This is a genomic window from Roseibium sp. TrichSKD4, assembly GCF_000148725.1.
GTDB lineage: Bacteria > Pseudomonadota > Alphaproteobacteria > Rhizobiales > Stappiaceae > Roseibium.
Window position 1 is genome coordinate 697,594 of sequence record NZ_GL476319.1, and the last position, 55,886, is coordinate 753,479.

Consider the following 55,886-nt stretch of genomic DNA (forward strand, 5'->3'; position numbering starts at 1 on the left):
TTTGGGCCGATCTGCGCTTTGTACTTGCGATAAGGCGTTAAAGGCACCGCGAAATTTGAACGAGCCCGTGCGTTGCAAATTTTCGGGCTTCACAAGTATTGTTCCGCCGGTGACCTCATCGAGAACCGGAAACCTGAGCAAAGGGGTTAAAACAGCCTTGCCCTTAATCCGCTCTCGCGCCGCTTTCAGATCATCCAGACAAGGAGCAGCAATCGGAGAGGACGAGGTGTCGGTCACAGTGAGATTTCCATAAACAAGAGCGAGCTGAGCAAAGGCAGCCGAAAGGAAGGGGCCTAAAGCTAGTTAATTATTTCAGCTATGAAAAGGACCGAAAACCGAAATTCCGGCTCAGGCTACCGATGCCTTACTTTCACTCAAAAAGAGTTCTTGCGCGCGAACCGCATTGTCAAGGAACTGCCGGGCACTTGCCTCCCACGTGTACCGAAGAGCGACTTTTCGGCAATGATCCCGAGGGATCTCAAGGGCTGCAATCGCAGCTTCCTGCAGATTGTCAGACAGAATCCCAGCTCCACTGTCCCCAATCACGTCAAGCGGCCCCATTACAGGAAAAGCAGCGACAGGAACGCCGCAAGCCATAGCTTCCAAAAGGACGTTGCCAAAGGTGTCGGTGAGAGATGGAAAGACAAAGACATCCGCCGATGCGTAATGACGCGCCAGATCATCTCCGACCTTCGGGCCAGTAAAATACACTTCCGGAAATTCGCGTTTTAAACTCTCCAATTGCGGCCCGTCACCAACCACCACCTTGGTGCCCGGAAGCTCCAATTCCAAAAACGCGCGAATGTTCTTCTCAACAGCAACGCGGCCCACATTCATAAAAATGGGACCTTCTAAGTTCGGATCCAGAACTGACCCTTCATAGGGATGAAACAAGTTTTCATCCACACCCCGCGACCAACGCATGAGGTTCTGGAACCCACGCGCTGTCAAATCATCTTCCAACGACTGGGTCGCAACCATGCAGCCATTGCCTGAATTATGAAACCGTCGCAGCCAGCTATAGGACCAGGAAAGCGGGACAGGCAGGCGCGCAGATAAATACTCGGGAAAGCGGGTGTGATAGCTGGTGGTAAAAGCTATCCCATCCTTTCGGGCAACTTTTGCGGCCAAAAGCCCCAAAGGTCCTTCCGTTGCTATGTGGAGATGGTCGCAATCATACTCGCGGATCAGCTTTCGAACTTTGCCAGTCGCGGCCAGAGACAGGCGAATTTCCGGGTAAGTGGGACACGGCAGCGTTTGAACAACTGCGGAGACAAAATCTCAACACGGACACCGAGGGCCTGCAACTCCTCTGCCATACGCTCCAGTGATCGCACAACACCGTTGATCTGTGGCCGCCATGCATCGGTCACAAGCAGGATGGATGTCATGCGGCGACCTGAGATTGATTGGCCGGAACCGGGTCCACTTGTTGTTCGGGGCGCACCCATCTGATCACCTCAAATGTGCCATCATGATGCTCTGCGACCGCAGTACAGCTTTCCACCCAGTCGCCAGTGTTGATGTAATGAACGCCGTCAATGTCGCGGTCCGCGGCGTGGTGAATATGCCCGCAAATAACACCATCAACACCACGTCTGCGAGCTTCATCTGAAAGGGCCTCTTCAAACCGGCCGATAAAACTGACCGCATTTTTGACCTTGAGCTTAGCCCAAGCCGACAAGGACCAGTAAGTCAGCCCCAGCTTCCGGCGAACCAGATTAAGAACAGTATTGACGTTAAGCGCCAATCCGTAGGCCTTGTCGCCAAAAAACGCCAACCACTTGGCGTGCCGGATGACAACATCAAACTGGTCGCCATGGATCACAAGGTAGCGCCGACCGTCAGCTGCCTCATGGACAATCGTATCAACAACCTCGATCCCGCCAAAGTGAGTTCCAAGAAAGTCCCGCAGGAACTCGTCATGATTGCCCGGCGCATAGACAATCCGACTGCCTTTTCGACCCTTGCGGAGAATTTTCTGGACCACATCATTGTGCTCTTGCGGCCAGTACCAGGAACGTTTCAAGCGCCACCCGTCAACAATGTCTCCCACCAGATAGACAGTTTCCGCATCATTCAACTTGAGAAAATCAAGCAAAAGATCAGCCTGACAGCCACGGGTTCCCAGATGGATATCGGAAAGAAACAGGGCCCTGTATCGTCTGTGTTGCGCGGAATCGGACATGTGCCTAGCTCCAGTCTTAGAATACCGCGCTATAGACCCGATTCAGATTGCACCAGTGTGACAGCCAGAGGATTTGGGCCCACCCATAAATAGTTTTGCAAAACTTGTTGGAGATGCCATGCACCGTCGTAATGTAAGAATTGACATAAACAAAAGAGAGTGTTCGCGCTATGGATTTGGGCTTGAAGGGGAAGAAGGCGCTCGTCTGCGCATCTAGTCGGGGGCTTGGCAAGGGGTGCGCAGACGCGCTGGCGGAAGCAGGATGCACAGTTACCTTGAACGGGCGAGACGCTGCGGTGCTGGCCGAACTTGCTGGCGCTCTTTCAGAAAAACACGGCGTAGACGTCAATTTCGTCGCGGCAGATGTCTCAAGCCCGGAAGGTCAGCAGGCCCTGCTCGATGCATGCCCATCACCGGATATCCTGGTCAACAACAATGGTGGACCGCCCCGCAGGGATTACTCGGAGTTGGACCGACCCGCCATTTTGGATGGCGTGGTGCAAAACATGGTCACCCCAATCGAATTGACCAAAGCTGTCTTGCCCGGAATGACAGAACGCGGGTTCGGCCGGATAGTGAACATCACATCCATGTCTGTTCGCATGCCAATCGAAGGGCTGGATCTTTCCAGCGGCGCTCGAGCCGGGCTCACAGCATTTATGGCTGGCGTCTGCCGTCAGGTGGCTCCTCACGGCGTGACCATAAATAACATTCTTCCCGGCAAGTTCGACACAGACCGTTTGAAAGCTGGATTTGAGCGCACAGCCTCCCTTTCCGGACAGAGCCTCGAAACCGTACGGACTGACGCCGCAAAGGAAATTCCGGCTGGCCGCTTCGGCACACCGGAAGAATTCGGCCAAACCTGCGCCTTCTTGTGTTCGGCCCACGCAGGCTACATCACTGGCCAGAACATTCTCCTCGACGGTGGCCTCTACCCGGCGGCATTTTAAGGCATTTCCGATCCCCAAAGAAAAACGGCCCGCAAAAGCGGGCCGTCCAATTCCAACTCTGAAAATCAGATCAGAATGTGTAGCGCATTGAGGCGGACAGGATGTTCACATTCGCATCCGCCTCGCCGACAAAGGTTCCGATTGCTGATCGGTAATCCTGATGGCCGTCCACAATCTTGATATCTGTATCCTGAATGAAAATATAGGAATACCCGAGATCCAGAGACAGGTTTTCCATAGGCTGATAGCTAAATCCAGCTGACAGCCAGATCCTGTCATTGTCCGGCAAACGGGTAGAGCGGATATCGGTGTCAATTGGAGACAGCTCATAAGCTGCACCCGCTCGCAAGGTCAGATGATCGCTCCAGTCATATTCCGCACCCAAGGCGAAAAACCAACCGTCCTCATAATTAAACTCGAGGTCCGGTACATCAGTTGGGTTAGTCGTCGTCTGATCTGAGGAGAGGTGGATCGTACCAATCCTGCTCCAATTTGCCCATTCAACCGTACCTAACACTCGAAGATCGTCAGTTATGTCTTGCTTAGCCGAGAGGGTTACGGTCTCAGGCATATTGACCGAGCCGGTTACATCAACCTTACTCGCCCCGAAGTTAACAAGGCCAGTTCCAGCTACAAAGACACGACCGCTTGGGTTAGCAAAACTACCTTCCAGATCGTGTGATACCGTTGAACGAAACCCAAGTCCTATTTCTGTCCCTTGGAACGGTTTAAAGGTTAGGCCTGCGGTTACACCAAACCCGATATCGTCGCCCTTGACCTCTGAAGATTGCCCCGTCGTCGAAAATACATATCCACCCTTAAGCCTGACATGGATATACTGGACTTGCAGCCCCAGACCGAAACTAATCATATCGTTTACTTGATACGCGATCGTAGGGTTTACGTTAACGGAGAACACCTCGGAAGACCTAGAGTACAACTGCCCCGCCCAATTGCTGGACTTCGGCTTGGTGCTCAAACCGTATGGAGCATTGATTCCAATACCGAAAACAAGCTGATCGTTCAGCCGGTAAGCCGCATAGCTCGCCGGTATCCAAGCATCGAGTCCTATGTCGCCGCCTGGTACCGTGCTTGAAGAGTAGCCATTAATCGTAGCCATCGTTCCTGGCGTGAAAGTACCAGAAACATCAGAATTTGGCACAATTAGCGAATTATGCGCTTCAACAGTCAAGCCATCTTTTGCACCGGTAATCGCGGCCGGATTCCAGAACATAGATGAGATCGACGGGCCGGAAGTCGCATTACCGGCGAATGACATTCCCTGATAGTAGGAACTTTGTTCGCGAAGCGCGAACCCACCTGCTGTTGCAGTTTCAGCAACCATGATTGCCGCAACGGCTGTGGATGCAAGTAAGATCGTGTTCTTGTTGAACCGAAGCATTTAGCCCTCCCAGACACCCGCCAATCCCCAAAGGCGAGTTTCACATTGATTTGCGTAATGATTTCGAAAGCGCTAACTCAAATCAACCGAAAACATCGACTTTCAACACCGTGGGTTTTCATGCCCGGAACGCGATTTTACGCAGTGAATGCGAGTTCCAGTAACTAGGGATTGGTGGATAGCCAGCAAAACGCTTGATTTCAGCAATTCAATTTGTGTCCGGTATCGCCCTTTGAAACATTGCCTATTTTTTGGGCAATCAATAACTTCAAGACGAAATGTTCATTTTCGACAAACTGTGCCCAAAATGTCACGCAGCTCCCTGACAAATTCCCCTGAAATTCAATAATTGATCCAAAAAAGGAAATTATCAGCCCCAAAACTCATGGAAATGATGCACCGGGCCATGCCCCTTGCCAATAGAAAGCTCGTCAGAGTAGATATCGCCTGGGTGATGTAGTCCTTGCCTGTACCGACGGCCTTTTGCAGGTCAGCTCCCTTGGCAAGCTCTGCGGCAATTGCTGAGGACAAGGTACAACCGGTTCCATGGGTGTTTTGGGTCTCGTGACGTGGTGCGCGCAGCCAGACACGATCCGCCCCACTCAACAAGAGATCTGCACTTTCATCGCTTTTGCCATGACCACCTTTCATCAAAACGGCCGAAGCGCCAAGCTCTGACAACTGTTCAGCTTGTGCAGTCATATCCTCTTCAGACTGGGCAACATCGCAACGAAGAATATGAGCGGCCTCATGCAAGTTCGGCGTAATGAGAGCGGCGAGTGGAAATAACTGCTCCACCAAAGTGGAAACGGCTTCTGAAACAAGCAACGGGTCGCCTGAGGCTGCGACCATAACCGGGTCAAGAACCACAGGTCCGGTGTGGAGTTCGCGCAAACCAGACGCCACAGCTTCAATGGTTTTTGGCACGGACAACATACCAATCTTCGTCGCACCAACGTCTAGATCTGAATAAACCGCATCCATCTGCGCCCGTACAAAGTCAGCCGGAACATCGTGAATACCGCTAACCCCTTGGGTGTTTTGCGCCGTCAACGCAGTCAAAACACTCGCGCCATAAACACCGCGAGCAGAAAACGTTTTCAAATCCGCCTGAATGCCAGCACCGCCACCTGAATCCGATCCGGCAATGGTTACAGCAATGGCGATCATGTCAGTCTCCATGGAGTGTTCGTTGCGGTGCGTACGCAACCGGGTGGCGAACGGCTACCAATCCGCAAGCGCCATTGCAAGATGGTCGAGTTGTTTTCAAAGCAGGAATTGACTGCCCGGCGCAGATGCGCGATGTCCTTGTGAGAAAGTCACCCCACACTCAGGACAGGCGCAATGGTTCCTTTTTTCGTCATGATCAAATGCCAGCTGGGCAAAACCTATCAAGTCGCCAACGCCATTGCTGATGCGGAAATCGCGTCGGAAATCTATTCCACCAGCGGTGACTATGATCTGCTTGTGAAGTTCTACGTCGAAAACGACGCCGATATTGGCCACTTCGTCAATGAAAAGGTCCACCCAGTCGACGGGATTCAGGACACAAAGACAGTCATCACCTTCAAGGCCTTCTAGGTTAAGGCCCCCGGTTTTGTCACGACTTGGAAGGTGTTGAGGCACGGCGGGTTTTGGTTCGATCCAGCCCAAGTCTGTGCTCACGGTAGATAACGAAAATCCCGGCTGCAATCACAATTGCCGACCCGACCAACACCGGGGCAGATGGCGTATCTGAAAAAAGCAGCCAACCAACCGCGATAGCCCAGAACATGTTGATGTAATCAAAAGGAGCGATCGTCGATGCATCCGCGAACCGATAGCTCTGGGTCAACAATATCTGCCCGACACCACCCGACAAACCTACGAGAACCAAAAGAAGAGCGGTAACCCCATCCGGCATAACCCAAGCCTGACTTGGGAACACAAACCCAAGCGGGATTGTCAGCAGCGAAAACACGGTCGCAAACCCTGCGAACCAGGTGACAATTGTTGCTGTCCGCTCAGTTTCGCAGAGCTTGCGGACAAAGATCATTGCCAGCGCCGCAAAGAGGGCCCCCAGCGCGGCACACACCGCTCCAACGGCTTGACCATCCTTGAAGTCCCCTTCCCCGAGATGCGGCGACAGGATGACTAAAATCCCGGTAAACCCGACCAAAACTGCGCTCCAGCGGAAAATCCGAACCTTTTCACCCAGAAGAAAGAAGGCAAGCACCACCACCATCAGCGGCGTTGCAAACCCGATGGCAGTGGCATCAGCCAATGGCAAAAGATGAAAAGCGGTGAAGGAACAAACCATCGCCGTCACGCCGACCATGGCCCGGCCTATATGGCCGCTAGCGCGCTTCGTCTTGAAAGCCAGCATCAACTCGCCGCGAAAGGCGACCATAATCAAAACCGGAAACATGCCGAAGAAATTCCGGGCAAACACAACCTGCCCAATGGGAACCGTTTCTGCCACCAGCTTCAGCAATGTCACCATGAAGAAAAAGGCGACCGTCGACAGCACCTTGAGCGCAATGCCCATCATCGGCGCATGCCGGGTCATCCCCGTTGATACAGGATTATTTTCGATCTTCGCACTTGAAGGCGGCGGCACGGAACGTGTCCTTGAATGTTGAGCAAAAAACAGCCGACAAACTGATCTGAGCGATAGGCCTTTTAAAGGCCCGGATCGAAAATATGCCGACCATCCATGAGGAATGAACTGAGAGATTGAACTATGCGCCTGTTCTAACTGGCAATCAATCGCTTAGACGCGCCTATCTTCTACCGATACCCAAGAACGCTGTTCACAAATCCTCACATTTATACAGGCTTTCCTGAATTCCGGAAAAGGACGACCTATAGTCAGCTTGAAGGATCGAATCGAAGGATCGAACGGATGTTCAAGTCGTTTTTCATGAATCAGCGCTGGGTCGCATGGGCGTGGGCGGGCTCGGTAATTATTCTCGCCGTGACTTGGTACAAGGTTCAGCTCGATGTAGATATCAACGAATGGTTTGGCTCGTTCTACGACACCATTCAGAAAGCTCTCGCCGAGCCGGGCAGCGTGTCAATGTCCGAGTATATGGCCGAACTGATGACGTTTTTTAAGATCGCCGCCATCTATGTGGCCATCGCTGTGGTTTTGGATTTCTATACCAAACACTTTATCTTCCGCTGGCGAACGGCAATGAACGACTATTACATGACCCATTGGCATGTGGTGCGGCATATCGAGGGCGCGGCCCAGCGCGTGCAGGAAGACACAATGCGCTTCGCCCGCATCATGGAAATGTTGATTTTCACTGAGAACTGACCCGGTATTTTCACCGAGAATTGACCCACCTTTAGTTATGCGTCGTGGTCTATGACGCGGTCAATGTTGGGGTCTCCTTTCTAGTTTTCTTTGTATCCTTGGAACTGGCTTTGAAGCGGTAGCTGTCGTTGCCTGTTTCCAAGATGTGGCAGCGGTGCGTGAGGCGGTCTAAGAGAGCGGTGGTCATCTTTGCATCTGTGAAGACCTGCGCCCATTCTGAGAAGCTACGGTTGGTTGTGATGATGACGCTTGTGCGCTCGTAGAGCTTGCTGAGCAGGTGAAAGAGCAGTGCCCCACCTGATGAACTGAACGGCAGGTAACCGAGCTCATCCAGGATGACCAAGTCGACTTTGGTCAGCATATCAGCGATTTTCCCAGCCTTGCCAATCGCTTTTTCTTGCTCCAGTGCATTGACCAGCTCCACTGTTGAGAAGAACCGAACCTTGCGCCTGTGGTGTTCGATCGCCTGAACGCCGATTGCTGTGGCGGTGTGGCTTTTGCCCGTGCCGGGCCCACCGATCAGAACGACATTCTCGGTGTTTTCGATGAACTCACACCGGTGTAACTGCCGGACTTTCGCTTCGTTAATTTCACTGGACGCAAAATCAAAGCCGGTGAGGTCTTTGTATGCAGGGAAGCGGGCGACCTTTGTGTGGTAAGCGATGGATCGAACCTCTCGTTCCGCCATTTCAGCCTTGAGCAGCTGTGATAACATCGGGGTCGCGGCTTCAAAGGCTGGGGCACCTTGGGCGACCAGGTCTTCGACGGCATTTGCCATGCCATAGAGCTTGAGGCTGCGCAGCATGATGACGATAGAGGCTCCGGCTGGGTCATGACGCATGGCGCTTCTCCCCAGCCTGTCTCAGGCCATCGTAACGATTTAGATTTGCCTCGGGCGTGGTTTGCAATGCCAAGGCGTCCGGTGGGTCGACTTCTGGATGTTCCGTCGGCTTACGGTCGATCAACCGGTGTAGAAGGTTCAGGATATGCGTCTTGGTTGGCACACCCGCTTCCAGCGCCTTGTCCACGGCGCGTAACACGTCCTCTTCGTTATGCTGCAGAACCAATGAGAGGATGTCGACCATTTCCCTGTCACCCCCCTCCTTGCGTAACATGCGTTCCTGCAGCCGTTGGAAGGCTTCCGGCATCTCGGTGAAGGGCGCGCCATTGCGAAGGGCGCCAGGTTTGCGCTGAATGACAGCAAGATAGTGCCGCCAGTCATAAACAACCTTGCCTGATTTGCGGCAGGACCGATCAATGAGCCGTGCATGTTCACAAACTGTTTGCCCTTCGGCCACAACGACCAGTCGGTCAGGGTAGACATGCAGGCTGACACGGCGGTTCGCAAAGCTGGCGGGCACGCTATACCTGTTGCGTTCGAATGTGATCAGGCATGTGGGAGACACTCGCTTGCTATGTTCGATAAATCCATCGAAGGCCGGCGGCAGAGCCATCAGCATTGGCTTCTCAGCTTTCCACACATCGGCGAGAGACCCCGGCAAGGCTTTGTGCGGCGTCTCCGCCCAAAGGGCGATGCACCGATCTTCAAGCCATTGGTTCAGTTCAGCCAGATCTGCAAGGACGGGCATGACCTGCCAAAGCCGATTGCGCGCGTCCTGGACGTTCTTCTCGACCTGGCCTTTCTCCCAACCTGAAGCCGGATTGCAGAACTCAGGCTCAAAGACGTAGTGGCTAGCCATCGCCTTGAAACGGACGTTGATGTCCCGCTGCTTGCCTTTGCCGACGCGATCAACCGCTGTCTTCATATTGTCATAGATCCCTCGGCCAGGAACGCCGCCAAACACGCGGAACGCGTGCCAATGGGCGTCAAACAGCATCTCGTGCGTTTGCAGCAGGTAAGCCCGGACCAAAAACGCCCGACTGTGTGACAACTTGATATGCGCGACCTGAAGCTTCAGTCGCTCGCCGCCAATATTGGCCCAGTCTTCACTCCAATCAAACTGGAAAGCTTCGCCGGGCTGGAAGATCAGAGGCACAAATGTGCCGCGCCCTGTCGTCTGTTCCGCCCGCTGCCGGTCCGCACGCCACGCACGGACAAAGGCCGCCACACGTTCATAGGAGCCATCATACCCTAACTGCACCAGATCCACGTGCATCTGTTTGACGGTTCGACGCTCTTTGCGCGACTTGCGCGTCTGGGCCACAAACCAAGAAGACAAACGGTCCGCATACGGATCAAGTTTGGTTGGTCGCGGCGGGGTTTTGAACTTCGGCTCAACAATGCCCTCGCGCAGATACTTCTTCACCGTGTTGCGAGATAAACCCGTGCGACGGGAAATCTCTCTGATTGGCATTTTGTCACGCAATGCCCAGCGTCGAATGACACTCAAAAATCCCATGTCGATCACTCCATATCCCCCGAGCCAAAAACGTCGGGGTAGTGTGTTCACATGGGTCAGTTCTCAGTGACAATTTATGGGGCCACCGGGTCAGTTCTCAGTGAAAATCAACACATGGAAAGCCTCGGCGTCTCCTTCATGCGATCCATCATGACGCTGATCGCCTTTTTGCCCTTGCTTTGGGATCTTTCCAGCAATGTAACCGCGTTGCCCTGGATCGGCGAAGTCAGCCATTCTCTGGTTTATGTCGCGATCCTGTCGGCGGCCTCTGGCACGGTCCTCTTGGCGGTCGTCGGCATTAAACTTCCCGGTCTGGAGTTCAACAACCAAAAGGTTGAAGCCGCCTACCGGAAAGAACTGGTCTACGGAGAGGATGACGAAAGCCGCGCCGACCCGCCTTCGGTAGAGGAGCTGTTCGGCAAGGTTCGGAAGAACTATTTCCGCCTCTTCTTCCACTATCTGTATTTCGATGTAGCAAAGTGGTCCTATCTGCAGGCAACTGTGCTCGTGCCTTATGTTGCCCTGGGTCCGACCATTGTCACCGGGGCCATCACCCTTGGCGTCATGCAGCAGATCGTGCGGGCGTTCAACAGAGTGGAAAGCTCGTTCCAGTATCTCGTCAATGCCTGGACCACCATCGTGGAACTAATGTCCGTCTATAAACGCCTGCGCGCCTTCGAGGTCCACATCAAAGACTATCACCAGAGCGGCGGCACACCATCACCTGCTGTGGCAGAGTAAATTGCACTCAGAAAACAAAAGGCGCCCACATGGCGCCTTTTCAAGTCTCACACCCGATGTCCGTATCAGGCTTTGGCAGCTTGTATCGCTTCCCAAACCAGCAGCGGAGTTGCCGGCATGTCGATAATCTCGCGAACACCGGCACCATCTTTCAAGGCGCGCTGAAGCGCATTCATCACCGCTGCGCACCCGCCAATGGTTCCTGCCTCTCCTGCTCCCTTAATGCCCATGGCATTGGTGGTTGAGGGAACATTGCGGGTCTGGAAATGAATGTTTGGAAGATCCGCAGCCCGAATGAGCTGATAATCTAGAAGAGAGGCGGTCAAAAGCTGGCCGTCTTCATCATAAACCGTCCGCTCACACAAAGCCTGACTGATAGCTTGTACAGTTCCACCCTGAACCTGACCTTCCAAAAGCAGCGGGTTCACGGTAACGCCGAAATCGTCGACGATCACGTAATTGGTGATCTCGACATCTCCAGTTTCCGGATCGACCTCCAGCTCACATATATGCGTGCCATTTGGATAGGTCGCTTCCTTCTGCTTGACCATATCTTGACCCGTCAGCGTCTCACCGCTGGCGGCCGCGATTTCAGACAGCGCGATCTGCCGGTCGGTGCCCACAACGCGCACATTGCCGCCAACAAGCTCAAGGTCTTCCGCGCCAACCTCCAACTGATCGGCAGCCTTCTCCTTCACCTTGTCGGCAAGGATGTTTGTCGCGTTGCGCACGGAAGGGAGCCCAAGCGGAATGGAGCGAGACCCACCCGTCCCGCCCCCCCTGCGAACCCTGTCCGTATCACCCTGAATGACCTCAATGGCATCCATGTCGACACCGAACTGATCGGCAATAATCTGGCCGTAGGCGGTCGCATGCCCCTGCCCGTTGGTCTGCGTACCGATAAGAAGCGTCAAAGAGCCGTTTTCATTGAGTTCGACCGTCGCCTCTTCCCCACCCGGAAAGGCGCAGGCCTCGACATAAGAACACAGGCCAATCCCGCGCATTTTTCCATTGGTGCGGCTTTCGGCCTGCCGCGTGGCAAACCCCTCCCAATCCGCCACTTTCAGAGCTTCGGTCAGGTGCCCGTCAAAGTCGCCTGTGTCATACATCCGGCCTGTTTGCGTTGTGTAGGGCAACGCGTAAGGTTGAATGAAGTTCCGGCGACGGATTTCCAACGGTCCAAGCCCGGTTTCTTCGCCAGCCTTATCCATCAAGCGTTCAATCAAATATGCAGCTTCCGGACGCCCTGCCCCGCGATAGGCATCGGTAGGAACCGTGTGGGAGTAGACCCCGGTGACGGTTACATCCAAGGCCTGAATGTCATAAAGCCCGGTGGACATAGACGCTCCGACAAAGGGAATGAACGGCCCAAACTGGTGGAGATAAGCTCCCATGGCCGCAATCAGATTGACCCGAAGCCCGAGGGTCTTGCCATCCTTGTCCAAGGCCAAATCCGCGCTTGTGACGTTGTCCCGTCCATGGGCATCGACGATGAAATGCTCAGTCCGATCACCATCCCAGCGAACAGGCACCCCGAGTGCCTTGGCCGCGATCATTGTCAGCGGATATTCCCGATAACAGAACGCCTTGGTGCCAAAGCCGCCGCCCACTTCCGGCGTCACAACGCGCAGCTGACTTGGATCAATCTTCAGAATGTTCCCGCAGATGATATCCCGCATGCCGTGGCCGCCCTGCGTGCCAAGGGTCAGCGTGAACCGATCACTCGTTTCCTCGTGTTCAGCAACGCAACCCCGCAGTTCCATGTAATTGGCCACAAGGCGATTGTTGATGAGTTTGATGGAGACAACCTTGTCCGCCCCTTCAAAAGCCGCAGCGCATTTATCCACATCGCCTTGCCCCTGAACAAAGGCAACGTTGGAACCAAATTCCGGCCAAACCAACGGGGCATCGGCATCAAGCGCTTTTTCGGTGTCGACGACAACGTCCAGCGGGTCGTAATCGATCTCAACCATCTCGGCTGCGGACTTTGCCGTTTGAACATCGTCAGCCACGATGAACGCGATGGCATCACCAACATACCGGACAGTGTCAGAGCAAAGAAGTTCCTGCGGTGGCAGCTTATAGTCACTGCCATCCTTTTGGGGCGGCATGGCAAGCGTGGGCACATCCCCGTAAGATGCCACATCTGCATGTGTCATCACCAAACGAACGCCCGGCATTTGACGGATTTCATCTAGCCCGCTGAGAGTGAATTTCGCATGCGCCATGGACGAGCGCACCATGACGCCAGTGAGGCAGCCCTCTGGCCGATAGTCCCCAGTATAGATCCCCTTACCCGCAATCAGGGCGTCATCTTCCTTGCGGCGGACCGGCGCACCAATACCGAATTTGGGCGTAAGCATCTGGTTCATGGCGAAACCTTTAGGTCTTGGATGGGGACTTGAGCAATGAATGAAGCTCACTGCTGTTTAGCACGGTCAGAAACATAACGCTCCACATTCGCCGAGACCAGAGCCACACTCAAAATTCTGAAACCCGTTCCACACTCTCCAAATACGCAAAGCGAAGCGTACGATCGCACTCACACGTCTTTGATAGCAAACCGTCAAACTGTGTGTTGGCGTATGGAAGTGGTCTTTCTAAGAAAAGACCATCTCATCTTTTTCAGGTGTAAGAACATGGCCAGCCTTCATCGCGTATTCTTCGTTCTGTCCAGCCTCGCGCTTATCGCAGCCCTATTCATGGGCACCCAGCGAAGGCCGACACGCTGACGGAGATCACAAAAGACGCTTGGCTCAAAGCGGCGACCTCCTGGCCAAAAGCAAAAGACGGCCTGCCGGATGGCAATATTGCCCAAAGGTCAAACGGTGACATAACCGCAGCCTGGTACAGCGCTCCGACGACGAGATACCGTCACGGCGTGATTGGCGATGCAATTGAAGCCGCTCAACTAAATATCCGCACGCGCAACGGGAAAACTCTCTCCCTCACCCTGCCCCAAACAGAAGTCTTTGAAGACAGAACCCCTCGCCTTGCAGACCTTGACGGAGATGGCCAAACTGAAGTCATCACCATCCGCTCGTCCAACCGTGGCGGGGGATCAGTTACCCTCTATGCATTGCGAAATGGCCAATTGCAGGAAGTCGGTAGCACAGGTTTCATCGGCCGCGCCAACCGCTGGCTCAATATTGCTGGCATAGCCGACTATCTTGGCAACGGTATGCAGCAAGTCGCCTATGTCGAGATACCGCATATCGGTGGAACCCTTAGGCTTTATGAGTTTAATGACGGCAAGATGCGGCAGGCCTTGTCGAAATTCGGGTTCTCAAACCACGCTATCGGTTCTCGAAACCTCGGTCTGTCTGCAACAGCAGATATGAATGGCGACGGCACCTTCGACCTTCTCGTTCCAGATACGAGGCGCAGCACGCTACATGCACTGTCATTCAAGGGCGGCAGCATCCAGCAGCTCGGGAAATTCCGACTTCCTGCCCCGCTGGAAACCGACATACACACAAGCGGATCAAAGGCCTCCACAACCTTCCTCTTCGGGCTGACAAACGGACGGTACTACGAACTATCGATGCCTTAGGGTCAGATAATCTCGTCTTCGTCAAACATCGGGTCGGCAAGAAGTTGCGAATTCAGGCTGTCGATTGTGTCTTCGACAACATCCGCCTGCTTGATCTCAGCGATATGAATGAGGCCGTCGCCTTCATTGACAACAGGAAGGTTCGTGCGTCCGATGATCAGGCCTTCCATGGGCGCATAAACTTCGCTCTCCACTTCTCCGAAGGGGTCTGAAACGATCCCGAGGAGGTCGTCTTCCTGGACGAACTCACCGGCTGACTTAAAGAGCCGCAGCAAACCACCAGCAGGCGAACGCACCCAAGAGCTCATTGACGCAAGCAAGGTCGGTTTACGAGGTTTCGCAATGCCCTTGTTTCCAACCATCTTGAGCGATTTCATCACCCGAAGAATGCCCGAGACGCCAGACCGCACCACCATTTCGTCCAGCCGAAGCGCTTCACCGCCCTCAAACAGCAGAACATCAACACCAGCTTCTTGAGCCGCCTGCCGCATGGAGCCCTCCCGCAATTTTGCGGTGATGGTGACTGGCGCACCGAAAGCACGAGCCAAGGCCATTGTCTCCAAAGAGGATGGCGACACGCGAATTTGCGGCAGATTTGTGCGGTGGATCGCAGCTGAGTGAAGGTCGATGCGAAGGTCAGACCGCCCGACAATTTCACTCATGAAGATTTCGGCCAATCGACTGGCCAAAGAGCCACGCGGACTACCGGGAAACGACCGGTTTAAGTCACGCCGGTCGGGAAGATAGCGCGAGTGGTTCAGAAATCCGAACGCATTTACAATCGGCACCAGCAAAAGCGTGCCCCGCAGGCCATCGAGGTTGGACGCTTTCAAGAGCCTGCGTGCAATCTCAACCCCAATAATTTCATCGCCGTGAACAGCCGCACTGACAAAGAGTACGGGTCCAGCCCGACGCCCATGCACGACATGCACCGACATTGAAACCGGTGTATGGTCGGACAACACGCTCACCGGCACATCAACCGTCTTGCGTGTGCCCGGCGCAACCCGTTGCCCGCCAATTTCAAAGGCCTTGCGCGTTGCCATTGGCGTCAGCCCTTACCCTTGGTTTTCGTCTTTCCAACCTTCGCGTTCTTTTCCAACACTTCGATAATCTTGGAGGCAATATCAATGCCTGTCGCCTTTTCAACGCCTTCAAGTCCGGGAGAGGAATTGACCTCCATAACCACCGCACCGTGATTGGAGCGAAGCATATCAACACCGCACACATTCAGACCCATCGATTTGGCGGCCCTGAGCGCTGTTGACCGTTCTTCCGGCGTAATCCGAACCGCCTTTGCGCTGCCGCCTCGGTGAAGATTGGACCGGAAATCACCCTCAGCCCCGGTTCTCTGCATGGCAGCGATAACCTTACCGCCCACCACAAGCGCCCGAATGTCCGTTCCACCAGCCTCCTTGATAAACTCCTGCACCAGGATGTTCACGTTGGCCCCGCGAAAGGCTTCGATCACCGATTTCGCGGAGCGTTCCGTATCAGCCAGAACCACCCCGATGCCTTGCGTGCCTTCAAGCAACTTGATCACGACTGGCGCCCCGCCAGCCGTCGCCAGCACCTGCTCGGTCATTTTCGGGTCATGCGCAAAGGTCGTGACCGGCAGTCCAATCCCATCACGGGCCAGAAGCTGCATGGATCGCAACTTGTCTCGCGACCGGCCAATGGCGACGGATTCATTTAACGGATAAACACCCATCATTTCGAATTGGCGCAAGACCGCCAAACCATAATAGGTGATAGACGCGCCGATCCGCGGAATGACCGCGTCAAATCCGGTCAATTTCTCGCCGTTGTAATAGATCTCCGGCCGCCGGGACGCGATGTTCATGTAACATCGCAAGGTGTTGATGATTTCCAGTTCGTGACCGCGTGCCTCTGCTGCTTCCTTCAAACGCCGGTGCGAATAAAGGTTCGGGTTCCGCGCCATCATTGCGATTTTCATGGCTTGCCCCCTCCCTCGTTCTGTTTGTCCTGAACCGGCGCCATCGTTCGTTCTTCGGACAGATGGGTTTTTGGCTGACGGTCTTCATTTTGCACATCCGGCTCGCCCAACAGGAAGGAGCGACCGGGATTGACCAGCAACTTTCGTCGCCGAATGGCCGTGCGTCCCAAGATCATGTCAAAGCCCATATTTGATCGGTCCGCCAAGGACACTTCGATGCGCCAACGACGCTGACCGAGTTTCATGAGCACTTCAATGATAGGACGGTTTTCTGGAACGCCGCTCGTGTTCTTGATGGGGCGTTCGTCGTGAAGAGGTACTTCCACATGGGTTGAATGATGAAGCTCGGAAGCAGGAATGGTGAAACGCACCCACTTCACACCTTCTCTTTCGAAAAAGGACAGATCTCCGACGTGGAGCGCGGAGGTTCGCGCCCCCGTATCGATCTTGGTGCGCATCCCAGAAACCCCTAGTTCCGGCAAGCACACATATTCCCGCCAACCAATGACTTGGATTTCCCTGGAAGACTTCTGCTTTGCGCTTGTCATTCAATTGGGCCCCGTTCCAAGGTTAGAGCAAGTCAGGCAATGCCATCAAATACGATTTGACCTCAAGAAAACAGAGCATTTCGGGCGCTTTTCCTTTTCAACAAGCTTGGCTGGGAACCTCGCCTACAATCCGCACCCAAACGGTCGCAAATCGTCGTGATTCAGACATTTCTAACCAAAACAGATGCAGGACCTGGCCGGATACAAGTTGAGGTAGAGACAATTTCGCGAATGTCCCTGACCTCGGTACCGAGCAAACGGCTTGCGGGCAGAAAAACCTTCCCCTAGCTTCACCACTCTATTTCGCACCCATTTCAATCCCAAGAATTTGAAAGTCTCAAAACATGGCGCCGCGCAAGATCATCATTGACACGGATCCCGGGCAGGACGACGCAGTCGCCATTTTGCTGGCGCAAGCCAGCCCTGAGGAGTTGGAAGTGTTGGGCATTTGCGCCGTTGCAGGCAACGTACCCCTTCCCCTCACACAAAAGAACGCCCGCATTGTGTGCGAGCTGGCTGGGAAGCCGGAAACGAAAGTCTTTTCTGGCTGTGAGCGACCCATGTTCCGCAAACTGGTGACGGCAGAACACGTTCATGGCAAGACAGGCCTTGATGGCCCGGTGATGAAAGATCCGACCATGCCGCTGCAGGAGCAACATGCAGTCGACTTCATCATCGAGACCCTGCGCCGCGAACCTGCAAACACAGTGACCCTGTGCACATTGGGTCCGCTGACGAATGTTGGCACCGCCATGCACGTGGCTCCGGACATTATTCCGAAAATCCGGGAAATCGTGATGATGGGAGGCGCTTATTTTGAGGTGGGCAACATCACGCCTGCAGCCGAGTTCAACATCTATGTCGATCCGCATGCCGCCAATATCGTGTTCAAGTCCGGCGCGCCACTTACTGTCATGCCACTGGATGTCACTCACAAGGCACTGACGACGCCGGAGCGCGTGGAAGCTTTCCGCAATCTGGGAACGGAACCTGGACGCATGGTCGCCGAGTGGACCGATTTCTTCGAGCGGTTCGACATGGACAAATACGGCAGCCAAGGCGCTCCGCTGCACGATCCTTGCGTCATCGCATGGTTACTGAAACCGGACCTCTTTTCCGGCAGAAAGATCAATGTGGAAATCGAAACCCAGTCGGAACTCACCATGGGCATGACGGTCGCCGACTGGTGGAACGTCATGGACAGACCCGAAAACGCCACCTTCATCCGCGACATCGACGCCGACGGCTTCTACGCCCTCTTGCTGGACCGCATCGGACGGTTGTGATCCGGGCACGGTCTGCGCCCGGATCAAATCTGACCGTTAAAGGTTGCCCTTGCTCATTTCCCCGGCGATGTGGTCCGCCTGCCGGATGGCCAGAGCAACGATGGTCAGGGTCGGGTTTTCTGCTGCACCTGTGGTGAACTGACTGCCATCCGAGATAAACAGATTGGCGATATCATGGGTTTGACCCCAGCGGTTCACCACACCATCGCGCGCCTTTTCCGACATGCGGTTGGTGCCCAGATTGTGCGTTGACGGATAGGGAGGCGTCGGGAAGGTCCGCGTTGCTCCCACGGCCTCATAGACTGCCATGCCTTGCTTGTAGGCATGATCGCGCATCGCAATATCATTCGGGTGATCATCGAAATGCACGTTGGGTGCCGGTAGGCCGTATTGATCCAGCGCATCGTGATTGAGCGTGATCCGATTGGTTTCCTGCGGCATGTCTTCGCCAACCAGCCACATGCCCGCCATGTTCTCATAAGCATCGAGAGCTGTGGTGAACTCACGCCCCCATCCGCCCGGGTCAAGGAAAGCGGCCATAAACGGCAAGCCCAGCGCGAGGGTCTCCATCTCATAACCGCCGACAAAACCGCGTGACGGGTCATGACGAGATTCATCCTGAATGATCCCGGCCATGGTCGTGCCCCGCCACATCTTCACTGGCTTGTCGAACACGGCATAAACCGATCCGGTCATGTGGCGCATGTAGTTGCGCCCGACCTGACCGGAAGAATTGGCCAACCCATCCGGAAACATGTTACTTGCAGAGTTGAGCAGCAGGCGCGGGCTTTCGATGGAATTGCCAGCCACGCAGACAATTCTGGCCCTTTGCATATGCTGGTTGCCGTCCTTGTCCGCATAGACAACGCCGATCACCTTGCCGCTCTCGTCATGCTCGATCTTTAGAACGTGCGCATGTTCGCGAACTTCCAGATTGCCAGTCGCTTCACCACGCGGGATGTCGGTATAAGCGGCGGACCATTTAGCCCCCCATTTACAGCCCTGGAAACAGAACCCGGTCTGTTGGCACGCCAGGCGATCATCATAGTCGGCGCTGTTGATCGCCATCCGGCCCGTGTGGACGTCCTTGTAGCCAAGCTTCTTCGCGCCCGCTTCAAAGACCTTGAAGTTGTTGTTACCCGGCAGACCTACGCGGTCACCAGTGCGGGTGACACCCAGCTTGGCTTCCGCCTTTTCGTACCACGGCTCCATTTCCGCCAGATCAATCGGCCAATCGAGCAGGTTTGCGCCCTGCACGTCGCCATAGGTTGTCTTGGTCTTGAACTCATGCGCCTGAAAACGCAGCGATGCGCCCGCCCAGTGGGTGGTGGTGCCCCCAACTGCCTTCACAATCCAGGCCGGCAGCCCGGAAAAGTCTTTCGCAACCCGCCAATCCCCAGAGGTAGTGCGCTTGTCGAGCCACGCCAGCTGACCGAAGCTTTCCCACTCATCATTGATATAGTCGTCCGGCAGATAACGTCCGCCCGCTTCCAGCGCGACAACGCTGACGCCCTTTTGCGCAAGCTCATTGGCAAGGACGCCACCGCCCGCGCCGGTTCCAATCACGACGACAACACTGTCGTCGGACAAGTCAAATGGTGCAGCCATTGTGCCCTCCCTCAGATCCAGTTGATGTCGTCAAAGCCGCGGTCGATATAGCCACCTTGGGAGTAGCTCTCGCCCTCATAACCAAAGAGTGGCCAAACGGCTTTTTGATTGTAGAGACCTGTCACCAGACCTCCCCGAATCATTTGAAAGAAGCTGCTGCCTTCCATGGCGCGCAGGAGGTCAACGCGGTCCCGCTCCCAGCCCGCACCTGTGTAACTGCTGTGCCCTTTGCCTTGGGCAGCTGCATTCAAAGCGGCAACGCCGCTTTCGATCATTTCCGCCTGATCCGCATTGTCATAGCCTTTCACGGCAGCGGCGTAATATTCATCAGCCACATGATCGTGCGGATATATATCGCGCGCCATCTGAATAAGCGTTGCCATGGTTTCCGGTTTCAAGGCCTTCACTTCCATGGCCCACGCCGCATCCGTAGCCGCGACAAAACCCGGTCCGACCACAAAAGCCGCGCCAAAGGCCAGGCTTCCCGTCAGTAAGTCCCGCCGCGACATACTGCGACGATCCAGGATCGTTTCCATTTGCTCCTCCCTCGGGCCCGGTCGTCCGGACCCCTCATATGTGCGCCCTGTCTCAGGTTGTCCTGATCCAAAGGCGCTGTCCTCCTCAAACCAAAAACCGGAGCACGACCTCCCAATCGCGCTCCGGTTCAATCATTTGAATCGCCCGTGTTTTTGCAGAACCTCGATTTGATACCCGTCCGGGTCTGCAACGAAAAAGAACTTGGCAAGCAGCGCGCCCTCGCGCTCAAATTCTACGATCTTGCGTGGGGCCAGCCCTTCTGCCTCAAACCGTGCATGTTCGGCATCCAGATCATCGACGCAAAGAGCCAAGTGGCCGTAGCCATCGCCAAGGTCATAGGGCTCTTCGCGCCCCTTGTTGATGGTCAATTCCAGCTCAAAATCGGCTTCAGGATTTCGCAGATAAACTAGAACGAAACTGTCGAACTCCAACCGTTCGGCAACATTCAGTCCAAAGGCTTTTTGATAAAATTCCACGGATCGCGCTTCTTCCAGAACGCGGATCATGGAGTGGATTGCTTTCGCCAACTTACACCTCCAAGGATCGGACTTACGATCATGAAGGGATTTTGGGGGAGTTGGTCAGCCCCGTGGTAGTAGCACGATACTACAGGTGATTTTTCGTCTATTCGGCCGCTTCAAGCACCGGACGAGACGCCATCTGTCGGGTCCGGATCAAGCAAGCGCACCGCAGCAGCGAGGTGAAGTTCGGCGCTTCGCCGCGCAGTTCCAGAACCTCGGAATGCAGCTTGGAAACAAAGGCGGGCGTTGTCAGCCCCTCACCGGCGGCAATGTCATCCAGAATGTCCCAAAACGACTTTTCAAGCCGAATGCTCGTACTTTGTCCGTTCAGCCGCAAACGACGGGTCAGCGGCTCATAATCTGCAGGATCCTGACCGGCAAATATCTGGCACATGCTTTTCCTCCCTGACTTGAGAAAGCAATCTTGCAGCATATGAGGTTTTTCAAGATCACCCAGCAACCATGCCGAGTTTAGATTGATTCAAAATCTCAACTTAACCCTACGTTAAACCACAACTTCACTTTTAAAAGCACGACCATCGTATTGATACAATTATCAGGTTCACCATCCAATCATCCGTACGGATCTTTTGGCGAGCGGTCTTCAGACAGGCTACGACGGGAAGATCGCGTCAGGTTTTCAATTGCGTCAGCCAGATGCACTTCCTGAATGTTGTAGTCGCCGCGCGCAACGCGAATCTTGTGCGCCTCCAGCATGACTTCCCCCATCTGGATGCCAGCGGGCGGCTCAAATCGGTAGCTGGCAAGCTCGATCAAGAGGCCAAGGGGATCGCGGAAATAGATGGAATCCATGAAACCGCGATCTTTCTCGCCGCTATGGTCAATGCCTCGCTCGTCCAGACGTTTGGCAATCTGACGGAACGTGGCTTGAGACACATTCAGGGCAAGGTGGTGGACGCAGCCAATATCCTGTGGTGCAGGAGAGGCATCCGCTTTGCGCTCTTCGTTTGTGAAGATGGTGATGAGACGCCCGTCACCGGGATCAAAATAAAGGTGACTCTGCTTGGCATCATCCAGATTGGGCTGCTCAAACACGAACGGCATGCCGAGCAGGCCTTCCCAGAAATCTATCGAGGTCTGACGATCTGCGCCAACAAGCGTGATGTGATGGATGCCTTGGGTCTGGATCTTTTGCACGGTCTTGCTCCTGAATAGAACCTCAGTGTTGCAAGCCCTACGCATTCAAACAATGCCGAGATCAGTGAACGGTCTGTCTGCCCGCTGCTGAACACTGAGGGACAGAAAAGGGAGACGCAGCCCTTCCCAAACAGTTCAGAAGCATTATGATCCAGTACAACTCCAATTCGCGACCCTATCCGCTTTACGTGCCCCAGTTTCGTTGGCCGCCAGTCAAACGACCGCATGGGCGGACGGCTCACTTTTCGATGCAAGACCCCTTTTATGACGCAGTCTCCGGACGAAGATACCCACTCTCACTCCCTGTCTCAGCGCATCGAACGCCTCACCGAACGGCTGCCATCCAACACGATTGGCGCGCTCTGGATCCTGCTCGCCGCCTTTCTCTTCACCATCATGGCAACCTTGATCAAACTGGCGGGTGAAGGATTGTCGGTGTTTCAGATCCTTGTTGTTCGGCAGGCCGTGATGGTGGCAATCGTTGCACCGAAAATTCTCCCCAACCTGCCCGGATCACTCGCGACCAAACGACCGGGTCTGCAAGCAGCGCGAATTGTCTTTGCCTCAACTGCCATGCTCTGCGGTTTTACGGCTCTGATTGAGTTGCCACTTGCCGATGCAACGGCCCTCAATTTCTCAAAGACCTTTTTCATCACGATCTTCGCCATCATCTTTTTGGGAGAAACAGTGGGCTTTCACCGCTGGGGCGCGACCATCGTGGGCTTTTTGGGCGTTCTGATTATGCTGCGACCAGAGGGCGATGGGCTGGTTGACCCCTATGCCGCACTCGCCATTGCCGGTGCAGCCTGCGCGGGCATGGTCATGGTCATCCTGCGCATTCTCACGCGCACAGATCCCCCCATCACAGTGCTGACCTATCAGGCTGTTTTTGTCGGGCTGCTCATGGCCATTCCAGCCTATATGACCTGGCAAACCCCAAGCATGGAACAGTGGGCGATCATGATCGTGCTTGGCGTGGTGTCATGGGCAGCACAAATGTGCAACATCAAGGCTTTCAAGGCCGGAGAGGCAACCGCCATTGCCTCGCTCGACTACACACGCCTGCTCTACGCCACCGTGTTTGGAGCCGTGATTTTCGGCAACTGGCCGAGCGTTGAAACGCTCATCGGCGCTGCGGTCATCATCGCCGCCTCGCTCTACACCGTCCGCCGCGAAGCCATCAAAGGCCGCGCCCTTGCCCGCAACGCCGACGGGCGCGGATATAACAACTGAAGGATCAGCACAAGCAATCGCCTATGAACACCCTTCAACCGAACGACCACCTGCTATTTTGCAGAGACTCGTTTGGCAGCTGGAACGGCGAAGTCCAGAAGCACCTTTAACGAGGTTTGCCAACTGGCTGAATCGTTGTAACGACCGGCAAATGAGGCAACCACGAAATCTCGGGCAGGCTGAACAGTCAGCCGTTGTCCACCATTGCCGACAGCAACCGAAATCTCGTTGTCCGGACCGCTGAGATACCACAGATACCCGTAGCGCGAATGCTGATGGATTGTGACTTTTGGCTCAAAGGACGCCTCCAGCCATTCTTCCGGCACAATCCCCTCGCCGTCATTTGCGACCATGCGCCCGATCTTCATCAGGTCGGGAAGCGTCATACGTAGACCTGATGCGGCCGAGATCACACCATCATCCCCGGCGATCCATTCAAATCCCTTGATCCCCAATGGCCCGAACAGCTTTTCGGCTGCATAGTCATCAAGGGATTGCCCAGTCCCTTTTTCTATCAAACGTCCGATGAGAGCGGCTGCGCCACCGCTGTAAATCCAGCTTTGACCGGGCGCTTCCCGAATGGGCTGTTCGAGAATATAGCGAAAACGGTCTTGAGCCATTTCCATGGCAATCTCGCTGTTTCTCGGGTCTGAGTAGGGAAGGTCTTCGTTCCACTCCAACCCCATTTGCATGGACAAAACATGCTCAATAAGGATGCCGCCCCGCTCAGGATCGTTTGCAAGGTCTGGGTATTCCGGGAATTGATCGTAGAGAGCTGTGGATGGCTCAGGTACTTTCCCCTCCCCCAAAGCGATCCCATAGAGCAGCCCCACAACCGATTTAGTCACCGACCTCAGATCGTGCAGAGTCTCCGGCCCGTGCTTGACTGATCCGATGGACTGACCCCAGCGCTCGTCTTCGCCTTCAAAATAGACTTCAGCCAAAAGTTTGCCCTGATACTCGGCCATCGCCCCATGCAGTCCCGGAAGCTCACCTTTTTCAAAGGCAGCTTTCAATTCTGTGTTCAGGTCTTCGGCATTGACTGACTGCATCGAGAACACTCCAAACAAAATGATAGCCAGAGACTGCCAAAAACTATTTTTCATAATATATTCCAGATATTTAGACCAAACATCACAATATAGAGATCCGAAACACGCTCTGCTGGGCAGAAGGTGTATGTCTTCAAGTCCCGTTAAAATGAACCGTTCCCAACTCTGAAACGTCATAACCCCCGAGGTCCTGCGCTTTGTCGGCAAAACTCTTGGATCGGCTGAATTTCAACAGCGTCTGGAATGCGGGATAGAAAAAGTCCTTGCGGGAGATCAGGAGATCAAACCGTTCTTGATGCAAGGGCACAAAATCCAGCCGTGTCTGCCGCGCGGCTGTCTCCAATCCAAAGGCCGCATCTGCTTCGTCTGACAAGACAGCGAGCGCAGCTTCCCGCTCATCCCGCGCAGCCGGGCCGAAGGAAATCTCAGCTTCCAGCGCTCCGCCACTTTGAGCGAGCAGTTTTTTCAAGAGGATGTGGCTTCCTGCCGCTTCTTGCCGCTCCACAAGACGTTTTCCGGCAAGATCAGACAGGTTTCTGATGTTCTTCGGATTTCCAGCTGAGACGATCAAACCACGCTGTCGTTTGGCCCATTCCACCAAAACAACCGGCTTGAACCGATATGTTTTTGCAATTGTGCCGACATTCCAGTCTGAGCCAGCTTCATCCGGTATGTGAAGGCCCGCCAACAGGCCTTCACGCTTTTCATAACGCTCCAGCCCGTCAACACTGCCGTCAAACAGACTTGCCAGGCCGCAATCGGAAGCCCGTAGCGCCCATTCCAGCAGAGGGTCATGACTGCCCAGCGCCACTTTAGGACGAGGCACCGACGCTGCCGCCTCACCCGCCTGATCAACCCAGGCAAGAACCGCATCGCGTGGAAACAGCAGCTTTCCAGTCGCCCGGCTGTGCGGCACATCGCCAGTTGCTACCAGATCATACACCTTGCGTTCCTTGACCCGAATGAGGTCGGCCAATTCGCGTGTGGTCAGATAGGGCGGCAAATCTTCAAGCATCAAGAACTCCGGACAGATCAAAAACGAACCTTGTCGGTAGCCCGCGCGCTAGAGATTGGCAAGTGCCGCAAAGCGTTTGCCTTATGCCGTTTCGCGGTCAACCGCAGCCCGTTTGGCGGCTTCCTCCTCAACCAGCTCTTTTTTGGACAGTTTACCAACCATTGTCTTTGGCAACTCACTTCGGAACTCGATTTCGCTCGGCAGCTCGATTTTCGACAGATGATCCTTCAGGAATGTCTGCATCTCCTCTGCCGTCATCTCCTCGCCGTCTTTCAGCTTGATGAACGCTTTTGGACATTGCCCGCGGTAGTCATCCGGGATGGCAATCACGATGGTCTCATCGACGGCCTGATGCTGGTAGATCGCTTCTTCGATCACACGCGGATAGACGTTGTAGCCGGAGCACAGGATCAAGTCCTTGATGCGGTCGACCAGATAGATGAAGCCATCGTCTTCCTGATAACCAACATCACCAGTGTGCAGGTATCCATCGGAACTGATCGTCTCGGCTGTTGCATCCTCGCGCTTCCAGTAACCCTTCATGATTTGTGGGCCATAGAGGCAAAGCTCGCCTTTCTCTCCCTCGCCGACTTCCTTGGTCCGGTCTTCAATATCGACAAACCGCACCACGGTTCCAGGAACCGGTCGCCCGATTGAGCCGGGCCGGCTGTCGCGGCTCAGCGGGTTGACGCAGGCCACCGGCGAAGATTCGGTTAGGCCGTAACCTTCGACCAGAATGCAGCCTGTCATGTCTTCGAACTTTGCCTTCACCTCAACTGGCAGAGGCGCACCACCTGACAAGCAGAGCGAGATGCTCGTCAGGTCGTAGTTTTTTGTCATCGGTGAATTGTTGATGGCGGTGAAGATGGTCGGAACACCAGGGAAAAGCGTGACCTTCTTTTTCTTGATGACCTCAAGAACAGCTTTCAGCTCAAAGCGAGGCTGAAGCACCATTTCTGCGCCCAAGATGACAGACAGGTTTTGCGCAACTGTCATGGCAAAGACGTGGAAAAACGGAAGGACGCAAAGCACCTTTTCCTCGCCCTGCTTTGCGCTATGGAACACATCCTGCATCTGTTCCATATTCGCCGACAGGTTCTTGTGCGTCAGCATGGCACCCTTCGGCACACCTGTTGTTCCACCCGTGTATTGCAGCACCGCGATATCGTTTTCCATATCGATTGCAGCAGCTTCTACAGACGAACCCTTGGTCAGGAGGTCGGCAAAAGGAACATGTGCGCTGTCCCACTCAATGTTTGCCACTTCCTTACGCTTGAACAGGCTGAAAAGGACCTTCTTGACCGTCGGCAAACAGTCGGTCATCGGGCAGACGATGATCTTGTCCAGGACGTTCTCTTGGCGAACGGCCTCCACCTTGTCGTAGATCACCTTCAGGTCCATCGTGACCATGATCTTGACGTCAGCATCACGCGCTTGAAACGCAATCTCGCGCTCCACATAAAGCGGATTAAAATTTGCAACTGTTCCGCCAATCTTCAGCGTCGCAAAATAGAAAATCGGATAAAAGGGCGTGTTGGGAAGACAAAGCCCCACCTTCACCCCCGGCCCGACACCCATGGATTTCAAACCAGCAGCGGTTTTTTCAACCAGATCGCCCAGCTCACCATAGGTCCAGACCCTACCCATGAAATCGACAGCAGGCCGATCTCCAAATCGCTCTACAGTTTCTCTCAGGTAGTCGTATATCGGCCGTGGCTTGAAGGCTTCGATCCAGTCTTCCGCAGTTGTCATGGCGTTCTCCCGCGCAAATCCGGCAGCTTGCCGTGTTTGTGTCCCCACCTGCCATTTTGCATGAAAATGGTCCTCCAAGGGGAAAACAAATTTGTCGGCAACTGCCTTCTCATTGATATCTCCAGCCCTGAATTGGGCATAACCTTCCGTTCACGTCAACTCGCGACGTAACGTAACCCCTTCACTTTCTGGATTTCCCGTTTATCGCTTCGGCCACGCCCAGGCAGGCGCGTCTACATCATCGACAATCGTTTCACCCAATTCCTTGCGAAGTTCATGGCGCACCGCCCCGCGTTTTCCTGCCAAGGCTTCAACAAGAGGCTTTGCGTGAGACACGACAACGACTTGTGTGTTTTCCGCCGCCTTGGCAATCAAGCGTCCAAGTGGCTCCAGCAGCGACGGGTGCAAGCTCGTTTCCGGCTCGTTCAAGACCATCAGCGGAGGCGGTCTCGGCGTTAACAAGGCCGCTGCCAACAGGAGATAGCGCAGCGTTCCATCAGACAACTCGGCTGCGCGAAGTGGACGTAAAAGGCCACGCTGCTCCATCAGAATTTCAAACAAGCCGTTTTGGATCTGAACACCCACCGTCGCGCCGGGAAAAGCATCGTCAATGACATCTTCAAACAAGCCCGCATCACCAATTTCGCGAATGGTGCTGATAGCTGCGGCCAAATCTCGTCCATCGGAGGCCAGCGCCGGTGTTCTGGTGCCAATCTGCGGCTGGCGCGCCGGGGCTTCCATATCAGTCCGCAAGTGATCGTAGAACCGCCAGCTGCGCATCCGCTCACGCATGACAAGAAGTTCCAACGCTTCCTTGGGATCAGCTGCATGGGTCATCATGCTGTCAAAGGCTGCCAGATCCCGCATGACAGGAACGCGTTGCCCCGCATCGTTCATGACACACGCCAAAGGCCCGGCCCGATTGGCCAATTCATTGCGCCGCGAGAGCTTTTCGCCGATCCAAAGGCTTTCGGCCTTTATCTCCGGATCCAGATAAAAGACCGACCGACTTGGCTGAGGAAGGCCAAGATCAATGGCATAACCGTAGTCTTCGTCAGCAAAGCCCAGTTTCAGGCTCACTGTCTCAGACCGCACGACACCCTGAACCGGCAGCTCACCGTGTTTCATGGCTCTGGAAAAACGTTCCGGCCCTGCCCACAGGGTGGATTCAAGCCCGCCTTCCCGAGCCAACGTTGCCACCGCATTGCCTTGCGCCACCTCAGCCAGCAGACGAATGGCACGGTAGAGGCTGGACTTCCCGCTGCCATTGGCTCCAGTCACAACCGTTATTCGATCCAACGGGAGGACAAAATCCCGCAAGGACCTGTATCCGGAAACGGCAACAGTCAGGATCATGACGGATCAATCAACCAATTCAAATTTATTGACGTCAAACATGCCAAAGTCGGTGATCTTCAAATGTGGGATAACCGGCAGCGGCAGGAACGCCACTTGCAGGAACGGTTCAGGCAACTTGCAGCCAATCGCACGTGCTGCGGCCCGAAGGTCTTCCAGCGAATGGCGCACACTTTCAAACGGCTCAAGGCTCATCAAGCCTGCAACCGGCAAGGCCAATTCAGCGCGCACTCCATTGTCATCGGCAACAGCAAAGCCACCCTTCATGGCGATAACCCGGTTGACCGCATGGGCCATGGCCTGATCAGATACACCGACAACGCAAATATTATGGCTGTCATGCCCGACAGATGAGGCGATGGCCCCAGACGTCATGCCGAAACCGTTCACGAACCCCTTGCCGATATTGCCAGTTCCCTTATGGCGGTCGACAACAGCGACCTTGAGCACATCCTGCTCCGTATCGGGCAACAATGAACCACCAGAAGTCGGAAGAGTCCGCGTTAAATCCTCTGTGAGAATACGCCCGGGAACAACACCAATTACCCGCGTTTCACGGTTAGAGGCCGGAACATTGAAATCCTCAGGCTCAACGCGAGATATCTTGACGCTGTCCAGCCCGACAGGTTCGACAGTTTTACGCTGAGCGAACAGGGTTTCAGACACAATCCGTCCACCACTGATGACGCTTGCGACCTGACACTCCCGCACATCATCCAGAACCACAATGTCCGCACGGCGGCCCGGTGCGATGACCCCGCGATCCTTCAAACCAAAGGCATTGGCCGCTGACCAACTCGCAGCACGATAAGCATCGAGTGGTCGTATCCCCTTCGAAATCAGTCGCCGGATCATGCTGTCAACGTGCCCCTCCTCTGCAATATCGAGAGGATTGCGATCATCTGTGCAAAGGGCAACAAAAGCAGACACATCGGGTGTTAAGATCGGTGCCAACGCATCCAGATCCTTGGAGACAGACCCCTCCCGGATCAGGATGGTCATGCCCTTGGCAAGTTTTTCCAGTGCTTCGGCGGCACTTGTTGCCTCATGGTCGGTGCGAATACCGGCAGCCAGATAGCCATTCAAGTCCTTGCCCAACAGCAACGGCGCGTGCCCATCAATATGCCCGTCCTGAAATGCTGCAAGTTTTGCCAGAACTTTCGGATCTCGGGCTAAAACACCGGGAAAGTTCATGAATTCAGCAAGGCCGATTACCTTCGGGTGATCACGAAACGGCAACAGGTCTTCGATCTCAAGACAAGCGCCAGCAGTTTCAAAAGCAGTTGCCGGCACACACGAGGAAAGGTTGACCCGCAAATCCATGACCGTTTGAAGGGACGCGTCGAGAAAATACTGTATGCCTTCTGCGCCCAGAACATTTGCAATCTCGTGTGGATCACAGATTGCAGTTGTCACACCATGGGGAAGCACGCATCGGTCAAACTCAAATGGCGTGACAAGCGATGATTCCACGTGAAGGTGCGTATCGATAAATCCGGGGACCACTACCCGGCCACCCGCATCAAACTCGGACTTTCCCTCATAAGTGCCATGGGTGCCCACGATGCGATCTCCCACAATCGCAATATCCGTTTCCGTGATCGTCCCGGTCACCACATTGAAAAGGCGGGTGTTTTTCAAAACAAGATCAGCTAGTTCCTGCCCAGCGCCGCAGGCAATTGCCTTTCCCAGAAATTCTTGAACATCCAATTTCATAACGATCTCTTTTATTCTTTTCCCGTTTCCCCAACACTCTCACATACAAATGAAATCTCAAGCCAATTGCCACAACTGTCGACATGTCCACCATTTCTCGAGCAACCAGCACATTTAAATTTGGTGTGATAAACCTATTCACACTTTAAGTAGCGTTTTTCACGTAGACACCCGCTAGGATGCGGGCGTTGCATCCACTGTCGGCATAGGCACTTATCGCAACGCAATGTCTTTTTTTTGCGTTGCAAATAAAATTCCATTTGACTCGTTCAATTGAGAAATGAATTATTTCACCAAGATTAATTAATAAGATCTGCCCGCCGGCAACGGATGACAGCTTGGGATTGGCTGGACGTCTGGGAGGAGTATCCGTGAAACATACACGGCGAAATGGACGAGGATCGAATTCGGCGCAACTGCGCCGTTACAACGAGCGTATCGTATTGCAGTTCCTCAGGAAACTGGGAGAGGCATCCAAGGCAGATTTGGCTCGCGCAGCCAAACTAACCAACGCAGCGGTCGGAGGTATCATTCAAACACTGGCCGACGAGGGCCTGATTTCAGAAGCCGGCAAACGCCACGATGGCGGACGCGGCCAACCCGCCACACTTCTCAAACTCGCGCCGCGTGGGGCTTTCGGATTTGGCGTTCGCATTGACCGGACAAATCTGGAAACTGTGCTGATCGACTTCGAAGGCAAGGTCATTGGCCGGTGCAGCCACGACATGATTCTCCCCGCACCACATCAGACCATGCAGATTATCCGGGATGATCTCGACAATCTGATTAGTTTGCTCTCGGAGGAAGAGAAGTCCCGCATCACTGGCATTGGATTGGCTCAACCCTTCAACCTCGGGTCATGGTTGCACGAACTGGGTCTGCCGGAAGCAAACTTCAAGCTGTGGGATGACTTTGACAGCGTTGCGGCCCTTGAAAAAGAGACCGGTTTTGAAGTTTTCCGCGAGAATGATGGCACGGCTGCTGCTGTCGCTGAGCTCTTTTACGGGCATGGCCGACAACACGACAATTTCCTTTACCTGTTCCTTGGAGCCGCAATCGGTGGCGGCCTTATTCAAAACGGCGATGTGTCTCGGGGCATGAGCGGCAATGCAGGAGATATCGCGATGATGCCCGTGCCACCTGGACACCTGACGACAACACCAAAGCCAAAAAAAGACTGGGACATTCTTCTAACACGCGCCTCATTGGTGGCTTTGGCAAGACACATCAATCCGAGCGACTTTTCAGCTCTCAGCCGCGCGGACCTGCAAAATGCGGTCGACGAAAACAATCAGCTGTTTGCCGAATGGCTTGAAGACTGCATCGACGCGCTCAAACCCGCCATTCGATCGGCCTATGCCCTTTTGGACATTCCGGTGGTGATCATTGACAGTGACCTGACAGGTGACTTTGCCGATCTTCTCACTAAAGGGTTGGCCGCTGCACTTGAAGACGCAGCGCCGGAAGCCCGCGAAACACCGGAGATCCTGTTCGGGAACTTTGGACAGGATGCCGGAGCGGTGGGTGCTGCAAGTCTACCACTCTTCTTTAACTTCTCGCCGCGTTCGACCATACTGACCGGGGGAGTATCACAAGGCTCGGCAGGTGCTGCCATTCATGAGGCCAATGGAGTTGGCCATAGTGCAGCGCTTGCAGTTTGAAAGGCGAACGGGGTCAAGGTCTGGCCAGCCCCATCGTCAACAGTTCTAAACGGCCAGGGAGGATAAAACATGATCCGTAAACTACTTGCCACAGCATCAGTGCTTGCAGCCATGGCGGCGGCTCCAGCAGCAGCTGCAGACATTTCCGCATGCCTGATCACCAAGACCGACACCAACCCGTTTTTCGTGAAAATGAAAGAAGGTGCGACGGCAAAGGCAGAAGAACTCGGCATCGAGCTGAAGTCCTTCGCAGGTAAGGTCGATGGCGACCATGAAACCCAGGTAGCTGCGATTGAAACCTGTATCGCCGACGGCGCGAAGGGTATTCTCCTGACCGCGTCCGACACCTCATCAATCGTTCCTGCCGTCAAGCAGGCTCGTGATGCTGGTCTTTTGGTGATTGCCCTCGACACACCGCTCAGCCCAATCGATGCAGCTGATGCAACTTTTGCCACCGACAACTTCCTCGCTGGAGAGCTGATCGGCAAATGGGCAGCAGCCAGCCTCGGCGATGCCGCCAAGGACGCCAAGATCGGCATGCTTGACCTTGCCATCAGCCAGCCAACCGTTGGTGTTCTGCGCGATCAGGGCTTTCTGCAAGGCTTCGGCATTGATCTCGGTGACCCGAACAAGTGGGGTGATGAAACCGACTCTCGGATCGTTGGTAACGACGTGACTGCCGGTAACGAAGAAGGTGGCCGCCGCGCCATGGAGAACCTTCTCGCCAAAGACCCAATGATCAACGTGGTTTACACGATCAACGAACCAGCTGCCGCAGGCGCCTATGAGGCCCTGAAGTCCATCGGCCGCGAGAACGACGTACTCATCGTGTCCGTTGATGGCGGTTGCCCGGGCGTCCAAAACGTCAAGGATGGTGTTATCGGCGCTACATCTCAGCAATATCCGCTGCTAATGGCCTCACTCGGTATCGAAGCCATTAAGGCATGGGCTGACACTGGCGCCAAGCCGGAAACAACACCTGGAAAAGACTTCTTTGATACAGGTGTTGCGCTCGTCACAGACAAGCCGGTTGACGGCGTTGAGTCCATCGACACCACCGAAGGCACCAATCTCTGCTGGGGCTAAGTTTCCAGATACACACATCGAAAGGGGCACGGGCAACCTTGCCCCTTTTCTTCAGGGCAGAAAGAGTTTGGTATGACCTCCGAAACAGACACGAAAAAAGGACCGGCAGATTTCGAAACTGCGGCCGCCTCAAGTCCGCAAACCGTTGCCGAGTTCGATAGCCATAATCAGGTCTGGAGCCACAAGCTGCAGCATAGATTGCACCAAACACCAGCTTTGGTACCCCTGATTGTTTTGGTTCTTTCAATTGCGATCTTCGGCATTTTGCTCGGATCCAAATTCTTCTCTCCGTTTGCCATGACCTTGATCCTGCAACAGGTTCAAATCGTCGGCATCGTGGCAGCCGCCCAAAGCCTAGTCATTTTGACGGCAGGCATTGATTTGTCAGTGGGCGCTATCATGGTGCTGTCATCCGTGGTCATGGGGCAGGTAACATTCCGATATGGCTTGCCTGCAGAAATTGCCGTGTTGTGCGGCCTGATTTGCGGAACCATTTGCGGTTACATCAACGGCTTCCTCGTCGCGGTCGTCAAACTGCCTCCGTTCATCGTCACACTCGGTATGTGGCAGATTGTTCTGGCAACCAACTTCCTTTACTCCGCCAACGAAACCATTCGCTCGCAGGACATCAGCGCCAATGCGCCATTGCTTCAGTTCTTCGGCAACAAGGTGAATATCGGCGGCGCGATCTTCACTTACGGCGTCATCTTTATGGTGCTTTTGGTCATTGTCTTGGCCTATGCGCTCCGACAGACAGCTTGGGGGCGCCACGTTTACGCGGTGGGCGATGACCCTGAGGCAGCGCAGCTCTCAGGCGTTCAGGTCAAGAAGACCCTAATTTCAGTCTACATGATCTCCGGTCTTATTTGCGCCTTTGCAGGATGGGCAATGATCGGTCGAATTGGCTCAATCTCACCAACAACTGGGCAGCTTGCCAATATTGAATCCATCACAGCCGTTGTGATCGGCGGCATATCTCTGTTCGGTGGCCGCGGATCGATTCTAGGAAGCCTATTCGGTGCGCTGATCGTTGGCGTCTTCACCCTAGGCCTGCGCCTGCTTGGAGCAGACGCACAATGGACCTACCTCCTCATCGGCCTTCTCATCATCGCCGCTGTCGCGGTCGACCAATGGATCAGAAAGGTGTCTGTCTAATGCAACCTGTTCTGCAAGCCCGAAACCTGGTCAAACGCTATGGCCGCGTTGTCGCCATGGACCACACAGACTTCGAACTCTATCCCGGCGAAATCCTTGCCGTGATTGGCGACAATGGCGCGGGAAAGTCCACCTTGATCAAAGCCCTCAGCGGCGCTGTTCAATCGGATGAAGGCGAAATTCTGCTGGACGGAACACCAGTCCATTTCTCCTCACCGATTGATGCGCGGGAGGCGGGAATTGAAACCGTCTATCAGACCCTTGCCATGTCCCCTGCCCTGTCCATCACAGACAACATGTTCATGGGCCGCGAACTGCGCAAACCCGGTTTTCGCGGAAAATGGCTCCGTCAGCTTGATCACAAGCGAATGGAAGACATGGCCCGCGATAAGCTCACTGAGCTTGGATTGTTGACCATCCAGAACATCAATCAGGCCGTTGAAACCCTCTCTGGTGGCCAGCGCCAAGGTGTTGCGGTTGCACGTGCAGCGGCTTTTGGGTCCAAGGTGGTTATCATGGATGAACCAACGGCGGCTTTGGGTGTTAAGGAAAGTCGGCGCGTGCTGGAGCTTATCAAGGACGTTAAGGCGAGAGGCCTGCCCATTGTCCTGATCTCCCACAACATGCCTCATGTTTTCGAGGTCGCAGATCGCATCCACATTCACCGCCTCGGCAAACGCGCCTGCGTGATCAAGCCGACAGATTTTTCCATGTCCGACGCCGTTGCGATCATGACTGGGGCAATGGATCCTCCTTCCGACATGGCCGCTTGATCCATCTCTTCAATTTGGACAGCCAGCGACCCCAGGTACTGGCCGTCTACTCCTTAGATAATCTTGTGAAAGACCCACCATGATCCTTGTGTGCGGCGAAGCCCTGTTTGACGTTTTTTCCGAAAATTCCAACGGACCTTCTATTCCGTTTCATGCGGTTATTGGCGGCTCGCCTTTCAATGTCGCCGTTGGTCTTGCAAGGCTTCAGGCTGAAGTTGGCTTCTTCGGCGGAATTTCGAAGGACACGCTCGGCCAAAAGCTGATCGACCAGCTCGATAAAGAAGGCGTTGATACTTCGATGGTTCATCGCTCAAACGCACTTACCACGCTTAGCCTTGTGCAAAAGGACGCAAACGGCGTCCCGGCATACACATTCTATGGCGAAGGCGCTGCGGACCGAATGGTTACCGCAGAAAATCTTCCCTCGCTGCGAACTTCGCCAACCTTCATCCATGTCGGCTCTTACACGGCATTGGTCAAACCAGTGTCAGACAGCCTGAAAACACTGATCGCTCGCCACAAGGACAGCAGCCTGATTTCCTTTGACCCGAACATCCGGCCAACTGTTGAGCCGGACATGGAACTGTGGCGCGAAAACACAGCAGAATTGGCCAAGTCTGCGGACCTGATCAAAGTCAGTGACGAAGACCTGTCCTTGATACATCCCGGTAAAAACCCAGCCGAAATTGCGCACAACTGGATCTCAGGTGGCTCAAAACTGGTCGTGGTCACCAGAGGCGGCGATGGCGCAACCGGCTATACAGCTGACCACGAAGTTTTGATCAAGGGCCGGAAAGTTGATGTAATCGATACGGTCGGAGCTGGAGACACCTTTCAGGCCGCACTTATGGCGGGCTTGAACGACCGGCATATTTTAAACCGGAAACAACTTCAGTCGATAGATCCAGAAACACTAAAAGGTCTGTTAGAAACAGCGGCTGAAGCTGCGGCGATTACCTGCTCCCGCCAAGGGGCAGACCTTCCACGTCGATCTGAAGTAAACGGATTTGCTGCAGCTGCGAAATAAAGGGCTGACAAGCGCTTTAAATCGATTTAAAAGAAGCGCAAAGTTTCGAGGGGAAGCGTAAATGGTCACACGCGTAATTGAGGTCGAAGAATTTGATCTGGTGGTGTTCGGCGCCTCCGGCGATTTGGCCCACCGCAAGCTGATGCCCGCACTTTACCACCGGTTTGAAGACGGTCAGATCCCGGAAAGCGCGCGGATTGTCTGCACGTCTCGCCGGGATTATTCCGACGACGCCTATCGGGACTGGGCCCGCGCAGCCATTGAAGAGCATGTCAGCGAGCACGACAACTACAAGCTGGCCGCCTTCCTTGAGAAGCTGACCTATATGGCCATCGACATTGGCAGTGGCGAGGGCTTTGACAAGCTGGCGGAGTGCCTGAAAGAACGACCCGATGTCATTCGCGCCATTTATCTTGCTGTTGGACCGGACCTCTTCGGCCCTATCTGCGAGCAGCTTGGCAAAGGCGGAATGGTCAATGAACTGACCCGCATCGTTATTGAAAAGCCGATTGGCAAGGACGGTGCGTCTGCAAAAGCCTTGAATGACACGGTTGGCGCTGTGTTCGACGAACACCAGATCTTCCGGATCGACCACTATCTGGGCAAGGAAACAGTCCAGAACCTGATGGCGCTACGTTTTGCCAACGCACTTTTTGAGCCGCTTTGGAACGCAGCTCACATTGATCACGTTCAGATCACCGTGGCTGAATCCCTCGGCGTTGGTGGCCGCGCCGGTTACTACGACACCGCCGGCGCGATGCGGGATATGGTTCAAAACCACATTCTCCAGCTCCTCTGTCTTGTCGCGATGGAGCCGCCTGAATCCATGGACGCCGATAGCGTTCGGGACGAAAAACTGAAAGTACTGAAAGCCCTTGCGCCGATTAAAGGTGAGGATGCGGACCGCCTCACCGTGCGAGGCCAATATCGCGCAGGCGCTTCGGCTGGCGGCGCTGTTCCCGGTTATTTGGAGGAACTTGGCCATGAGGACAGCACCACAGAGACCTTTGTCGCGCTGAAGGCGGAAATCGCCAACTGGCGGTGGGCCGGAGTGCCCTTCTATCTGCGCACGGGCAAGCGGCTGGCCCAGCGCGTATCTGAAATTGTGGTTCAGTTCCGCCCAATCCCGCACTCTATCTTCTCAGAGGAAGCTGGCGGTATATCTGCCAATCGCCTGATCATCCGCCTGCAGCCGGATGAAGGCGTGCAGATGAAGGTCATGATTAAGGACCCGGGCCCTGGCGGCATGCGCTTGCGTGAGGTGCCTTTGGACATGTCCTTCGCCGAAGCCTTCAAGGTACGCAATCCGGATGCTTATGAACGACTGATCATGGATGTCATTCGTGGCAACCAGACACTGTTCATGCGCCGCGATGAGGTGGATGCTGCCTGGGCCTGGATTGACCCGATCCTGTCCGCTTGGTCCACCAGCAAGGAACCGCCGCGCGGTTACACGGCAGGAACATGGGGGCCGTCTGCCTCCATCGCCCTTGTAGAGCGCGATGGTCGGACTTGGGCAGAAGACGAACTGTAAGACGATAAACCGGCAACGGCCACATCCGTTGCCCTTCTCCAGAAAACAACAGCTGACATGAGCAACGCTATCTGGAGAACTTAAATCGATTTAAGTGCCGAGTTTGAGCCATTTGGCTTCTCGGCATTTCGATGTGCCCGCAAACAGGGCCCGGAGGGATGAGCAAGATGACGCTTCAAGCCAGAGTTGGCGAGATCACCGAACGGATCGCCAAACGCAGCCATGACACACGCTCCGCTTATCTGGAGCGCTTGAACAAAGCGGCAGAAAAAGGCCCAAAACGATCCCGGCTTTCCTGTGGCAACCTCGCCCACGGATTTGCCGCCTGTGGTGTATCCGAAAAGGCGGCTCTTTCGGGGGACGTGGTGCCAAATCTTGGCATCATCACCGCCTACAATGATATGCTGTCAGCCCACCAGCCTTATGAGACGTACCCGGACTTGATCCGGCAGGCAGCTCGGGACGCTGGTGCTGTTGCTCAGGTTGCAGGCGCTGTGCCAGCCATGTGTGATGGAGTGACACAGGGCCAAGAAGGCATGGAGCTCTCCCTGTTTTCCCGTGATGTCATTGCCATGGCAGCGGCCGTTGGCCTCTCGCACCAGATGTTTGATGCTGCCGTTTATCTTGGGATATGCGACAAGATCGTTCCGGGCCTCGTCATTTCAGCGCTCACATTCGGCCACATGCCAGCGATTTTCATCCCGGCAGGTCCAATGACAACCGGCATTTCCAACGATGAAAAGGCCAAGGTCCGCCAGCTCTACGCAGAAGGAAAAGTTGGCCGCGACGCGCTCTTGGCGTCTGAATCCAAGGCCTATCACTCTCCCGGCACCTGTACGTTTTATGGAACGGCCAATTCCAACCAGATGCTGATGGAAATCATGGGTCTGCACATGCCGGGCGCTTCCTTTGTCAATCCGGGCACGCCTCTGCGAGATGCTCTGACGAAGGAAGCCGCGAAACGCGCCTTGGCCATCACCGCTCTTGGCAACGAATTCACACCGGTTGGCGAAGTCATCGACGAAAAAGCCATCGTAAACGGCGTTGTCGGTCTGCATACCACCGGCGGCTCGACCAACCATACCATGCACCTTGTTGCCATGGCTGCAGCGGCTGGCATCAAACTGACTTGGGATGATATCTCAGACCTGTCGGACAACACGCCACTACTGGCCCGCGTTTATCCGAACGGGAAAGCTGATGTGAACCACTTCCAAGCCGCGGGTGGCCTTGGATTTGTGATCCGCGAGCTTCTCTCAGAAGGATATCTGCACAGGGATGTCAAAACGGTCTATGGCTCAGATCTATCCGCCTACACAGTTGAGGCGCAACTGGATGGTGAGGGCAACATCACACGCCAAGCAGTCCCTGAGAAATCGGGCGACGAAACCGTGGTTGCACCGATCTCCAAGCCGTTTCAGACCACAGGCGGATTGCAAATGCTGTCTGGCAATATCGGCAAGGCAGTCATAAAGATTTCAGCTGTTGCCGAAGATCGGCACATCATCGAGGCTCCTGCCCGCGTGTTCCACACTCAGGAAGACTTCCTCAAAGCCTTCTCCAACAAGGAGATCACCGGCGACATCGCGGCTGTGGTTCGGTTTCAGGGTCCAAAGGCCTGCGGAATGCCAGAGCTGCACAAGCTAACTCCTTGTCTCGGCATTCTTCAGGACCGTGGACACAAGGTTGCACTCATCACAGATGGACGCATGTCAGGCGCATCCGGCAAGGTTCCAGCTGCCATTCACGTAACGCCAGAAGCCGCCGACGGTGGCGCGATTGCCAAAATCAAGGATGGCGACATGATCCGTGTGGATGCCAAAACTGGCAAACTGGAGGTATTGGTGGACGCGGACGAGTTTGCAGCCCGCCCACTCGCTTCGGCAACTCTGGACGACCACCAAACCGGCGTTGGTCGGGATCTCTTCGCCACGTTTCGGCAAGCCGTCGGCACTGCAGACACCGGCGCATCCGTCTTTGGACTTTGACCCTTATCAACCGGACCAGACATATGGCTCAGAACGTCGCAAAAATTGAAAAAATCATGCTGGCCGCGCCGGTTATTCCGGTTCTCGTCGTCGAGGACCCGAAAAAGGCCGTTCCGATGGCAGAGGCTCTGGTCAAGGGTGGCCTGCCATCGATTGAGATTACTCTTCGGACTGAAGGCGCACTCGAGGCCATTCGTCTGGTTTCAGAAAACGTGGAAGGTGCCTTTCCGGGCGCAGGTACCGTTTTGAATGAGGCTCAATATGAGGCAGCAGTCTCTGCGGGCAGCCAGTTCATCGTGTCGCCCGGAGCCACGAACACCTTGATTGATGTCGCAGAACAAAGCGATGTGCCATTGCTGCCCGGTGCTGCAACAGCATCTGAAGTCATGGCACTTATGGAACGCGGGTATGAACGCCTGAAATTCTTCCCGGCTGAACAGGCAGGCGGGGCGGCATATTTGAAGTCCCTCTGGTCACCGCTTGCCGCTGCGAAATTCTGCCCGACAGGGGGCGTGAGCCTCGAAAAAGCGCCAACCTACTTGAAATTGCCGAATGTCTTGTGTGTCGGTGGCTCATGGATTGCCGATGCCAAAGCCGTTGAGGCAAAAGATTGGGCCGGCATCGAGGACCGTGCCCGCGCTGCTGCAAAGCTCACCGCTTAATCGATGGGGTTGTTATCCTGCTTCAAGGCCTTCACATCCCAGATGAGACGAAGGCCGCATCCGGTTTTGCTGGTCCAGGCAACCTCGCCAAGGATAGGTTTATCGAATTGAGGAATGCCCAAGAGTACTTCATCATCGGGAAACTCATCCATGCCACTGACTTGAATACGGCAACCGTTGGGAGCCGCATCCACGATCTTCCCAGAAAGCTTGATGGATCCCGACTTGTTGGAGATCTTGACCGGAATATCGACAGTAGACCTCTTCTCGCGGCGCAGATCAGCAACTGAGTTGTTTGTGTCCGGAAAAACAACAGCCGCATCTTTTTTGCGAACTGCGGTGATTTGCCCGCGAACGAGATGACCGGCGTCTTCAATGCGAATTCCAATGTTTTTTTGCAACTCGGAGATGCGGTCCGACGTCAATCGGCATCCCCACTCGTTCATATTGGAAATCGTTGCAGGGACACAGGTCAGCTGGTCGAAATCAATGACCAGAACCTCTTTGACGTCATCTTTGGACTTTCTGAGCTCCCCAAGGGCACTCATGTACTCACTCTCCTGCAACCTGCCGCATGCAGAAATACCGAAACAAACGTCCGGCCCTGCATTACAAACTTTCCGCTTGGTTACAGGAAAATGATTAAAAATATGAAACTTGGACATTGGAAATAGCATCAAGCTGGAAGATCAATTGATGAGAATTGGCAAGGGTCGGTCCTCAAAGATGAAATAAATCCTGAGTCCTTTGCTTGAGAAATTGACTGCCTTTTGACACACGAATGTGTTAAGCCGTGCGAGAAATGAATCGCTGAGAATTCTGCGATTTAAATTGATTTAAATGGAGGTGTCTGTGTCCCTTGAAACTGTCTTCCGTTCCCTTTCCGAAAAAGCGAACAAACTGAAGCAATCCAGCCTTCGGGACCTTTTTGCAGGCGACCCAGACCGCTTCTTCACATTTTCAGCAACGACCGGCGACCTGCTCCTCGATTACTCAAAGTCACATATCGATAAGGAAGCCATGGCCTTGTTGGAACAATTGGCCCGAGAAGCTAAGGTTGAGGAACAGCGCTCAGCAATGTTCGCTGGCGAGAAAATCAACACAACCGAAGATCGCGCCGTCCTTCACACCGCGCTGCGCAATCAATCAGGACATCCGGTCCTGGTAGATGGCGACGACGTAATGCCGGACGTTCAGGCTGTCTTGAGCGCAATGTCCGACTTCTCCGAAGCTGTCCGTTCCGGCGACATCACAGGAGCGACAGGCAAAGCCATCAAAGATGTCGTGAATATCGGCATAGGCGGATCAGACCTTGGTCCGGCCATGTGCACACTCGCCCTTGCGCCATATCACGACGGACCAGACTTGCATTACGTCTCCAATGTCGATGCAGCGCACCTGGCAGATGCTTTGGAAGGCCTGGACCCGGAGACCACTCTTTTCATCATCGCCTCCAAGACCTTCACCACCATCGAGACGATGACCAATGCACGCTCTGCCCGCAAATGGGTCGCAGAGGCACTGGGAGAGGAAGCTGTCGGCGCGCATTTCGCAGCTGTATCAACCGCTCTCGACAAAGTGGCCGAATTCGGAATTTCCAGCGAGCGCGTCTTCGGCTTTTGGGATTGGGTCGGTGGGCGGTACTCCATCTGGTCAGCCATCGGCTTGCCGTTGATGATCGCCATTGGTCCAGATGCGTTTCATGAGTTTCTTGAAGGCGCACATGCCATGGACCAACATTTCCAGACAGCTCCGCTTCTGGAAAACCTGCCGGTCTTGATGGGCCTGATTGGGGTTTGGAACCGGGATGTTCTCGGGCATCAGGCAAGAGCGGTCCTGCCTTACGATCAGCGCCTTTCCCGCTTGCCCGCCTATCTGCAGCAGCTTGACATGGAATCCAACGGCAAACGCGTGACAAAAGACGGAACGGCTGTGGATCAGGAAACCGGGCCTTTGGTTTGGGGCGAACCGGGCACGAACGGCCAACACGCCTTTTATCAATTGCTCCATCAGGGAACGACCGTCATTCCGTGTGAGTTCATCGTCGCAGCCAAGGGCCACGAGCCAGAAATGTGCCATCATCACGAAATGCTGGTGGCCAATTGCCTCGCGCAATCCGAAGCGCTCATGAAGGGGCGCACACTGGAAGAGGCAACAGCCCAGCTTGAGACCGCTGGCAAGTCGGCAGACGAGATAAAAACCCTTGCGCCACATAAGGTATTTCCGGGCAATCGCCCATCTCTGACACTTGTTCACGACCAATTGACGCCCTTCGCGCTGGGGCGCCTTATTGCGCTCTATGAACACAGTGTGTTTGTTGAAGGCGTGATCTGGAACATTAACTCCTTTGATCAGTGGGGTGTGGAGCTTGGCAAAGAACTGGCAACAGCTCTCTTACCGATGGTGCAAGGCGCAGCTGAAGCAAGTGGAAAAGACGCTTCTACCCAAGGGCTTCTTGCCCGAGTGCGCGGCACCGCCTAACTGGTCGTTCCGTCAATATTGAACGACCACGGCAATCAATTGCCTCAATTTCGCCCTTACTAAGTGGGTTAAGAGCGCGTTGGCCTTGTGGCGTTCAGGAACCATTCAGCAACACTGCGTAGTTTTTGCTGCGCAGAATCAGACTTGTTGGAAACTGGGAATTGCGAGGTCGGGCGAACCGGACTAACCTCGCCTTGTTGTGATTTGCGGCAGACTCACCGTCAGGGTTGTGAAAGCGTGCCGCAGTAATTTTAAAATCTCCGACCAAACGGGCCGGAGGTTGTAACGGGAGACCGTGATCATGAAGAAAGTGATCCTCGCCGCAGCAGCTGGCCTGTTGCTGACAGCCTGCCAATCAGATAGCCAGCGCGACCGCGCTCTTGTTGGCGGCGGCCTCGGTGCCGCAACGGGTGCTGTCATTGGCGCTGCAACGGGTAACGGAGTTGGACCGGCACTCGCTGGCGCGGCAATTGGCGCAGCCGGTGGCGCTATTGTTGGTTCAGCAACCGCGCCGAAGAACTGCGTGGCTTATGACCGAAATGGCAACCCTTATCGCGTCGTCTGCCCATAACGCATCAAAATCAAATTGAATACCAAGCGATATATAAAGGAATGTCCGAATGAAAAAGCTTCTTCTTGTAGCCGTAAGCACGCTGTTCTTGGCTGGCTGCCAGTCTGACAGCCAGCGGGACCGCGCACTTGTCGGCGGTGGACTTGGCGCTGCAACAGGAGCCGCAATTGGCGCAGCAGTTTCCGGTGACGTCGGCGGTGCACTTGTTGGCGCTGCGATTGGTGGCGCAGGTGGTGCCATTGCCGGCTCCGCAACCACACCGAAGAATTGCGTGGCCTACGACCGTAATGGCAACCCATACCGCGTCGCCTGCCCGTAATTTTAACAAGACCGATCTTGTCGGCATTTCATTGTAAACTATGGGTGATTCGAACATCACCCATGGTGACTTGATGAAACATCTTGTAGGAATTGCCCTTTGCTCACTCTTTCTGACCGCGTGTGCGGGCAGCTCGGAGAGTCAGCGTGACCGCATGCTGATTGGGGGTGGACTGGGTGCGGCAACCGGTGCGGTTGTCGGAGCCGCAGTGGGCTCTTCTGGTGGCGCTGCGCTTGCAGGCGCAGCAGTTGGTGTAGTTGGTGGCAGTATCATTGGTGCTGTAACCGCACCACGAGAATGCGTCATCCGTGATCCGGATGGCACGCCCTATCGGGTCAAATGCCCATAACAAAAGGCCGGTTCAAACGAACCGGCCTTTTCATTTTTTTTGGCTGATGTTTGTTGCCATTATCAGGCGGCTTTGCTTTTAGCTTGGGCTAGAGCGACTTCCGGTGCCACATATTCGTAACCAAGTGACTCAGCAACAGCCTCAACGGTTACCAGACCATTGATGACATTCAGCCCCGGCAAGAACAGAGGATCCTCAAGAAGGGCAGCTTTCGCACCTTTGTTGGCAAGTGCCAACGCGTAGGGAAGCGTCACGTTGTTCAAAGCGTAGGTTGATGTCCGTGGGACTGCGCCCGGCATGTTTGCCACGCAGTAATGGACAACATCGTCAATGATATAGGTTGGATCGGCATGAGTTGTTGCCTTGGATGTTTCAAAGCAACCGCCCTGATCGATCGCAACATCCACAAGCACGGAACCCGGTTTCATTCGACTAACCAGATCAGCTGAAACAAGCTTGGGCGCCGCCGCACCGGCCACCAAAACGGCACCAACGACCATGTCTGCCTCAAGAACGTGCGCTTCCAGGGCTGCCTTGGTGGAGTAGACAGTCTTCAAAGCAGCGCCATAGGTCTGGGAAAGGTTCGCCAGAACGTTGGTGTTACGGTCGAGCACAGTCACATCAGCGCCGAGACCCAGCGCCATTGCGATCGCATGCGACCCAACGACACCACCGCCGATGACAACAACCTTGGCCGGAGCAACGCCGGGTACACCGCCAACGAGAACGCCAGAGCCGCCATTTGCCTTCTCAAGCGACTTTGCGCCAGCGATCACTGACAAGCGACCCGCAACCTGAGACATTGGAACCAAGAGCGGCAGACCGCCATTGGCATCAACGACCGTCTCGTAAGCAATGCAGGTTGCACCTGACTTGACCAGATCCGCAGTCTGTTCTGCGTCCGGAGCAAGGTGGAGATATGTGAAGAGGATATGGTCAGGACGCAACATGGCGCGCTCAACAGCCTGAGGCTCCTTGACCTTTACAATCATGTTCGCAATGTCGAACACTTCCTTTGCCGTGCCAAGAACCTTTGCACCCGAAGCTTCATAAGCCGCATCATCAGCACCAATGCCAATGCCAACACCGGCATTTGCCTCGACAAACACTTCATGCCCGTGCGCGATAAATTCAACAACGCTGTCTGGTGTCAGTCCGACGCGGTACTCGTGGTTCTTGATTTCCTTTGGCACACCAATGCGCATGGCGTTTCCCCTTCTGTGATGCTGTCTTACGCAACTATCTCAAAAGTGTATGCCTGAATGCACAGCATGTGCTTGCGAAGGTGAATTGCGGAAACCGCATTTTTGCAATAATCATGCGTAAGGTTGAGACTTCACCGCATATTATGCGAGGTTATTAAAAAATGAAGCTAGATGTCATAGACAGACGGATACTTGCCGTTCTGCAGACGGATGGCCGCATCGCCAATGCAGACCTAGCCGACAAGGTTGGCTTATCAGCATCAGCCTGCCTGCGCCGCATGCGTGCGCTGGAAGAAAGCGGCATCATCGCTCACTATGTGGCGCTACTTGACCAAACGAAGCTTGGCCGCCGCATGGATGTCTTTGTCGAGATCTCCCTTGTCGGCCAATCCAACGAGGTTTTGGAAGCCTTCGAAAAGGCCGTGGCTCGGGCAACCGAAGTAATGGAGTGCTTTTTGATGGCCGGAGATGCGGACTACATGTTGAGGGTCACGGCATCAGACCCATTGGACTTTGAACGCATCCACCGCGAACAACTGGCCCGCCTTCCCGGTGTATTGAGAATGAAAACGTCGTTTGCCATCCGCCCCATTGTCCGCCGTACAGCTTTCCCAATGGATACTGGATAAAAGAAAACGGCTGCCCCTAAGGAGCAGCCGCCAGTCAGTTTCGAAGCTTTTGCCTTAGTGATTATGGAGATAATTTCTGGCTGCTTCGTCGAGATAGAGCTTGTTGTTGTTATTGGTGTTGGTCACCATGCCATTGCCGATTTTCTTTGCTTCGGCTTCAGTGGTGCCCGCATCCAGCTTCACAACAAATGACCCCATGTTGTGACCGGTGTGCGAACCGTTATTGTTGTTGGAGATCAACTTGATGCGGAAGAAACCGTTTCCAAGATCTTCAGCAGTGGTTTTTGCCTTATCAAGAGTGTGCGTGTAACCAAGGTCAATAGACCAGTCCTTGGTCAGCGGCTGATTGATATCACCGAACGGAAGCGGTGAGTGCAGCAAGTGGTTGATCGACTTCTCACGCTCGGCCTTGGTCATCTTGCCGAAATCTTGACCGGTGGCGCGGACCAATGCTTCCTGAGTTTGCGGTGTCAGGTTTTCCCAGTCGTTCAGATTGGTCAGCTTGTTGGCGATTTTTGCCTCAAGATCAGCACCTGTCAGGTTCGGGTTGGCAGCTTTCACCTGAGCAACAGCTTGCTCAATTACCGGCTGAAGTCCGGTGATCGTTGAGCGTCCGGTAATCTGCTTGTCACCAGTTACATGGAACCCGCCATACTGACGCTGCGTTGGAGCCAGTGCATTCGGGAACAGATGACGCGCATGAGAGTAGAAGTCATGTCCGGCGCCAACACCGCCTTGCTGAGCGTGGTTATGACCAGCATGGTTATGACCTGCGTGTGCGTTGTTGCCAGCCTGCGCATTATGGTTATGACCGGCGTGCGCATTATTCGCACCGTGGTTATGACCTGCATGGGCATTGTGATTATGGCCCGCATGATTTGCGTGACCTGCCGGACGGTTTGCCGCAGGCATTGGACGGGCTTGGTGCCCAGCATGATTGTGCGCACCGTGATTGTGGGCACCATGGTTATGAGCACCGTGATTATGCTGTCCACCTTGCGGAGCAGCAAATGTCGGGCGGTTTCCACCTTGGAACTGCTGAGCAGCAAAGCCATTCTGATTGGCCGGAGCACGCAGGAATAGGGCTGGTTGAGTGTTGCCAAAGCCGTATTGAGCGGTACCCGCTCCATTAAAGTTCATGCCGCCAAAGTTGCCGCCATTCGCAAAACCACCACCGTTCATCGGGAGGTTGATCCGCAACTGCAAACCGTTGTTTTGACCACCAAATTGTCCGTAAGCAGGCTGCATGGCGCCGCCGCCACCCAAATTTAAGACTTGAGCGAATTGGCCGCCGCCGCCCATGGAACCAGACATTTGGAACAGCATGTTAGAAACTTGACGTAGACCTTGCGAGAGGCCCTTTAGGCTGAACATGGACCCCATGCCGCCTTGAATGCCAACAAAACCGGCATTCATCAGACCTTCAAGTTGCCCGGCAACGTTTGAAAGCTCACGCGCAATCTGTGCGATTGGGTTTTGCGCCACATTGGTGCGCGGTTGGAATGCCTGTGCATTGCCAAAGTTTGCAGCTTGCGGAGCGAACTGTGCACCACCGGCTGCATTGTTAAGCGCCTTGTTGAAGGCCTGACCTTGTGGTCGTTGAGCCTGCATGTTCGTTGCAGGCATTTTATGTACGTGTGTCGGACAAGTCATCTTAGCCCCCAGCTTTTTGCACTTGTGTCTAATCGTTACCTAGACACTAACAAAACTGGAGGACGCGCAATATCGAGTGCGAATACCGAGAGGATTACGTAGTATTAACCTAAATTTTTACAGTTTTATCTAATAGTTTCCAAACATTTCTGACCTGAGAGTTAGCACTATGAGGCCCGCAAACCCCACATCGGGAAGCAAATATCCCGGTCGACGCTCTCCCCAACTGAGGCTATAGTCTCGCCGAAACATTTGATTTTTTAAGGAACGACCAAGGGTGTCCCTCTCAGTTACGCCGTTTTTAGACGCAACTTACCAACTCGCCGAATGTCCGACATGGGACGATAGATCAGAGCGGCTACTATGGGCCGACATTCAAGGCCGAACCATTCACTCAATGGAATGGGCAACCCGCCAAATAACGTCCTGGACATTCGATAACGAGGTCGGGTCGTTTGGATTAACCGACGATGACCGACTGATTGTGTCTGTTTGGGATCGCATCGTTCTGTTCGACCCAAAAACCGGCACCCAATCGACCTTGGCAGAAGTGGAAACGGATTTGCCCCAGACCCGCCTCAACGACGGGAAAATAGGGCCGGACGGTGCTTATTGGGTTGGAACAATGGATACCAGCTCACCGCGCGAACCGATCGCCCGCCTTTATCGTGTGGATGCAAATGGCGATGTTGATGAGATCCGGGACGGGCTACAGGTTTCCAACGGCCTCGCATGGGCTCCAGACGGAACCACCATGTATCACGCCGATTCCAGCCCCGGCTGGATTGAAGCTTATGCTTTTGATCCGGCAACCGGAGCCCTTGGCGCAAAAATGCTGTTTGCCCAACAAACAAACGAAACCGGTCGCCCTGACGGCGCAACAGTGGATACTGATGGCAATTACTGGAGCGCAGGTGTGTCCGCAGGCCTGCTGAATTGCTTTGCGCCAGATGGCAGCTTGAAATTAGCAACCGCAATGCCAGTTCCCAAACCAACAATGCCGTGCTTTTGCGGACCGAACCTGGACCAACTGGTCGTGACAAGCTTGAAACCACCTGCAGACCCAACCGCTCCAAATGAAGATAAACTTTCCGGCGGATTGTTTCTGGTGGAAGGACACGGCGTAAAAGGCATGCCCACCCACCGGTTTAAAACGGCCTAATCGATAAGACAGTCATCGTTCACTTGGCACATTTAGAAGAGATGGGGCGCCATACTGTTTGCGCGTCCCGAACCTTCACATGTTCCTTGACGAAGGAGTAGACCGCCGGTTCCGTTACATAGTGGCTTGAAGCTGGACGAACCAACACCTTTTGATTGACTGTACTAAAGATGGCTGGTTGGCGAACCTTGACCTTGCCAGCCGGTTTCACCAGCACAGTCTCCGCAACGGTCTGGTAAACCGCCGGATACTGAACCTTGCACAATATCTTGCGACCTTTGCGCATCTGGTATTCCCATCCTGTTCGGGCAGGTTGCACTATGACCTTGCGATGACGCTTTTGATAGACCGGAGCCGTCTTGCGATAGGTAATTCGCTCGGGCTGCACCAAAACCCGGCGCTTTTGGTATCCGTAGACTGCAGGTGTTTTGACAAGTCGGCGTCGCTCCGGCTGCACAAGAACCCGCTTTTGCACCACCTTATATGCGGCTGGAACGACTGCCTGTTCATAACATGACAGAGGCTGTCCACCTGCAAATGCCTGCGAAACCATGCCTGAACTCAGAACGATGGCGAACCCAATTGATAAAAAGCGAAAACGCATAACCCCACTCCACCCGAAATACTAAAGCACTCCGGACAGAGTAGAAAAAGTTAACAAGAAGTTAAAGCCTTGATGCGAACAGAAGCAGGAAACTACTCGTGCTCGTAGTCCGTATCCTTATTTATAATCGCTTTTGCTTCTTCAGGAACCCACTCACCCCAGCGTGGTTGCAGCTTGTGGTCGACGCTGACCCGATCATCAAAAACGAAGCACTCGCCCTTCCAGAGGCTCTTTTCCTCTGGCACCTTCTCCAGATAATTCAAGATACCGCCCTGAAGGTGATAAACATCGTCATAGCCGTTTTTCAGCATCCAGGCCGTTGCCTTCTCACAGCGAATACCACCGGTGCAGAACATGGCCACTTTTGGCTTTTTCTTCAGAAGATTATCCTGCTGGTGGACCCACTGAGGGAAATCGCGAAAAGCTTCTGTCACTGGATTGACCGCATTTTCAAATGTGCCGAAGGCGAACTCATAATCATTGCGAGTATCAATGACCACAACATCAGGGTCTGATATCAGTTCGTTCCAGTCTTCCGGCTTCACATAAGTGCCGACGGTATCATTTGGATCGATATCATCAATCGCAAGACGGACAATCTCCTGCTTCAGGCGCACCCGGATCTTCTTGTAAACATGGCGGTGAGCCCAGGCTTCCTTGTGTTCCAGATCGGCAAGACGCTCATCAGCGCGGATGCGTTCCAGTACGGCGCGGACACCTTCTTCAGGACCACAGATCGTGCCGTTAATCCCTTCCTTGGCCAGAAGAACGCAGCCGCGCACATTTTGCTCCTGGCAAAAAGCTTTCAGCGGATCACGCATCGCCTCATAGTCATCAAGAGAGGCAAACTTGTAAAAGGCGGCAACGAGGAAGTCGGACATATGAGCGTATCGTGGTTTTCATCAAGAGGGACAAGACCGCCTTCTATACAGGCAACTAACCTCCTTTGAGAAGTCCGCAGTTCCCCGGAGGCGCCAAGTTATCGAGCGTCTTCAGTCCGAAGTGGCAAAATGCCCTGCCCCGCAAGCGCGGAACAAGGCACAAGGTGTTGACCGAGCAAGAGTGCGACCCTAGCGCCCGCCGGAATTGAACGCATTCAGCACAGTCAATAGACCTGACAGATTGTCTGCAACGCCGGTCTGACCAACTTTTTCGGTAGCACCGGCACCAGCCATCGAATCGAGGCTGTAGATTTGCATGACACCCTGGTTGGCAGCAGCTTGAGACAAAGTGTTTTGCTGCTGTTGTGCCGCTACACCATTTTCAAACAGAATACCGGTTGAATGAGCCATGGACTGATACAGTGTGCTGATCGCCATGGCTGGCGACTCGGCGACAACTTTCACATTGGATTGGGTCACAGCATCCGTGATCATCGGGCTGACTGTAGACGGATCGGGCATATTCCATTCTCCTTGAGGCTGAACCGGTCCTCACCGGCCCTTCACAGTTTTGAAGACGCAGCCGCCGACGATTTGTGACAGGAGTGGCTTATCTGGATGGATTCTAGATGAAACAGCGCTGACCAAAAGAAAGGCGCTCCGCTCAGGATCACCGAAGCGAAGCACCAATCAAACGATCCAAAACCAGAAACCAGATTAACGACCGCCGGAGTTGAATGCGTTCAGAACGGTCAACAGGCCCGTGAGGTTGTCGGCCACCCCCGTCTGCCCCACCTTTTCAGTCGCACCAGCGCCAGCCATCGTGTCCACGCTGTAAATCTGCATGACGCCCTGGTTGGCTGCGGCCTGAGCCAGCGTGTTTTGTTGCTGCTGGGCGGCAACGGCATTTTCAAACAAAATGCCAGTCGAATGAGCCATCGACTGATAAATTGTGCTGAGCGCCATGGCCGGGGACTCACCAACGACCTTCACGTTGGACTGGGTCACGGCATCGGTAATCATCGGGTTCACTGTAGTGGGATCTGGCATCTTGCGTTCTCCTTGATAGCTGTTTAGCAACCTGCCAACCCTTTGCATTTAGAAGGACGCTGCAGCTTGAACTGTGTGATGCTAAATATCTATTTTATTTAAGCTTTTCAAAAAGAAAAACAGCAGGGCTATTTGCCCTGCTGCATCATTTTCTCTGCTTGAGCGCGCAGTTGTGAGAGTTGATTTTCCACCTCACGCGCCACCATCGACTGAACATTCCCCATGAGCAGGTACAGCTGATAAGCAATTTTTGGATCAGCAATCCCTCCTCCCAAAGAAGAAGCGTTCTGGTTGGATGGGCCAGCATTCGGCCTAACATCAGTTCCCTTTGACCCTGACTTCATCAAATCTATCAGGGTATCCTTGTCGTGAAGTGCCGACTTCAAAAGCTCCATATGCTTTTGCAAGTCTTGCGAAAGAACATCTGCCTTTTCATTGGCTTCTTGCAGGACATTCTCGACGACTTTCATCCCCTCATTCAGGGCTGCGTCACCCTCATTCTTCTTCTTCAGGATCTGCCCGGCGATCTCCAAAACAGTGGGCAGATTTTGGTAGGTTGATTTGAAGGACTGTTGCAACGAAGCAGTTTTCTGACTGCTCTCCAGCAAATCCTGCAAGGTAATCGTCGGCGATGTCTTAGCATGTCCACCTGTTGAAGCTGAGCTGGCTGTTTGCGCTGCCGCTCCGGTCTTCCCCGCCGCCTCATTCGGGTCGTCGTTTCGTGCGCCTTTTGATGTTTCTTTTTCCGGCTCGTCCATGACTAGAGATCTCCTTTTCAACTGAGACGTCAACAATTTCCGTTTCGCCTGCTTCAGAACGCTCAGCGACTTCGGTGATCGAAATGTGGTACCGTTCAGCTTCGCTGGAGCAATCCTTTTCCCGATAGATGCTGTTCCAGTCCCGCTGCGGAACATCACAGCGGCCGCAGCGCCTTGCCTGCCCTCTTGTTTCTGGCTGGTTTTCCGGTTGAGCGGTTTGGCTCGGCGCCACTTTGCAGGACACTTCGATCAAAATCGGAAGAACAGTTGCTTCTCCGCTGGTGGTTTCACCACTTTGCGCAATTCGATCCTCCTCACCTGATTGCCGACCTGCCCCGTGCAGAACCGCACGCGCCCGAACCAGATTGAGCAACAAACCAAGTTTCGTATAACGCTCCTCGCAAACCTTGCGTTCGACGACCTCTTCACTCAGTGTCTCGCCTTCATCGCCGATCACACCGCTCTGAGCACTCAGACAGTATTCCTGCGCTGTTTCGAGGATCAGCACATCTAGGTTTTCGCAAATCGAGCTGAGGGTTTGGGGCATGGTGATGATCCTTCAAGAGGTTTTGAAACTTGAGTAGGCAGAGGCATTTGCAAAAGCGGATTGCCTTTGCATCTTCGCGGCCCTTGATCGCCTGTTTTCTTTGCGCCGCCTGATGCAACGCGCCTTATTCAAAGATCAGCGGTTGCCAGCAATCCGCCGAATTTCTTCGTTCAGAATATTCTGATCCCGCTGTGGCAGGTCATCGACCGCTTCTTTCAAAGTGCGTTTCCGCTTCTTTTCAGGAAGGCTTTTGAACGGTGCCAAAATATCCGTGGCGTCTCCTGAGGCGGTATGATCCCCCGAAGCACTATCTTTGTTCGCCATCAGCCCAGCTCCCTGCTCTACCCCCTCAGGATTTCAGATCGGAAAATATGGTTTTGGATGACGTCCCAGCCGTCTCACTAACCGAGCCATATACTTTGACCGCATGATCCACGATGCCCTGAATCTGCGAAAGAAAGGGAATTTGCTCCGCCTCCTGGATAGGACCTTCGGCGGCCTTCTTGATGGCAACAGCCTGCGCGGCAACAGCGATCTGCATGATTGCGTTCATGTAGTTCTGCGCATCTTGAACCGCGAGAGCCGTAACCTGCCCAACCATCATTTCCGGCGGGCTCGTGGCCAGTTCCTGATTGTAACTCGCAGTCTCCGTGTTGCTCATCTGAACAGACTGCACGATCTTTGGATTCAAGGCAGATGTGTCTGGCGCAGGTTTCACAGGCTGCGTTTGTGGCGTTTTCGCGGATGCTGGTCCATCACTTCCAGCCTTGTGCGCAGCTGACTGTTGCGCCCCGGCCTTTGGCTTGAGCCGCCCGGAAGCATCACGAGACAAGGTTGGATCCCCTTTAGGTGCAGCACCGCTATCCTCGCTGGATTTGTTGGCGCGTTTAAACAGTCCCATTTCGAACCTCCCGCCTTACGTTACTTGCTTTCGCCAATATCCATGATCAATTGGCATGTCTTGGACACAACTGCAGTTGTGACCTGATTCATTGCCTGCTGACTGTGCACCGCATTTTGAATGGAAAGACCTGAGGCATGGCTGGCCACCTGATATAGACTGGCAATCACCTGAGCCGGTGCTTCAGCAACAACTTTCACATTTGTTTGGGTCACAGCGTCTGTGACTTGGGCATTCACTGCATCAGCCATTGTTTTTCCATTCCTTTAGTGTTGGGGGCAGCGCCGATTAGTGCAGCCGAATTACGTTGCAGGAGGCATATGAATGGACGCCCTAAAACCCCACTTGTGACAACTGTGGACGCGCTCTAACGCCCATCTCTGCCTCGCGCTCCAAAACGGATTTCAAGTGTTGTCTCAAATGCTGGACCCGCTTGCGCGCCAATGCCTCGGATATACTCAATCGACTTGCAATTTCCCGGTAGGAACAATCCTCACAGAACCGCAAATGAAAGATCGCCTGAACGTCGTCGGGCATTCCAGACACCAGCTTGAGCAAGTGTTTCAGGCGGTCCCTGTTTCCAAGCACGTCTTCCTGATCCGGTTCCGGGGCCATCAAAGAGGCAGAATGATCCTGGTAGATATCGGCTCTAAAATCCCGCACCTGCCGCTCACATGTTAATTTCCGAAATCGGCTAATATATTCATTTTTCAGCGCAAAGAGCAGAAAGGCTCGCGGCTCTCGAACTTCTGTGTCGTGGCGTTCGACATGCGTGACAGCCTTGGTAAGGGTCGCAGACTGAAGATCCTCCGCCTCCTCTCGATTGCCTTTCGTCAAACGGAGCGCACGGCGACGCAAAACAGCGCCATCTTCAATCCAGCTCATCCAGAGGCCGACTGACGGCATGGCCATATATTGCTTGATCGCCTTCTCCTCAGACACCGCTCGCCTCCCAGTCCCATCTTGCCCGCACCTGCTTGTTAACCAAGAAGACGTCAAAAAATGTAATATGAAAATTTTCCCTTTTTGGTTGTGTTTTTATTCGCCAGAAAACTTCACAAGAGATTTTGATCTAAGGCCAAAGAGAAGAAAAACCCTTATTTAAGAGGCAGTTACAGGACATGCCTGTACATGTGGCGATGACCTAAAAAGATCAAAACAAGAACATTCTAACCGGAAGTCAGGCTCTCCTAACCCCCCGAGAAATCAGGGAATAGCAGCACCTTCAGACAACATTTTCGGTCCTAAAAACCGCCTGTCATTTAGTTTTTAGAGAAACAAGAAAAGGTTCGGGATCCGGATAACAATCAGCCCTAGGTGACTGACTCTAAGCCTCACGCCATTTGATGGAACAGCCCATTGAAGGAATTTGCTCTTCCGGCCCCTTCCCCGTTTCAGCCACCTGTTTCATCGCGTCAAACAGATCCCTCCGCACATCATCTGCGGCAGTTTCCTTACGTGAGGCGTCCAGACGGCCACGGTACTGAAGTTCAAGCGCATTGTTAAAGCCGAAGAAGTCAGGCGTGCACACGGCATCATACGCCCGTGCAACACTTTGATCCCGGTCATAAAGATATGGGAACGGAAACGCCTCGCGTTCAGCAAGGTCTATCATCTTCTCAAAACTGTCCTGAGGATATGCCTCTGCATCGTTGGAGCTGATCGCCACCACTCCAACGCCAAGCGCTTGTAAATCTCGTGCATCGCGCAAAATGCGATCAAGAACGGCGACGACATAGGGACAATGATTGCAGATGAACATCACCAAAGTGCCGTTAGGCCCTGCAATATCCGACAAGCTATGGGGTTGCCCGTCTGTTCCAGGCAAGGAGAAATCAGCAGCCTTCCGACCAAACTCACATACCGGTGGCACCGCAGCCATTTCATTCTCCCACATTCAATACCCAAGTGACACCAAATAACCAGCGCCCTCGTTAAGGATCGTAACCATACTAAAAAAAGACAATACTTCCAGTACGACGAATGGCGACGCCTTAGTTCAATGATTGACCTATAATTTATGGTGATCCCGTGAAAGAACTTGATACCAAATGAAATCTCACCCAGTCATCGACAATGAATTCTCCAAATAGAAACAAACAGAAAAGAACTGACGAATAGAAGTTTAAAGCGAACCAGAAAGAAAATTACAAATACTAGCGACTTCCGAGCTATTGAAAAACACACAACAATAACAAAAGAACAGAATACATCAAAAAATCAATATCAACTCCAGAGAAATATAATCATTTAACATTTCAGAACCCAAATAAATCATGACTCAAAAAAATTACCATGAATAAATATAGAGAATCGTCGAATTTCTGTATTTTGTGAATAACTTTTTTTACATAAAACTACTATCAATAAAAAAAATATGTAGAAAAATCTAGATAATATACTCCTCATGTTAAATGATTATGACGAATATTACATAGAGTAAATATTATTAACGTAAAAATTGCACATAAAGCAATATGCAATCAATGTAAATCCTTTTCTTTTTCTTGAAAATAGGTTTTCCTTACCTCGCGATTTTACTCAATGGTAATTGCTGCAGCATCCGACAGCGAACTCCAAACGACTGAGTAAGCGGGGGAGATTTTATTTTGACTGAGAATACGTCAGATTCGACACTCGAAAGAACTGAAACCAA

General features: G+C 53.9%; 55 protein-coding genes and 3 pseudogenes (2 of these 58 only partly in view). 22 read left to right on the forward strand and 36 right to left on the reverse strand.

Going from position 1 to position 55,886, the window contains the following annotated elements; all coding sequences use genetic code 11:
* The 3 genes and pseudogenes from TRICHSKD4_RS19550 to TRICHSKD4_RS19560 all read right to left on the reverse strand — a co-directional run.
* Window positions 1-237 carry the start of a threonine/serine dehydratase gene (locus tag TRICHSKD4_RS19550; protein WP_009468664.1) on the reverse strand. 765 nt of this gene lie to the left of the window's left edge, so 237 of the gene's 1,002 nt are visible here — the first part of the coding sequence; the start codon lies at window positions 235-237; its stop codon lies off the left edge, out of view.
* Window positions 238-348: 111 nt separating this feature from the next.
* A pseudogene (locus TRICHSKD4_RS19555) lies at window positions 349-1,391 on the reverse strand (glycosyltransferase family 4 protein).
* Window positions 1,388-2,188: a UDP-2,3-diacylglucosamine diphosphatase gene (locus tag TRICHSKD4_RS19560; protein ID WP_009468667.1), complete on the reverse strand. Its 801-nt coding sequence runs from the start codon at window positions 2,186-2,188 to the stop codon at window positions 1,388-1,390. The pseudogene TRICHSKD4_RS19555 and the gene TRICHSKD4_RS19560 overlap by 4 nt, the downstream one beginning before the upstream one ends.
* A 170-nt stretch (window positions 2,189-2,358) precedes the next feature.
* On the opposite strand from TRICHSKD4_RS19560, the gene TRICHSKD4_RS19565 reads away from it, so the two are divergent.
* Window positions 2,359-3,138: an SDR family oxidoreductase gene (locus TRICHSKD4_RS19565; RefSeq protein ID WP_009468668.1), complete on the forward strand. Its 780-nt coding sequence runs from the start codon at window positions 2,359-2,361 to the stop codon at window positions 3,136-3,138.
* A gap of 70 nt (window positions 3,139-3,208) precedes the next feature.
* On the opposite strand, the gene TRICHSKD4_RS19570 is transcribed toward TRICHSKD4_RS19565, so the two are convergent.
* Together TRICHSKD4_RS19570 and thiD are read right to left on the reverse strand one after the other, a co-directional pair.
* Window positions 3,209-4,540 carry an OmpP1/FadL family transporter gene (locus TRICHSKD4_RS19570; protein ID WP_009468669.1) on the reverse strand — a complete coding sequence of 444 codons (1,332 nt, stop codon included), beginning with the start codon at window positions 4,538-4,540 and terminating at the stop codon, window positions 3,209-3,211.
* 370 nt (window positions 4,541-4,910) lie between these two features.
* A pseudogene (gene thiD / locus TRICHSKD4_RS19580) lies at window positions 4,911-5,710 on the reverse strand (bifunctional hydroxymethylpyrimidine kinase/phosphomethylpyrimidine kinase).
* 174 nt (window positions 5,711-5,884) lie between these two features.
* Here thiD and TRICHSKD4_RS19585 point away from each other — a divergent pair.
* Entirely contained in the window at window positions 5,885-6,121 is a 237-nt protein-coding gene (locus TRICHSKD4_RS19585; RefSeq protein ID WP_009468673.1) for an Lrp/AsnC ligand binding domain-containing protein, read from the forward strand.
* A 19-nt stretch (window positions 6,122-6,140) separates the two neighbouring features.
* Here the strand turns inward: TRICHSKD4_RS19585 and TRICHSKD4_RS19590 are convergent, their stop codons facing one another.
* Window positions 6,141-7,139 carry a DMT family transporter gene (locus tag TRICHSKD4_RS19590; protein ID WP_247642836.1) on the reverse strand — a complete coding sequence of 333 codons (999 nt, stop codon included), beginning with the start codon at window positions 7,137-7,139 and terminating at the stop codon, window positions 6,141-6,143.
* Window positions 7,140-7,424: 285 nt separating this feature from the next.
* On the opposite strand from TRICHSKD4_RS19590, the gene TRICHSKD4_RS19595 reads away from it, so the two are divergent.
* On the forward strand, window positions 7,425-7,841 hold the full coding sequence (locus TRICHSKD4_RS19595; protein WP_009468676.1) for an SbmA/BacA-like family transporter: 417 nt from the start codon (window positions 7,425-7,427) through the stop codon (window positions 7,839-7,841).
* 49 nt (window positions 7,842-7,890) lie between these two features.
* Here TRICHSKD4_RS19595 and istB read toward each other — a convergent pair whose 3' ends face one another.
* Both istB and istA read right to left on the reverse strand, forming a co-directional pair.
* Window positions 7,891-8,682, reverse strand: a complete 792-nt coding sequence (gene istB, locus TRICHSKD4_RS19600; RefSeq protein WP_009465782.1) for an IS21-like element helper ATPase IstB — start codon at window positions 8,680-8,682, stop codon at window positions 7,891-7,893.
* The gene (gene istA, locus TRICHSKD4_RS19605; protein ID WP_139052042.1) at window positions 8,672-10,201 is read right to left on the reverse strand and encodes an IS21 family transposase; all 1,530 of its coding nucleotides are present in this window, start codon (window positions 10,199-10,201) and stop codon (window positions 8,672-8,674) included. The genes istB and istA overlap by 11 nt, the downstream gene beginning before the upstream one ends.
* Window positions 10,202-10,315: 114 nt before the next feature.
* Between istA and TRICHSKD4_RS19610 the strand changes: the two are divergent.
* Window positions 10,316-10,942, forward strand: a pseudogene (locus TRICHSKD4_RS19610) (SbmA/BacA-like family transporter); the annotation flags it as partial.
* A 65-nt stretch (window positions 10,943-11,007) separates the two neighbouring features.
* On the opposite strand, the gene TRICHSKD4_RS19615 reads toward TRICHSKD4_RS19610, so the two are convergent.
* On the reverse strand, window positions 11,008-13,314 hold the full coding sequence (locus TRICHSKD4_RS19615) for a xanthine dehydrogenase family protein molybdopterin-binding subunit (RefSeq protein WP_009468679.1): 2,307 nt from the start codon (window positions 13,312-13,314) through the stop codon (window positions 11,008-11,010).
* A 509-nt stretch (window positions 13,315-13,823) separates the two neighbouring features.
* Between TRICHSKD4_RS19615 and TRICHSKD4_RS19620 the strand changes: the two genes are divergently transcribed.
* Window positions 13,824-14,495, forward strand: a complete 672-nt coding sequence (locus TRICHSKD4_RS19620; RefSeq protein WP_009468680.1) for a VCBS repeat-containing protein — start codon at window positions 13,824-13,826, stop codon at window positions 14,493-14,495.
* A gap of 2 nt (window positions 14,496-14,497) precedes the next feature.
* Here the strand turns inward: TRICHSKD4_RS19620 and TRICHSKD4_RS19625 are convergent, their stop codons facing one another.
* From TRICHSKD4_RS19625 to TRICHSKD4_RS19635, 3 genes are read right to left on the reverse strand one after another with little or no spacing between them, the layout of a single operon-like run.
* Entirely contained in the window at window positions 14,498-15,541 is a 1,044-nt protein-coding gene (locus TRICHSKD4_RS19625; RefSeq protein WP_009468681.1) for a succinylglutamate desuccinylase/aspartoacylase family protein, read from the reverse strand.
* Between the two features lie 5 nt (window positions 15,542-15,546).
* On the reverse strand, window positions 15,547-16,452 hold the full coding sequence (gene rimK, locus TRICHSKD4_RS19630) for a 30S ribosomal protein S6--L-glutamate ligase (protein WP_009468682.1): 906 nt from the start codon (window positions 16,450-16,452) through the stop codon (window positions 15,547-15,549).
* Window positions 16,449-17,000 carry a RimK/LysX family protein gene (locus TRICHSKD4_RS19635; protein ID WP_009468683.1) on the reverse strand — a complete coding sequence of 184 codons (552 nt, stop codon included), beginning with the start codon at window positions 16,998-17,000 and terminating at the stop codon, window positions 16,449-16,451. The genes rimK and TRICHSKD4_RS19635 overlap by 4 nt, the downstream gene beginning before the upstream one ends.
* A 344-nt stretch (window positions 17,001-17,344) precedes the next feature.
* Between TRICHSKD4_RS19635 and TRICHSKD4_RS19640 the strand changes: the two genes are divergently transcribed.
* Window positions 17,345-18,286: a nucleoside hydrolase gene (locus tag TRICHSKD4_RS19640; protein ID WP_009468685.1), complete on the forward strand. Its 942-nt coding sequence runs from the start codon at window positions 17,345-17,347 to the stop codon at window positions 18,284-18,286.
* A 36-nt stretch (window positions 18,287-18,322) separates the two neighbouring features.
* Here TRICHSKD4_RS19640 and TRICHSKD4_RS19645 read toward each other — a convergent pair whose 3' ends face one another.
* The 5 genes from TRICHSKD4_RS19645 to TRICHSKD4_RS19665 all read right to left on the reverse strand — a co-directional run bounded on the left by TRICHSKD4_RS19645 (window position 18,323) and on the right by TRICHSKD4_RS19665 (window position 22,110).
* Window positions 18,323-19,894, reverse strand: a complete 1,572-nt coding sequence (locus TRICHSKD4_RS19645) for a GMC family oxidoreductase (RefSeq protein ID WP_009468686.1) — start codon at window positions 19,892-19,894, stop codon at window positions 18,323-18,325.
* Window positions 19,895-19,905: 11 nt separating this feature from the next.
* Window positions 19,906-20,430 carry a twin-arginine translocation pathway signal gene (locus TRICHSKD4_RS19650; protein ID WP_009468687.1) on the reverse strand — a complete coding sequence of 175 codons (525 nt, stop codon included), beginning with the start codon at window positions 20,428-20,430 and terminating at the stop codon, window positions 19,906-19,908.
* A 132-nt stretch (window positions 20,431-20,562) separates the two neighbouring features.
* Window positions 20,563-20,958: a VOC family protein gene (locus TRICHSKD4_RS19655; protein WP_009468688.1), complete on the reverse strand. Its 396-nt coding sequence runs from the start codon at window positions 20,956-20,958 to the stop codon at window positions 20,563-20,565.
* 97 nt (window positions 20,959-21,055) lie between these two features.
* A complete protein-coding gene (locus TRICHSKD4_RS19660; protein WP_009468689.1) occupies window positions 21,056-21,346 on the reverse strand; it encodes a ribbon-helix-helix domain-containing protein in 291 nt (96 codons plus the stop codon).
* A 179-nt stretch (window positions 21,347-21,525) separates the two neighbouring features.
* Complete coding sequence (locus TRICHSKD4_RS19665) at window positions 21,526-22,110, reverse strand: VOC family protein (protein ID WP_009468690.1); 585 nt, start codon at window positions 22,108-22,110, stop codon at window positions 21,526-21,528.
* A 264-nt stretch (window positions 22,111-22,374) separates the two neighbouring features.
* Here TRICHSKD4_RS19665 and TRICHSKD4_RS19670 point away from each other — a divergent pair, with 264 nt between their 5' ends.
* The gene (locus TRICHSKD4_RS19670; protein WP_009468691.1) at window positions 22,375-23,343 is read left to right on the forward strand and encodes a DMT family transporter; all 969 of its coding nucleotides are present in this window, start codon (window positions 22,375-22,377) and stop codon (window positions 23,341-23,343) included.
* Between the two features lie 53 nt (window positions 23,344-23,396).
* Here the strand turns inward: TRICHSKD4_RS19670 and TRICHSKD4_RS19675 are convergent, their stop codons facing one another.
* From TRICHSKD4_RS19675 to ade, 5 genes are all read right to left on the reverse strand, one after another.
* The gene (locus TRICHSKD4_RS19675) at window positions 23,397-24,449 is read right to left on the reverse strand and encodes a serine hydrolase (protein WP_009468692.1); all 1,053 of its coding nucleotides are present in this window, start codon (window positions 24,447-24,449) and stop codon (window positions 23,397-23,399) included.
* 79 nt (window positions 24,450-24,528) lie between these two features.
* Window positions 24,529-25,410: a helix-turn-helix transcriptional regulator gene (locus TRICHSKD4_RS19680; RefSeq protein WP_009468693.1), complete on the reverse strand. Its 882-nt coding sequence runs from the start codon at window positions 25,408-25,410 to the stop codon at window positions 24,529-24,531.
* Window positions 25,411-25,491: 81 nt separating this feature from the next.
* Complete coding sequence (locus tag TRICHSKD4_RS19685; RefSeq protein WP_040617261.1) at window positions 25,492-27,162, reverse strand: long-chain fatty acid--CoA ligase; 1,671 nt, start codon at window positions 27,160-27,162, stop codon at window positions 25,492-25,494.
* A 201-nt stretch (window positions 27,163-27,363) separates the two neighbouring features.
* Entirely contained in the window at window positions 27,364-28,518 is a 1,155-nt protein-coding gene (locus TRICHSKD4_RS19690; protein ID WP_009468696.1) for an AAA family ATPase, read from the reverse strand.
* A gap of 6 nt (window positions 28,519-28,524) precedes the next feature.
* Window positions 28,525-30,234 (reverse strand): adenine deaminase, encoded by a 1,710-nt coding sequence (ade, locus tag TRICHSKD4_RS19695; RefSeq protein WP_009468697.1) that lies wholly within the window; start codon window positions 30,232-30,234, stop codon window positions 28,525-28,527.
* Window positions 30,235-30,605: 371 nt separating this feature from the next.
* On the opposite strand from ade, the gene TRICHSKD4_RS19700 reads away from it, so the two are divergent.
* From TRICHSKD4_RS19700 to eda, 8 genes are all read left to right on the forward strand, one after another.
* On the forward strand, window positions 30,606-31,895 hold the full coding sequence (locus tag TRICHSKD4_RS19700; RefSeq protein ID WP_009468698.1) for an ROK family transcriptional regulator: 1,290 nt from the start codon (window positions 30,606-30,608) through the stop codon (window positions 31,893-31,895).
* Between the two features lie 69 nt (window positions 31,896-31,964).
* A complete protein-coding gene (locus TRICHSKD4_RS19705; protein WP_009468699.1) occupies window positions 31,965-32,981 on the forward strand; it encodes a sugar ABC transporter substrate-binding protein in 1,017 nt (338 codons plus the stop codon).
* Window positions 32,982-33,053: 72 nt separating this feature from the next.
* Window positions 33,054-34,136, forward strand: coding sequence for an ABC transporter permease (locus TRICHSKD4_RS19710; RefSeq protein WP_009468700.1), 1,083 nt, complete (start codon window positions 33,054-33,056; stop codon window positions 34,134-34,136).
* The gene (locus TRICHSKD4_RS19715) at window positions 34,112-34,909 is read left to right on the forward strand and encodes an ATP-binding cassette domain-containing protein (protein WP_208993138.1); all 798 of its coding nucleotides are present in this window, start codon (window positions 34,112-34,114) and stop codon (window positions 34,907-34,909) included. The genes TRICHSKD4_RS19710 and TRICHSKD4_RS19715 overlap by 25 nt, the downstream gene beginning before the upstream one ends.
* Before the next feature lie 79 nt (window positions 34,910-34,988).
* Window positions 34,989-35,936: a carbohydrate kinase gene (locus tag TRICHSKD4_RS19720; RefSeq protein WP_009468702.1), complete on the forward strand. Its 948-nt coding sequence runs from the start codon at window positions 34,989-34,991 to the stop codon at window positions 35,934-35,936.
* Between the two features lie 61 nt (window positions 35,937-35,997).
* Entirely contained in the window at window positions 35,998-37,470 is a 1,473-nt protein-coding gene (gene zwf, locus TRICHSKD4_RS19725) for a glucose-6-phosphate dehydrogenase (protein WP_009468703.1), read from the forward strand.
* Window positions 37,471-37,637: 167 nt separating this feature from the next.
* Window positions 37,638-39,458 carry a phosphogluconate dehydratase gene (gene edd / locus TRICHSKD4_RS19730; protein WP_009468704.1) on the forward strand — a complete coding sequence of 607 codons (1,821 nt, stop codon included), beginning with the start codon at window positions 37,638-37,640 and terminating at the stop codon, window positions 39,456-39,458.
* A 23-nt stretch (window positions 39,459-39,481) separates the two neighbouring features.
* Window positions 39,482-40,120, forward strand: a complete 639-nt coding sequence (gene eda / locus TRICHSKD4_RS19735; protein ID WP_009468705.1) for a bifunctional 4-hydroxy-2-oxoglutarate aldolase/2-dehydro-3-deoxy-phosphogluconate aldolase — start codon at window positions 39,482-39,484, stop codon at window positions 40,118-40,120.
* Here eda and TRICHSKD4_RS19740 read toward each other — a convergent pair.
* Entirely contained in the window at window positions 40,117-40,668 is a 552-nt protein-coding gene (locus TRICHSKD4_RS19740) for a PilZ domain-containing protein (protein ID WP_009468706.1), read from the reverse strand. The two genes, eda and TRICHSKD4_RS19740, sit on opposite strands and share 4 nt — an antisense overlap.
* A 292-nt stretch (window positions 40,669-40,960) precedes the next feature.
* Here TRICHSKD4_RS19740 and pgi point away from each other — a divergent pair, with 292 nt between their 5' ends.
* The 4 genes from pgi (at window position 40,961) to TRICHSKD4_RS19760 (ending at window position 43,840) form a co-directional block, all read left to right on the forward strand.
* Window positions 40,961-42,601 carry a glucose-6-phosphate isomerase gene (pgi, locus tag TRICHSKD4_RS19745; protein ID WP_040617121.1) on the forward strand — a complete coding sequence of 547 codons (1,641 nt, stop codon included), beginning with the start codon at window positions 40,961-40,963 and terminating at the stop codon, window positions 42,599-42,601.
* A 301-nt stretch (window positions 42,602-42,902) separates the two neighbouring features.
* Window positions 42,903-43,172 carry a hypothetical protein gene (locus TRICHSKD4_RS19750; protein WP_009468708.1) on the forward strand — a complete coding sequence of 90 codons (270 nt, stop codon included), beginning with the start codon at window positions 42,903-42,905 and terminating at the stop codon, window positions 43,170-43,172.
* 49 nt (window positions 43,173-43,221) lie between these two features.
* Complete coding sequence (locus tag TRICHSKD4_RS19755) at window positions 43,222-43,491, forward strand: glycine zipper domain-containing protein (RefSeq protein WP_009468709.1); 270 nt, start codon at window positions 43,222-43,224, stop codon at window positions 43,489-43,491.
* A gap of 73 nt (window positions 43,492-43,564) precedes the next feature.
* Window positions 43,565-43,840 carry a bacteriocin gene (locus tag TRICHSKD4_RS19760; RefSeq protein ID WP_040617262.1) on the forward strand — a complete coding sequence of 92 codons (276 nt, stop codon included), beginning with the start codon at window positions 43,565-43,567 and terminating at the stop codon, window positions 43,838-43,840.
* Window positions 43,841-43,902: 62 nt separating this feature from the next.
* Here the strand turns inward: TRICHSKD4_RS19760 and ald are convergent, their stop codons facing one another.
* Complete coding sequence (gene ald / locus TRICHSKD4_RS19765) at window positions 43,903-45,045, reverse strand: alanine dehydrogenase (protein ID WP_009468711.1); 1,143 nt, start codon at window positions 45,043-45,045, stop codon at window positions 43,903-43,905.
* Window positions 45,046-45,206: 161 nt separating this feature from the next.
* Between ald and TRICHSKD4_RS19770 the strand changes: the two genes are divergently transcribed.
* Window positions 45,207-45,674, forward strand: a complete 468-nt coding sequence (locus tag TRICHSKD4_RS19770; protein ID WP_009468712.1) for an Lrp/AsnC family transcriptional regulator — start codon at window positions 45,207-45,209, stop codon at window positions 45,672-45,674.
* Window positions 45,675-45,728: 54 nt separating this feature from the next.
* Here the strand turns inward: TRICHSKD4_RS19770 and TRICHSKD4_RS28425 are convergent, their stop codons facing one another.
* A complete protein-coding gene (locus tag TRICHSKD4_RS28425) occupies window positions 45,729-47,300 on the reverse strand; it encodes a hypothetical protein (protein ID WP_050763480.1) in 1,572 nt (523 codons plus the stop codon).
* A 304-nt stretch (window positions 47,301-47,604) separates the two neighbouring features.
* On the opposite strand from TRICHSKD4_RS28425, the gene TRICHSKD4_RS19780 reads away from it, so the two are divergent.
* Window positions 47,605-48,489 carry an SMP-30/gluconolactonase/LRE family protein gene (locus TRICHSKD4_RS19780; protein WP_009468714.1) on the forward strand — a complete coding sequence of 295 codons (885 nt, stop codon included), beginning with the start codon at window positions 47,605-47,607 and terminating at the stop codon, window positions 48,487-48,489.
* Window positions 48,490-48,508: 19 nt separating this feature from the next.
* Here the strand turns inward: TRICHSKD4_RS19780 and TRICHSKD4_RS19785 are convergent, their stop codons facing one another.
* The 11 genes from TRICHSKD4_RS19785 to TRICHSKD4_RS19835 all read right to left on the reverse strand — a co-directional run bounded on the left by TRICHSKD4_RS19785 (window position 48,509) and on the right by TRICHSKD4_RS19835 (window position 55,112).
* A complete protein-coding gene (locus TRICHSKD4_RS19785) occupies window positions 48,509-49,093 on the reverse strand; it encodes a hypothetical protein (protein ID WP_009468715.1) in 585 nt (194 codons plus the stop codon).
* Window positions 49,094-49,185: 92 nt separating this feature from the next.
* Window positions 49,186-49,974: a rhodanese-related sulfurtransferase gene (locus TRICHSKD4_RS19790; protein ID WP_009468716.1), complete on the reverse strand. Its 789-nt coding sequence runs from the start codon at window positions 49,972-49,974 to the stop codon at window positions 49,186-49,188.
* Between the two features lie 189 nt (window positions 49,975-50,163).
* Window positions 50,164-50,496, reverse strand: coding sequence for a RebB family R body protein (locus TRICHSKD4_RS19795; protein WP_009468717.1), 333 nt, complete (start codon window positions 50,494-50,496; stop codon window positions 50,164-50,166).
* Window positions 50,497-50,691: 195 nt separating this feature from the next.
* A complete protein-coding gene (locus TRICHSKD4_RS19800) occupies window positions 50,692-51,024 on the reverse strand; it encodes a RebB family R body protein (protein WP_009468719.1) in 333 nt (110 codons plus the stop codon).
* 128 nt (window positions 51,025-51,152) lie between these two features.
* The gene (locus TRICHSKD4_RS19805) at window positions 51,153-51,782 is read right to left on the reverse strand and encodes a hypothetical protein (RefSeq protein ID WP_040617122.1); all 630 of its coding nucleotides are present in this window, start codon (window positions 51,780-51,782) and stop codon (window positions 51,153-51,155) included.
* A complete protein-coding gene (locus tag TRICHSKD4_RS19810; protein WP_009468721.1) occupies window positions 51,727-52,329 on the reverse strand; it encodes a hypothetical protein in 603 nt (200 codons plus the stop codon). Before TRICHSKD4_RS19810 ends, TRICHSKD4_RS19805 begins: the two co-directional genes overlap by 56 nt.
* A 135-nt stretch (window positions 52,330-52,464) precedes the next feature.
* Window positions 52,465-52,653 carry a hypothetical protein gene (locus TRICHSKD4_RS19815; protein WP_009468722.1) on the reverse strand — a complete coding sequence of 63 codons (189 nt, stop codon included), beginning with the start codon at window positions 52,651-52,653 and terminating at the stop codon, window positions 52,465-52,467.
* 25 nt (window positions 52,654-52,678) lie between these two features.
* On the reverse strand, window positions 52,679-53,230 hold the full coding sequence (locus TRICHSKD4_RS28430) for a hypothetical protein (protein WP_009468723.1): 552 nt from the start codon (window positions 53,228-53,230) through the stop codon (window positions 52,679-52,681).
* Between the two features lie 20 nt (window positions 53,231-53,250).
* A complete protein-coding gene (locus tag TRICHSKD4_RS19825) occupies window positions 53,251-53,481 on the reverse strand; it encodes a RebB family R body protein (protein WP_009468724.1) in 231 nt (76 codons plus the stop codon).
* Between the two features lie 82 nt (window positions 53,482-53,563).
* Window positions 53,564-54,172, reverse strand: a complete 609-nt coding sequence (locus tag TRICHSKD4_RS19830) for an RNA polymerase sigma factor (RefSeq protein WP_009468725.1) — start codon at window positions 54,170-54,172, stop codon at window positions 53,564-53,566.
* A gap of 385 nt (window positions 54,173-54,557) precedes the next feature.
* Window positions 54,558-55,112: a thioredoxin family protein gene (locus TRICHSKD4_RS19835; RefSeq protein WP_009468726.1), complete on the reverse strand. Its 555-nt coding sequence runs from the start codon at window positions 55,110-55,112 to the stop codon at window positions 54,558-54,560.
* A 727-nt stretch (window positions 55,113-55,839) separates the two neighbouring features.
* On the opposite strand from TRICHSKD4_RS19835, the gene TRICHSKD4_RS19840 reads away from it, so the two are divergent.
* Window positions 55,840-55,886, forward strand: the start of a protein-coding gene (locus TRICHSKD4_RS19840) for an ethylbenzene dehydrogenase-related protein (RefSeq protein WP_009468727.1). The gene runs 1,717 nt beyond the window's last position; 47 of the gene's 1,764 nt are visible here — the first part of the coding sequence; it begins with the start codon at window positions 55,840-55,842; the stop codon falls past the right edge of the window.

What these genes read in the sequence shown, in the direction of transcription:
- TRICHSKD4_RS19560 (WP_009468667.1), bottom strand. Translation starts at nt 2,188, where the DNA reads ATGTCCGATTCCGCGCAACACAGACGATACAGGGCCCTGTTTCTTTCC.
- TRICHSKD4_RS19565 (WP_009468668.1), top strand. Translation starts at nt 2,359, where the DNA reads ATGGATTTGGGCTTGAAGGGGAAGAAGGCGCTCGTCTGCGCATCTAGT.
- TRICHSKD4_RS19570 (WP_009468669.1), bottom strand. Translation starts at nt 4,540, where the DNA reads ATGCTTCGGTTCAACAAGAACACGATCTTACTTGCATCCACAGCCGTT.
- TRICHSKD4_RS19585 (WP_009468673.1), top strand. Translation starts at nt 5,885, where the DNA reads ATGGTTCCTTTTTTCGTCATGATCAAATGCCAGCTGGGCAAAACCTAT.
- TRICHSKD4_RS19595 (WP_009468676.1), top strand. Translation starts at nt 7,425, where the DNA reads ATGTTCAAGTCGTTTTTCATGAATCAGCGCTGGGTCGCATGGGCGTGG.
- istB (WP_009465782.1), bottom strand. Translation starts at nt 8,682, where the DNA reads ATGCGTCATGACCCAGCCGGAGCCTCTATCGTCATCATGCTGCGCAGC.
- istA (WP_139052042.1), bottom strand. Translation starts at nt 10,201, where the DNA reads ATGGGATTTTTGAGTGTCATTCGACGCTGGGCATTGCGTGACAAAATG.
- TRICHSKD4_RS19615 (WP_009468679.1), bottom strand. Translation starts at nt 13,314, where the DNA reads ATGAACCAGATGCTTACGCCCAAATTCGGTATTGGTGCGCCGGTCCGC.
- TRICHSKD4_RS19625 (WP_009468681.1), bottom strand. Translation starts at nt 15,541, where the DNA reads ATGGCAACGCGCAAGGCCTTTGAAATTGGCGGGCAACGGGTTGCGCCG.
- rimK (WP_009468682.1), bottom strand. Translation starts at nt 16,452, where the DNA reads ATGAAAATCGCAATGATGGCGCGGAACCCGAACCTTTATTCGCACCGG.
- TRICHSKD4_RS19635 (WP_009468683.1), bottom strand. Translation starts at nt 17,000, where the DNA reads ATGACAAGCGCAAAGCAGAAGTCTTCCAGGGAAATCCAAGTCATTGGT.
- TRICHSKD4_RS19640 (WP_009468685.1), top strand. Translation starts at nt 17,345, where the DNA reads ATGGCGCCGCGCAAGATCATCATTGACACGGATCCCGGGCAGGACGAC.
- TRICHSKD4_RS19645 (WP_009468686.1), bottom strand. Translation starts at nt 19,894, where the DNA reads ATGGCTGCACCATTTGACTTGTCCGACGACAGTGTTGTCGTCGTGATT.
- TRICHSKD4_RS19650 (WP_009468687.1), bottom strand. Translation starts at nt 20,430, where the DNA reads ATGGAAACGATCCTGGATCGTCGCAGTATGTCGCGGCGGGACTTACTG.
- TRICHSKD4_RS19660 (WP_009468689.1), bottom strand. Translation starts at nt 21,346, where the DNA reads ATGTGCCAGATATTTGCCGGTCAGGATCCTGCAGATTATGAGCCGCTG.
- TRICHSKD4_RS19670 (WP_009468691.1), top strand. Translation starts at nt 22,375, where the DNA reads ATGACGCAGTCTCCGGACGAAGATACCCACTCTCACTCCCTGTCTCAG.
- TRICHSKD4_RS19675 (WP_009468692.1), bottom strand. Translation starts at nt 24,449, where the DNA reads ATGAAAAATAGTTTTTGGCAGTCTCTGGCTATCATTTTGTTTGGAGTG.
- TRICHSKD4_RS19680 (WP_009468693.1), bottom strand. Translation starts at nt 25,410, where the DNA reads ATGCTTGAAGATTTGCCGCCCTATCTGACCACACGCGAATTGGCCGAC.
- TRICHSKD4_RS19685 (WP_040617261.1), bottom strand. Translation starts at nt 27,162, where the DNA reads ATGACAACTGCGGAAGACTGGATCGAAGCCTTCAAGCCACGGCCGATA.
- TRICHSKD4_RS19690 (WP_009468696.1), bottom strand. Translation starts at nt 28,518, where the DNA reads ATGATCCTGACTGTTGCCGTTTCCGGATACAGGTCCTTGCGGGATTTT.
- ade (WP_009468697.1), bottom strand. Translation starts at nt 30,234, where the DNA reads ATGAAATTGGATGTTCAAGAATTTCTGGGAAAGGCAATTGCCTGCGGC.
- TRICHSKD4_RS19705 (WP_009468699.1), top strand. Translation starts at nt 31,965, where the DNA reads ATGATCCGTAAACTACTTGCCACAGCATCAGTGCTTGCAGCCATGGCG.
- TRICHSKD4_RS19710 (WP_009468700.1), top strand. Translation starts at nt 33,054, where the DNA reads ATGACCTCCGAAACAGACACGAAAAAAGGACCGGCAGATTTCGAAACT.
- TRICHSKD4_RS19715 (WP_208993138.1), top strand. Translation starts at nt 34,112, where the DNA reads ATGGATCAGAAAGGTGTCTGTCTAATGCAACCTGTTCTGCAAGCCCGA.
- TRICHSKD4_RS19720 (WP_009468702.1), top strand. Translation starts at nt 34,989, where the DNA reads ATGATCCTTGTGTGCGGCGAAGCCCTGTTTGACGTTTTTTCCGAAAAT.
- zwf (WP_009468703.1), top strand. Translation starts at nt 35,998, where the DNA reads ATGGTCACACGCGTAATTGAGGTCGAAGAATTTGATCTGGTGGTGTTC.
- edd (WP_009468704.1), top strand. Translation starts at nt 37,638, where the DNA reads ATGACGCTTCAAGCCAGAGTTGGCGAGATCACCGAACGGATCGCCAAA.
- eda (WP_009468705.1), top strand. Translation starts at nt 39,482, where the DNA reads ATGGCTCAGAACGTCGCAAAAATTGAAAAAATCATGCTGGCCGCGCCG.
- TRICHSKD4_RS19740 (WP_009468706.1), bottom strand. Translation starts at nt 40,668, where the DNA reads ATGAGTGCCCTTGGGGAGCTCAGAAAGTCCAAAGATGACGTCAAAGAG.
- pgi (WP_040617121.1), top strand. Translation starts at nt 40,961, where the DNA reads ATGGAGGTGTCTGTGTCCCTTGAAACTGTCTTCCGTTCCCTTTCCGAA.
- TRICHSKD4_RS19750 (WP_009468708.1), top strand. Translation starts at nt 42,903, where the DNA reads ATGAAGAAAGTGATCCTCGCCGCAGCAGCTGGCCTGTTGCTGACAGCC.
- TRICHSKD4_RS19755 (WP_009468709.1), top strand. Translation starts at nt 43,222, where the DNA reads ATGAAAAAGCTTCTTCTTGTAGCCGTAAGCACGCTGTTCTTGGCTGGC.
- TRICHSKD4_RS19760 (WP_040617262.1), top strand. Translation starts at nt 43,565, where the DNA reads ATGAAACATCTTGTAGGAATTGCCCTTTGCTCACTCTTTCTGACCGCG.
- ald (WP_009468711.1), bottom strand. Translation starts at nt 45,045, where the DNA reads ATGCGCATTGGTGTGCCAAAGGAAATCAAGAACCACGAGTACCGCGTC.
- TRICHSKD4_RS19770 (WP_009468712.1), top strand. Translation starts at nt 45,207, where the DNA reads ATGAAGCTAGATGTCATAGACAGACGGATACTTGCCGTTCTGCAGACG.
- TRICHSKD4_RS28425 (WP_050763480.1), bottom strand. Translation starts at nt 47,300, where the DNA reads ATGCCTGCAACGAACATGCAGGCTCAACGACCACAAGGTCAGGCCTTC.
- TRICHSKD4_RS19785 (WP_009468715.1), bottom strand. Translation starts at nt 49,093, where the DNA reads ATGCGTTTTCGCTTTTTATCAATTGGGTTCGCCATCGTTCTGAGTTCA.
- TRICHSKD4_RS19790 (WP_009468716.1), bottom strand. Translation starts at nt 49,974, where the DNA reads ATGTCCGACTTCCTCGTTGCCGCCTTTTACAAGTTTGCCTCTCTTGAT.
- TRICHSKD4_RS19795 (WP_009468717.1), bottom strand. Translation starts at nt 50,496, where the DNA reads ATGCCCGATCCGTCTACAGTCAGCCCGATGATCACGGATGCTGTGACC.
- TRICHSKD4_RS19800 (WP_009468719.1), bottom strand. Translation starts at nt 51,024, where the DNA reads ATGCCAGATCCCACTACAGTGAACCCGATGATTACCGATGCCGTGACC.
- TRICHSKD4_RS19805 (WP_040617122.1), bottom strand. Translation starts at nt 51,782, where the DNA reads ATGGACGAGCCGGAAAAAGAAACATCAAAAGGCGCACGAAACGACGAC.
- TRICHSKD4_RS19810 (WP_009468721.1), bottom strand. Translation starts at nt 52,329, where the DNA reads ATGCCCCAAACCCTCAGCTCGATTTGCGAAAACCTAGATGTGCTGATC.
- TRICHSKD4_RS19815 (WP_009468722.1), bottom strand. Translation starts at nt 52,653, where the DNA reads ATGGCGAACAAAGATAGTGCTTCGGGGGATCATACCGCCTCAGGAGAC.
- TRICHSKD4_RS28430 (WP_009468723.1), bottom strand. Translation starts at nt 53,230, where the DNA reads ATGGGACTGTTTAAACGCGCCAACAAATCCAGCGAGGATAGCGGTGCT.
- TRICHSKD4_RS19825 (WP_009468724.1), bottom strand. Translation starts at nt 53,481, where the DNA reads ATGGCTGATGCAGTGAATGCCCAAGTCACAGACGCTGTGACCCAAACA.
- TRICHSKD4_RS19835 (WP_009468726.1), bottom strand. Translation starts at nt 55,112, where the DNA reads ATGGCTGCGGTGCCACCGGTATGTGAGTTTGGTCGGAAGGCTGCTGAT.